At 44.4% G+C, this 57,671-nt stretch carries 47 protein-coding genes and 1 other annotated feature (1 of these 48 running past the window's edge); of the genes, 31 read left to right on the top strand and 16 right to left on the bottom strand.

Annotation, left to right across the window (positions count from 1 at the left end; genetic code table 11):
* Both uvrC and uvrY read right to left on the bottom strand, forming a co-directional pair.
* Positions 1-1,354, bottom strand: the 5' portion of a protein-coding gene (gene uvrC, locus NL643_RS15525) for an excinuclease ABC subunit UvrC (RefSeq protein WP_080773718.1). It extends 479 nt beyond the left edge of the window; 1,354 of the gene's 1,833 nt are visible here — the first part of the coding sequence; the start codon lies at positions 1,352-1,354; its stop codon lies off the left edge, out of view.
* A gap of 1 nt (position 1,355) precedes the next feature.
* The gene (gene uvrY / locus NL643_RS15520) at positions 1,356-2,000 is read right to left on the bottom strand and encodes a UvrY/SirA/GacA family response regulator transcription factor (RefSeq protein WP_005386783.1); all 645 of its coding nucleotides are present in this window, start codon (positions 1,998-2,000) and stop codon (positions 1,356-1,358) included.
* A gap of 426 nt (positions 2,001-2,426) precedes the next feature.
* On the opposite strand from uvrY, the gene NL643_RS15515 reads away from it, so the two are divergent.
* Positions 2,427-4,790: a DNA polymerase II gene (locus NL643_RS15515; protein ID WP_253644766.1), complete on the top strand. Its 2,364-nt coding sequence runs from the start codon at positions 2,427-2,429 to the stop codon at positions 4,788-4,790.
* Here the strand turns inward: NL643_RS15515 and NL643_RS15510 are convergent.
* Positions 4,787-5,554: a nucleotidyltransferase domain-containing protein gene (locus NL643_RS15510; RefSeq protein ID WP_176319992.1), complete on the bottom strand. Its 768-nt coding sequence runs from the start codon at positions 5,552-5,554 to the stop codon at positions 4,787-4,789. The two genes, NL643_RS15515 and NL643_RS15510, sit on opposite strands and share 4 nt — an antisense overlap.
* Positions 5,555-5,748: 194 nt before the next feature.
* Here NL643_RS15510 and yeiP point away from each other — a divergent pair, with 194 nt between their 5' ends.
* Together yeiP and NL643_RS15500 are read left to right on the top strand one after the other, a co-directional pair.
* On the top strand, positions 5,749-6,315 hold the full coding sequence (gene yeiP, locus NL643_RS15505; RefSeq protein ID WP_005376801.1) for an elongation factor P-like protein YeiP: 567 nt from the start codon (positions 5,749-5,751) through the stop codon (positions 6,313-6,315).
* 2 nt (positions 6,316-6,317) lie between these two features.
* A complete protein-coding gene (locus tag NL643_RS15500) occupies positions 6,318-6,638 on the top strand; it encodes an HI1450 family dsDNA-mimic protein (RefSeq protein WP_005376800.1) in 321 nt (106 codons plus the stop codon).
* Positions 6,639-6,826: 188 nt separating this feature from the next.
* Here the strand turns inward: NL643_RS15500 and rluB are convergent, their stop codons facing one another.
* Complete coding sequence (gene rluB / locus NL643_RS15495) at positions 6,827-7,765, bottom strand: 23S rRNA pseudouridine(2605) synthase RluB (protein WP_005376798.1); 939 nt, start codon at positions 7,763-7,765, stop codon at positions 6,827-6,829.
* Positions 7,766-8,312: 547 nt separating this feature from the next.
* On the opposite strand from rluB, the gene NL643_RS15490 reads away from it, so the two are divergent.
* Positions 8,313-9,023 (top strand): calcium-binding protein, encoded by a 711-nt coding sequence (locus tag NL643_RS15490; protein ID WP_005394815.1) that lies wholly within the window; start codon positions 8,313-8,315, stop codon positions 9,021-9,023.
* Positions 9,024-9,125: 102 nt separating this feature from the next.
* On the opposite strand, the gene NL643_RS15485 is transcribed toward NL643_RS15490, so the two are convergent.
* Both NL643_RS15485 and NL643_RS15480 read right to left on the bottom strand, forming a co-directional pair.
* Positions 9,126-9,746, bottom strand: coding sequence for an L-threonylcarbamoyladenylate synthase (locus NL643_RS15485; RefSeq protein WP_005376791.1), 621 nt, complete (start codon positions 9,744-9,746; stop codon positions 9,126-9,128).
* A gap of 185 nt (positions 9,747-9,931) precedes the next feature.
* A complete protein-coding gene (locus tag NL643_RS15480; RefSeq protein WP_150919071.1) occupies positions 9,932-10,789 on the bottom strand; it encodes a PHP domain-containing protein in 858 nt (285 codons plus the stop codon).
* A 95-nt stretch (positions 10,790-10,884) separates the two neighbouring features.
* Here NL643_RS15480 and NL643_RS15475 point away from each other — a divergent pair, with 95 nt between their 5' ends.
* The 8 genes from NL643_RS15475 to NL643_RS15440 all read left to right on the top strand — a co-directional run bounded on the left by NL643_RS15475 (position 10,885) and on the right by NL643_RS15440 (position 18,836).
* A complete protein-coding gene (locus NL643_RS15475) occupies positions 10,885-11,010 on the top strand; it encodes a Trp operon leader peptide (RefSeq protein ID WP_046874477.1) in 126 nt (41 codons plus the stop codon).
* Positions 10,957-11,060: a sequence feature (Trp leader region), on the top strand. It overlaps the preceding gene by 54 nt.
* 126 nt (positions 11,061-11,186) lie before the next feature.
* Complete coding sequence (locus NL643_RS15470) at positions 11,187-12,752, top strand: anthranilate synthase component 1 (RefSeq protein WP_253644765.1); 1,566 nt, start codon at positions 11,187-11,189, stop codon at positions 12,750-12,752.
* Positions 12,753-12,768: 16 nt separating this feature from the next.
* Positions 12,769-13,377 carry an aminodeoxychorismate/anthranilate synthase component II gene (locus NL643_RS15465; protein WP_009698411.1) on the top strand — a complete coding sequence of 203 codons (609 nt, stop codon included), beginning with the start codon at positions 12,769-12,771 and terminating at the stop codon, positions 13,375-13,377.
* Between the two features lie 38 nt (positions 13,378-13,415).
* Positions 13,416-14,426 (top strand): anthranilate phosphoribosyltransferase, encoded by a 1,011-nt coding sequence (gene trpD / locus NL643_RS15460; RefSeq protein ID WP_253644764.1) that lies wholly within the window; start codon positions 13,416-13,418, stop codon positions 14,424-14,426.
* Positions 14,427-14,439: 13 nt separating this feature from the next.
* Positions 14,440-15,879, top strand: a complete 1,440-nt coding sequence (gene trpCF / locus NL643_RS15455) for a bifunctional indole-3-glycerol-phosphate synthase TrpC/phosphoribosylanthranilate isomerase TrpF (protein ID WP_253644763.1) — start codon at positions 14,440-14,442, stop codon at positions 15,877-15,879.
* A 64-nt stretch (positions 15,880-15,943) separates the two neighbouring features.
* On the top strand, positions 15,944-17,134 hold the full coding sequence (trpB, locus tag NL643_RS15450) for a tryptophan synthase subunit beta (RefSeq protein WP_005394827.1): 1,191 nt from the start codon (positions 15,944-15,946) through the stop codon (positions 17,132-17,134).
* The gene (trpA, locus tag NL643_RS15445; RefSeq protein WP_253644762.1) at positions 17,134-17,940 is read left to right on the top strand and encodes a tryptophan synthase subunit alpha; all 807 of its coding nucleotides are present in this window, start codon (positions 17,134-17,136) and stop codon (positions 17,938-17,940) included. The genes trpB and trpA overlap by 1 nt, the downstream gene beginning before the upstream one ends.
* A gap of 200 nt (positions 17,941-18,140) precedes the next feature.
* A complete protein-coding gene (locus tag NL643_RS15440; protein WP_085343504.1) occupies positions 18,141-18,836 on the top strand; it encodes a Crp/Fnr family transcriptional regulator in 696 nt (231 codons plus the stop codon).
* 122 nt (positions 18,837-18,958) lie between these two features.
* On the opposite strand, the gene NL643_RS15435 is transcribed toward NL643_RS15440, so the two are convergent.
* On the bottom strand, positions 18,959-20,500 hold the full coding sequence (locus NL643_RS15435) for a long-chain fatty acid--CoA ligase (protein WP_253644761.1): 1,542 nt from the start codon (positions 20,498-20,500) through the stop codon (positions 18,959-18,961).
* A gap of 545 nt (positions 20,501-21,045) precedes the next feature.
* Between NL643_RS15435 and NL643_RS15430 the strand changes: the two genes are divergently transcribed.
* The 8 genes from NL643_RS15430 to gspS2 all read left to right on the top strand — a co-directional run bounded on the left by NL643_RS15430 (position 21,046) and on the right by gspS2 (position 28,730).
* Entirely contained in the window at positions 21,046-22,305 is a 1,260-nt protein-coding gene (locus tag NL643_RS15430; RefSeq protein ID WP_012841620.1) for a dicarboxylate/amino acid:cation symporter, read from the top strand.
* A 155-nt stretch (positions 22,306-22,460) separates the two neighbouring features.
* Positions 22,461-23,645 carry an acyl-homoserine-lactone synthase gene (locus tag NL643_RS15425; protein WP_253644760.1) on the top strand — a complete coding sequence of 395 codons (1,185 nt, stop codon included), beginning with the start codon at positions 22,461-22,463 and terminating at the stop codon, positions 23,643-23,645.
* Entirely contained in the window at positions 23,638-26,178 is a 2,541-nt protein-coding gene (locus tag NL643_RS15420) for a hybrid sensor histidine kinase/response regulator (RefSeq protein ID WP_253644759.1), read from the top strand. Before NL643_RS15425 ends, NL643_RS15420 begins: the two co-directional genes overlap by 8 nt.
* 111 nt (positions 26,179-26,289) lie before the next feature.
* Positions 26,290-26,532, top strand: a complete 243-nt coding sequence (locus NL643_RS15415) for a hypothetical protein (RefSeq protein WP_005392851.1) — start codon at positions 26,290-26,292, stop codon at positions 26,530-26,532.
* Between the two features lie 203 nt (positions 26,533-26,735).
* The gene (locus tag NL643_RS15410; protein ID WP_005392849.1) at positions 26,736-27,299 is read left to right on the top strand and encodes a septation protein A; all 564 of its coding nucleotides are present in this window, start codon (positions 26,736-26,738) and stop codon (positions 27,297-27,299) included.
* Positions 27,300-27,526: 227 nt separating this feature from the next.
* Positions 27,527-27,922, top strand: a complete 396-nt coding sequence (gene yciA / locus NL643_RS15405) for an acyl-CoA thioester hydrolase YciA (protein WP_005392848.1) — start codon at positions 27,527-27,529, stop codon at positions 27,920-27,922.
* A 115-nt stretch (positions 27,923-28,037) separates the two neighbouring features.
* Positions 28,038-28,334, top strand: coding sequence for a YciI family protein (locus NL643_RS15400; protein WP_253644758.1), 297 nt, complete (start codon positions 28,038-28,040; stop codon positions 28,332-28,334).
* Positions 28,335-28,337: 3 nt separating this feature from the next.
* Entirely contained in the window at positions 28,338-28,730 is a 393-nt protein-coding gene (gspS2, locus tag NL643_RS15395; RefSeq protein ID WP_005392846.1) for a GspS/AspS pilotin family protein, read from the top strand.
* A 132-nt stretch (positions 28,731-28,862) separates the two neighbouring features.
* On the opposite strand, the gene metE is transcribed toward gspS2, so the two are convergent.
* The gene (gene metE / locus NL643_RS15390; RefSeq protein WP_253644757.1) at positions 28,863-31,145 is read right to left on the bottom strand and encodes a 5-methyltetrahydropteroyltriglutamate--homocysteine S-methyltransferase; all 2,283 of its coding nucleotides are present in this window, start codon (positions 31,143-31,145) and stop codon (positions 28,863-28,865) included.
* Between the two features lie 278 nt (positions 31,146-31,423).
* Between metE and metR the strand changes: the two genes are divergently transcribed.
* Complete coding sequence (gene metR, locus NL643_RS15385) at positions 31,424-32,335, top strand: HTH-type transcriptional regulator MetR (RefSeq protein WP_005392844.1); 912 nt, start codon at positions 31,424-31,426, stop codon at positions 32,333-32,335.
* Positions 32,336-32,355: 20 nt separating this feature from the next.
* Here the strand turns inward: metR and NL643_RS15380 are convergent, their stop codons facing one another.
* The 3 genes from NL643_RS15380 to NL643_RS15370 all read right to left on the bottom strand — a co-directional run bounded on the left by NL643_RS15380 (position 32,356) and on the right by NL643_RS15370 (position 35,963).
* Positions 32,356-32,556, bottom strand: a complete 201-nt coding sequence (locus NL643_RS15380; RefSeq protein WP_005392843.1) for a DUF4250 domain-containing protein — start codon at positions 32,554-32,556, stop codon at positions 32,356-32,358.
* A 153-nt stretch (positions 32,557-32,709) separates the two neighbouring features.
* Positions 32,710-33,420: a hypothetical protein gene (locus tag NL643_RS15375; RefSeq protein WP_253644756.1), complete on the bottom strand. Its 711-nt coding sequence runs from the start codon at positions 33,418-33,420 to the stop codon at positions 32,710-32,712.
* Between the two features lie 86 nt (positions 33,421-33,506).
* A complete protein-coding gene (locus NL643_RS15370) occupies positions 33,507-35,963 on the bottom strand; it encodes an EAL domain-containing protein (RefSeq protein ID WP_253644755.1) in 2,457 nt (818 codons plus the stop codon).
* Between the two features lie 422 nt (positions 35,964-36,385).
* On the opposite strand from NL643_RS15370, the gene NL643_RS15365 reads away from it, so the two are divergent.
* The 3 genes from NL643_RS15365 (at position 36,386) to NL643_RS15355 (ending at position 43,415) form a co-directional block, all read left to right on the top strand.
* A complete protein-coding gene (locus NL643_RS15365) occupies positions 36,386-38,674 on the top strand; it encodes a YgiQ family radical SAM protein (protein ID WP_253644754.1) in 2,289 nt (762 codons plus the stop codon).
* Positions 38,675-38,936: 262 nt separating this feature from the next.
* Complete coding sequence (locus NL643_RS15360; protein ID WP_047010003.1) at positions 38,937-42,458, top strand: T6SS effector BTH_I2691 family protein; 3,522 nt, start codon at positions 38,937-38,939, stop codon at positions 42,456-42,458.
* Between the two features lie 3 nt (positions 42,459-42,461).
* A complete protein-coding gene (locus tag NL643_RS15355) occupies positions 42,462-43,415 on the top strand; it encodes a hypothetical protein (RefSeq protein ID WP_253644753.1) in 954 nt (317 codons plus the stop codon).
* A 103-nt stretch (positions 43,416-43,518) separates the two neighbouring features.
* On the opposite strand, the gene NL643_RS15350 is transcribed toward NL643_RS15355, so the two are convergent.
* Complete coding sequence (locus NL643_RS15350; RefSeq protein WP_253644752.1) at positions 43,519-45,615, bottom strand: methyl-accepting chemotaxis protein; 2,097 nt, start codon at positions 45,613-45,615, stop codon at positions 43,519-43,521.
* Positions 45,616-46,175: 560 nt separating this feature from the next.
* On the opposite strand from NL643_RS15350, the gene NL643_RS15345 reads away from it, so the two are divergent.
* The 3 genes from NL643_RS15345 to NL643_RS15335 all read left to right on the top strand — a co-directional run bounded on the left by NL643_RS15345 (position 46,176) and on the right by NL643_RS15335 (position 49,149).
* Positions 46,176-46,853 (top strand): response regulator transcription factor, encoded by a 678-nt coding sequence (locus NL643_RS15345; protein WP_048625732.1) that lies wholly within the window; start codon positions 46,176-46,178, stop codon positions 46,851-46,853.
* A complete protein-coding gene (locus NL643_RS15340) occupies positions 46,850-48,151 on the top strand; it encodes a HAMP domain-containing sensor histidine kinase (protein ID WP_253644751.1) in 1,302 nt (433 codons plus the stop codon). Before NL643_RS15345 ends, NL643_RS15340 begins: the two co-directional genes overlap by 4 nt.
* A gap of 101 nt (positions 48,152-48,252) precedes the next feature.
* Positions 48,253-49,149 (top strand): 1-aminocyclopropane-1-carboxylate deaminase/D-cysteine desulfhydrase, encoded by an 897-nt coding sequence (locus NL643_RS15335; RefSeq protein WP_253644750.1) that lies wholly within the window; start codon positions 48,253-48,255, stop codon positions 49,147-49,149.
* A 39-nt stretch (positions 49,150-49,188) separates the two neighbouring features.
* On the opposite strand, the gene NL643_RS15330 is transcribed toward NL643_RS15335, so the two are convergent.
* Entirely contained in the window at positions 49,189-49,731 is a 543-nt protein-coding gene (locus NL643_RS15330) for an isochorismatase family protein (protein WP_167394169.1), read from the bottom strand.
* A 150-nt stretch (positions 49,732-49,881) separates the two neighbouring features.
* Entirely contained in the window at positions 49,882-50,742 is an 861-nt protein-coding gene (locus NL643_RS15325) for a LysR family transcriptional regulator (protein ID WP_005494676.1), read from the bottom strand.
* Between the two features lie 99 nt (positions 50,743-50,841).
* Between NL643_RS15325 and NL643_RS15320 the strand changes: the two genes are divergently transcribed.
* Together NL643_RS15320 and NL643_RS15315 are read left to right on the top strand one after the other, a co-directional pair.
* A complete protein-coding gene (locus NL643_RS15320; RefSeq protein ID WP_025507869.1) occupies positions 50,842-51,906 on the top strand; it encodes an HlyD family secretion protein in 1,065 nt (354 codons plus the stop codon).
* A 9-nt stretch (positions 51,907-51,915) separates the two neighbouring features.
* The gene (locus NL643_RS15315) at positions 51,916-52,935 is read left to right on the top strand and encodes a DUF2955 domain-containing protein (RefSeq protein ID WP_253644749.1); all 1,020 of its coding nucleotides are present in this window, start codon (positions 51,916-51,918) and stop codon (positions 52,933-52,935) included.
* Positions 52,936-53,023: 88 nt separating this feature from the next.
* On the opposite strand, the gene NL643_RS15310 is transcribed toward NL643_RS15315, so the two are convergent.
* Both NL643_RS15310 and NL643_RS15305 read right to left on the bottom strand, forming a co-directional pair.
* On the bottom strand, positions 53,024-54,052 hold the full coding sequence (locus tag NL643_RS15310; protein WP_253644748.1) for a methionine synthase: 1,029 nt from the start codon (positions 54,050-54,052) through the stop codon (positions 53,024-53,026).
* A 30-nt stretch (positions 54,053-54,082) separates the two neighbouring features.
* The gene (locus NL643_RS15305) at positions 54,083-55,057 is read right to left on the bottom strand and encodes a DUF1852 domain-containing protein (RefSeq protein WP_253644747.1); all 975 of its coding nucleotides are present in this window, start codon (positions 55,055-55,057) and stop codon (positions 54,083-54,085) included.
* 1,102 nt (positions 55,058-56,159) lie between these two features.
* Between NL643_RS15305 and NL643_RS15300 the strand changes: the two genes are divergently transcribed.
* A complete protein-coding gene (locus NL643_RS15300) occupies positions 56,160-57,077 on the top strand; it encodes a leukocidin family pore-forming toxin (protein WP_053809756.1) in 918 nt (305 codons plus the stop codon).
* Positions 57,078-57,145: 68 nt separating this feature from the next.
* Positions 57,146-57,637 (top strand): hypothetical protein, encoded by a 492-nt coding sequence (locus tag NL643_RS15295; protein WP_253644789.1) that lies wholly within the window; start codon positions 57,146-57,148, stop codon positions 57,635-57,637.
* Positions 57,638-57,671 lie beyond the last annotated feature (34 nt).

Genomic DNA, 57,671 nt, shown 5'->3' with positions numbered 1-57,671 from the left:
AACGGCGCTCCAACGCTTGTCCCATTGCAGCGTAATCGTCACCACCGGTAATGCCAGTGATGTTATAGCGACGATACTCCTGCTTAACGGGGCCTTCATTGTTGAACACCACACACGATGCAATCGTACTTTCCCCCATGGTATGGGAGATATCAAAACACTCCATTCGAGCAATAGACTCCAACTTCAATGTTTCGCGAAGCGCATGAAAACGCTGATTAATCGTCATCTTGTGATTGATTTTGGTGGTAATCGCCGTTAGTGCATTCGTGTTCGAAAGCTTGAGATACCTTGCTCGAGAGCCAGTTGGCGAGGTATGGAAATGAACCTTACGACCTGCCACTTCACTTAACGCTTTCTGTATTGGCGCAATATCTTCTGCCAACTCTTGATTCAAAATAATACGAGAAGGAATCGTGCGTGCTTCGTTATGGCTCAAATAGTATTGAGTCAGAAAACTATCGAACACTTCCTGCTGGCTTGTATTTTGTGGGATTTTCGGAAAATGGCTACGGCTACCAAGCACTTTGCCTTGGCGTATCATCAGGATATGAATACACGCAATACCATTCTCCTGAGCAAACCCTAGTACATCCATATCATCCATGCTGTCTTCTGAGACGTACTGCTGCTCTTGAACACGTCTAATCGCTTGGATTTGATCGCGAAATTTAGCGGCATCTTCAAAGCGCAATTGCTGACTGGCAACTTCCATTTTCTCGATCAGTTGTTTGAGTACTTGCTGATCTTTGCCTTGCAAAAACATGCGCACAAAGCCAACCAACTCTGCGTATTCTTCATCAGAAATGATGGTATTAACGCATGGTCCTGCACAACGGCCAATTTGGTACATCAAACATGGGCGCGTTCGGTTGGAATAGACAGTGTCTTCACACTGGCGCACAGGAAATATCTTTTGCAGCAAATGCAATGTTTCTCTTACTGCACCAGAATCTGGGTAGGGGCCAAAATATTCACCTTTGCGCTTCTTGGCGCCACGGTGGATAGAAAGCCGTGGGTGCTTATGACCGCTAATAAAGATATAAGGGTAAGACTTATCATCTCGCAGCAAAACATTGTATTTCGGTAAATACTGCTTGATATAGTTATGCTCTAAGATCAGCGCTTCTGTCTCAGTGTGAGTCACTGTGACGTCAATTTTGGCGATATTACTGACAAGCGCGCGAGTTTTCTCACTGTCTACTTTTTTTCGAAAGTAGCTTGAAAGGCGCTTTTTTAGGTCTTTGGCTTTACCTACATAGATGACAACAGCTTCGGCGTTGTACATTCTGTAAACGCCGGGCTGATGAGTTACTGTCTTGAGAAAGGAAGCCGAATCGAAGGGAGGATTCACACTAAAGGGTCTCGGTGTCCAGCATTCCGTGGCGGATCGCTAAGTGAGTTAACTCAACGTCACCATTAATGTCCAATTTACTAAAGAGTCGGTAGCGATAGCTGTTGACTGTCTTTGGACTTAAATTAAGTTGCTCAGAAATATCCGTTACCTTTTGGCCTTTGGTGATCATAAGCATGATCTGCAATTCACGTTCGGATAAGTCTTTAAAAGGGTTCTCAGAGGCTGGAGAAAATTGACTCAATGCCATCTGCTGCGCAATCTCTGGTGAGATGTAACGCTGCCCACTATTAACTACACGAATCGCATTCACCATTTCATCAGGGCCAGCACCTTTGGTTAAATAACCAGACGCACCTGCCTGCATCACCTTGGTTGGAAACGGGTTTTCTGTATGAACGGTAAGTACGATGATTTTCACATCAGGATTCACGCGAAGAATTTTTTTAGTGGCTTCCAAGCCACCAATTCCTGGCATGTTCATGTCCATTAAAACGACGTCAGCATGATTACTGCGACACCATTTTACTGCATCTTCACCGCTGTCAGCTTCTCCTGCTACGTTCATTCCACGGACGTCTTCAATAATACGTCGTATCCCTGTGCGAACCAGCTCGTGATCATCTACAAGGAAAACATTTATCAAACTTGTATCTCCACACTTTGTATTGGTTCTGCACCCACATAACCATTATTTGTTAAATGTGGATATCAGTATGACTGCCTATATACTAACGTAATCGACAAAAATTGCTTTCTATGAATATGTGCTGAAACGCAAACTTTAGCAAGAACTTATTCATAAACCACTCTATTATTTTAGAGCGTGATGAGCAGAACCGAAATCTAAGAAAAGACAATTAACAACATTAAGTACAATAAATCAAGTAACTAGGTTTCATATTGCCCAGAGAAACACGCTATAACTTAAAATGACACTGTCCCTCTTGCACCAGAGGCTAACTTGTAATCACTAATTCCAGCAAAAATTTGAACCGTTTTCTTTACTGGTTATTTTTACAGTTCTTAATGTTAAACTAGCGTTCTTCAAGTTTTCTAAGGTTTCTCACATTTGAATATCCAACAAGGCTTTCTGCTTACTCGACAGGCACGAGACATCAAAGATCAAACTCAAATCGAGCTGTGGCTTTCGACAGAAGCAGGTCCTACTCAGTTAATTATTAATGGTGAGAAGCCAGTATTTTTCATCGCTCAGAAACACTCAGAGCAAGCAAAAACACTCGCGCGAGAAAAAAACATACCCGTCGACATCCGCCTTTTGGATCTCAAAACGTTTGAACATACGCCTCTTTCTGCCTGCTATACCAATGTAACCAGGGACGCTCTCACACTTAAAGACACGTTCGCTCAAAATGATATCACCACTTACGAAAGTGATATTCGCCTCGCCGATCGCTACCTCATGGAGCGTTTTATTAAAGGCAGTATTGAGTTTACAGGCAATGTGACTCGTACCAATGGCTACCAACGCGTCCAGAACGCAAAATGCCGTACGGGGCAATATGAGCCGAAGTTAAACGTTGTCTCGTTAGATCTAGAATGCTCTGAGAAAGGCATTCTTTACTCCATCGGATTAGACAGCGTCATGGATTCCCGCGTTATCATGATCGGAGAACCAGAACCTTCGGATACACCGATACAATGGGTCCAGGATGAAAAGGCGCTTCTAGAAGCACTCATCGTTTGGTTTAAAAAATTCGACCCCGATGTCATTGTCGGTTGGAATGTCATTGATTTTGACTTTCGTCTGCTACACAAACGAGCAGAATGGCACAACATGAAGCTAATGCTTGGCAGAGCAGACCAAGCCAGCTTTTTTAGGAGCTCATCTCAAAGCCAACAAGGGTTTATCTCCATTCCCGGGCGAGTTGTGATGGATGGTATCGATACGCTAAAAACGGCTACTTACCACTTTCGATCTTGGTCATTAGAGTCTGTATCTCAAGAACTCTTGGGGGAAGGTAAAGAAATCCACAACGTTCATGACCGTATGGATGAGATCAATCGTATGTACCGCTCCGACAAACCATCGCTGGCTAAATATAACTTACAAGACTGCGTGTTGGTGAACAAGATTTTCAATCACACTCACCTGCTCGACTTTGCAATTGAACGCTCTCGCCTCACTGGTGTAGAACTGGATCGTGTCGGTGGCTCGGTAGCGGCATTCACTAACTTATACATGCCGCAAATACACCGCGCAGGCTATGTTGCCCCGAATCTACACCCAGAAAATTGGATTGCGAGCCCCGGCGGTTACGTGATGGACTCCATCCCTAACCTATATGATTCCGTTTTAGTGTTGGACTTTAAGAGTCTATACCCATCGATTATTCGCTCTTTCTTGATTGATCCTATGGGTTTGGTTGAGGGGTTATTACTCGATATTGGTAAAGAAGGTGATCAGGCAGTACCTGGCTTTCGCGGTGGTCAGTTCCATCGTACGAAACACTTTTTGCCAGAAATGATTGAAAAGCTTTGGGCGGCACGTGATGTCGCGAAAAAGAACAATGAGAAAGCTTTTTCTCAGGCAATCAAAATCATCATGAACTCCTTTTATGGCGTACTGGGTTCATCGGGATGTCGTTTCTTTGATACTCGATTGGCTTCTAGTATTACCATGCGCGGACATGAGATCATGAAGCAAACTAAAGTACTGATTGAGGAACAAGGCTATCAAGTGATTTACGGCGATACGGATTCCACATTCGTGTCGTTGAATCGACCATACAGTCAAGTAGAAGCTGACGCTGTTGGAAATCAATTAGTTGATTACATCAACTCTTGGTGGCAGGAACATCTACGTTCTGAGTACAACCTAACATCTATGTTGGAAATCGAATATGAAACCCATTATCGCAGATTCCTTATGCCAACGATTCGTGGCGCAGAAACTGGCTCGAAAAAGCGCTATGCGGGTTTAATCGGTGAAGGAGAGCAAGAGCGGATTGTATTTAAAGGGTTAGAAAGCGCCCGTACTGACTGGACCTCGTTAGCACAGAAATTTCAAAATACACTCTATAGCATGATTTTCCATGGTGAAGACCCAAGCGACTATGTCCGAGAGATGGTTGAGAAAACTAACAACGGTGAATTTGATGAACAGTTAGTGTATCAAAAGCGACTGCGCAGAAAACTGCATGAGTATCAGAAGAACGTCCCGCCACAAGTGCGTGCAGCTCGTTTAGCGGATGAGATAAATGCCAAGCTTGGACGCCCATTACAGTATCAAAACAAAGGACGAATTGAATACATTATAACCGTGAACGGTCCTGAACCTTATGAGTACCTCAATAGCCCTATTGATTATCAACATTACATTGATAAACAACTCAAACCCGTTGCAGATGCGATTCTCCCTTTCATTGGGACGGATTTTGACAGTCTTTCAGCGCCTCAAATGGGGCTGTTTTAACCGATACGAAACTCTGTTTTCTGGTACTGTTTGACTAGCCAGTCACCAAACGCATCAATTAGCCCGATAACAGAACGCTTGGGAATACCCCGGCCAGAAAGTAAAATTTCTAGCCGCTCGATCTCAAGCTGCTTTTCAGGATGATAAGTTAAGAATACCTTTCCACATTTTATAGGGTCATCAAACCAACATTTATCTCGATACATCACCAAAGAGTATGACGCTCTTAGTAACTTTTTAGCAATCACGCGCTGGGCGGCCACCTGCTCTTCTATCGTCTTCGCTTGTACGATTTTTTTGCGATACACCGTAATCCAATCTTCCACATCCATATTCCAGTGCTTAGCAATTTCCCAACTTGGGACGTAATCACCAAAACAGTCTGCTAGATCATCACCATAAACACAGACACAGCAATGCTTAAGCATAAAGCCCCAAGTGAAAATACTATCTAAATTAGCTACTTCGCTCACTAAGGCTGTACGGACCGATACACCATTAACTTGAGGGTAACTCTGCTGCGCACGCCACTTAATTGTGTTGAGCAAAGTCGCGCGATTGTGCTCAAAGGATGATTGAGTAACGACAACCAGGTCTAAGTTCGACCTCCCAGCGACCGCTGTTTTGCGAGCGACGCTACCATACACATAAACGCTGTGTAAGTTTTGCCCCAGTCCACCTTTGAGACAAGCGGTGACTTCTCTAATTAAAGGCGCAAACTCTGGTTGAAATGGTTGTTTAGGATCGATAACAGGCAGAGACATGACTTAAAACGTGATCTCAGATGGTTCAAGAAGTTGAGCTATATGTTCTCTTAGCCGACTCACTGAATCAAGTCCATTCAGGTGTTTAGTCATGGGAGTAACAACAAATTTCTGCAATGAATTTTAATGCTAGGCGGCTAACTTAGCGCTATAATCACCGAGTTTTGCTTAATAAGTATGAATAGGAATATACAATGCCAAAGGCAAGTGAAATCAAAAAAGGCTTCGCAATCGAGTCTAATGGTAAAACTCTTCTAGTTAAAGACATCGAAGTAACGACTCCTGGCGGTCGTGGCGGCGCTAAAATCTACAAAATGCGTTGTACAGATCTAAACACGGGCGCACGTGTAGATGAGCGTTACAAGTCTGATGACGTTGTTGAAACGGTAGAAATGAACAAACGTGCAGTTGTGTACTCATACGCTGACGGCGATGAGCACATCTTCATGGATAACGAAGACTACTCACAATACACATTCAAGCACAATGAAGTTGAAGACGACATGCTGTTCATCAACGAAGATACACAAGGTATCCACATTATCCTTGTTAACGGTGCTGCTGTGGGTATTGAACTACCATCTTCTGTTGAGCTAGTGATTGAAGAAACTGACCCTTCAATCAAAGGTGCTTCTGCATCTGCTCGTACTAAACCAGCACGCTTCGCTTCAGGTCTTGTCATCCAGGTTCCTGAGTACATTGCAACTGGTGACCGTGTTATCATTAACACAGCTGAACGTAAATACATGAGCCGAGCATAAGCATGTCTGATTTGATTTCTTACGACGACGTCATCGACGCAGCGTACGACATTTTCCTTGAGATGGCTCCAGATAATCTAGAGCCTGCTGACGTGATTCTGTTTACTGCGCAATTTGAAGATCGTGGTGCCGCAGAACTTGTTGAAACTGGCGATGACTGGGTTGAACATGTTGGCTTCGAGATCGACAAAGAAGTATATGCAGAGGTTCGTATCGGCCTAGTAAATGAGGAAAATGACGTTCTTGATGACGTATTTGCTCGTATGCTAATCAGCCGAGACCCAGAACATAAGTTCTGCCATATGCTTTGGAAACGCGATTAACGTTTCTTCATCATGAACAAAAAATACCAGCCTAGTGCTGGTATTTTTTTATCTGCTGTTTTTGTTTAGCTGCGATCTTTGTTTAGCCAAGGCACCCTGCTCTATATCGGCTTTAGATCCTTTTGTTATGTAACAGATAAGAAAAAGGCTTGCCGAGCTGGCAAGCCTTTCTGATGTTTTGCTATCGATTAACGATGCTTGTTACGTGCGCCTTGATCACCAGCAGTCTTCTTCGGCTTACGACGAGAAGGGTTGTTACTGCGACCTTTTGGCGTGTTAACACGCTCTTCATGGCGCTTAACTGCGCGACGAATTTTTTGGCTGCGTGCACGCTCACGTTTGCGTGACGTGTTGTCTTTGTTCAGATCAAGCATGGTTTCTTTCTCTGGACGAAGCTCTACAAGCTCACGCAAGTAGTTTACTTCTTTCAGGTCAAGCTCCATCCAACCGCCACGAGGCAGTTTCTTGTCTAAGAAAATGTCGCCGTAACGAACACGTTTCAGACGACTAACGGTACACTCTTGCGATTCCCATAGTCGACGAACTTCGCGGTTACGACCTTCGTTGATAACAACGTAAAACGTGTGGTTCATGCCTTCACCACCCGCGTAAACAACATCTTCGAAGCGAGCTAAACCGTCTTCCAGTTCAACACCTTTTACTAGATTACGAACTTTCTGTTCAGTTACTTCACCGAACACACGTACTAGGTATTCACGTTCAACTTGGCGGCTTGGGTGCATTAAGCGGTTCGCCAGTTCACCATCCGTTGTGAAAAGCAGAAGACCAGAAGTGTTCGCATCCAGACGACCAACTGAAATCCAACGAGAGCCACGAATTTTTGGCAGACGATCAAAAACAGTACGACGACCTTCTGGATCGTGACGAGTACACAGTTCACCCTCGGGTTTGTAGTACGCAAGTACACGACAAATCACTTCTTCTTGAATCTTTGCAGAGACAATATGACCATCGATACGAACTACGCTGCTCTCGTCTTCAAGTCTTTCACCAAGCTTAGCGACTACACCGTTCACGCTAACGCGACCAGATTTAATTAACGATTCAATCTCACGACGAGAACCGTGACCAGCACGTGCTAATACTTTTTGTAACTTTTCGCTCATTTATCTACCTATGTGTCGTCTTCACAGACGTCTAGACCAGGATTGGTCTGTATTTTGCTAATTACCCATTTCAGTGGGATTTTTCGGTCCGACATTATACGTAACTTTCTCAGTTAATGTAAGCTAAATCGGCGCCATTCTCCACACCCAAAATTCACTTTAAAACGTCGAAAATATTTACTCTATTCTGCAACTTTTTTCCTACTTAATACTGATATTGCCCAGCGAGAATCCCACTAATATCGGTCTTCCCGAGCCACTTTAACCGTGCAGTACCTGATAAAATTGTCAGGGTTACAACGATAACCACTTGGGGTGTGTTTACTGTTCGTATTGCTTTAAAAGCAACGAAGAATAAACAGTCCCAGTTTGCTGCTAAGTAATACCAATCATCGTGGATAAATGAGCACTCATAGCAAGACAAGAAGCATCGGTAAGTCACTATTTACTATTAAAAATGACACTAACGTTATCGTGTATTTTAACTAGCTAGATTGGCTCTGCATTTTCGACGATTGGCATAAATCAGACAAAAAGGAATAGAACAATGTCTATGCTAAATCTAGACCTAAATTGGATTTTTGGGACATCTCAAGATGACGATATGACCGGTACAAAAGGGTCTGAAACAACCGATATTTTCTTCGGCTTCTGTGGTGATGATAAGTTCGTAGGATACGGAGGCAATGATGTCGTCTTCGGGGGCTGGGGAGACGATACCTTGCTCGGTGGCCGAGGAAACGACTTTGTTTCTGGCGGCTTTGGCAACGACTTCCTATCAGGCGGATTAGGAAATGACAAGCTCTTTGGTGGTTGTGGCGATGATACAATTTTTGATTACTCAGGCAACAACTACTTGAGTGGGGGTTGGGGTAACGACACGCTCGTCGTTGGCGATGGTGAATCAGTACTGAGCGGCGGCTGTGGAGACGACACTTTCGTGCTTACAAACCGCCTGGCTATTGGTGTACCCGATCAACCTGTATCTTCCAACGATATTGATATTAAAGCCGATATTGTCGATTTTAATATTTTTCATGACAAACTTGTCTTCGATATGGGCAGAGACACCGACAATGATGGCATTCGCGATACGTTCTTAGATTCAGCGGATGATCTTACTTTATCTTACAACGAGTGTGGTTGGGCAGTATTCTCTAGTGATGAATACAATGTTGAAGTGACACTAAACGGCGTGAGCTCTGCATACATCAACTATGCTGAACAAAATGGTATCGACATTTTCGATTTCGCTTAATCTCAAACAGTTAAGTTCAATGAGATATTCGATATGACAACTAAAATAGGAGGCGCGATGCCTCCTATTTTGTTTGACGGTGGTGTACGACTATTAGTCGAATTATTCGAATGGTGCCGGGTCACCTGATCCCAAACGCACCACAACAGGTTCACCTTCGCTAAAATCAATGACGGTCGTAGGCTGTTCACCTAAGTAACCGCCATTAAGAATCACATCAACCGCATGTTCTAGTTTATCGCGAATATCTTCCGGATCAGACTCTGTTACGTCACTGCCAGGTAGAATCAACGACGTAGACATCATCGGTTCACCTAATGCTTCCAACAAGTCCAAGGCAATTTGATTGTCTGGAACACGGATACCGATGGTCTTACGTTTCGCGTTCATCAAACGACGCGGCACTTCTTTCGTGCCTTTGAAGATGAAGGTGTAAGGACCTGGTGTGTTGTTTTTCAGTAGTCGAAATGCAGAGTTATCCACTCGCGCATATAGAGAAAGTTCCGACAAATCACGACACAGTAATGTAAAGTTATGCTTATCATCCAGACGACGGATCTGACAGATTCGTTCCAGTGCCTGTTTGTTCTCCAACTGACAGCCAAGTGCGTACCCTGAATCGGTAGGGTACACCACAACGCCGCCGTTACGAATGATTGCTACTGCTTGATTAATCAAGCGAGCCTGTGGGTTTTCTGGGTGAACGTAAAAAAACTGGCTCATTGTAATTCCTCATTATCGAGCCTCTCGGCTCTATATTCTTATGTGGAGCTTGAATGCCGCCTTGTTGTGCTTTATCAAGTGACTTCAAGATTCAAAGTGTTGTTCAGTTCCAACGACAAGGAAAGCCACATTAATACCCAATATACACTTTCCAGTTATTTGATGCTGAAACCCACGCTTTGAGGTTACTTTGATATATCCAACGAAGGATCAATACCCCAATCTTTCCAAACTGGTTCGACGCCTGCGGGCAACCAAAGGTTCCTTCCTAGCTCCATCCAAGGGGATGGGTAGTGAAAATCACTGCCTTGAGACGCTAATAGTTTGTATTGTATAGCATAATCAGCCAAGTTGCGCCTTTCTTGTTGCGCTTGCTGCGGCTGTGCAACTTCCATCGCATCACCGTTTGCTTCTACAAACGCTGCTAGAAGACGCTTAATCCACTTCGCTGTCAACTTATATCTTCCAGGATGCGCCAATACCGCCATCCCACCAGCCGCATGGATAGCATCAACCGCATCTTTCATCGAGCACCAATTCGGTGGTACATAACCTGGGTTATTACGCGTTAGGTATTTTTTAAACACCATTTGCATGGTTTTTGCGTAACCATTATCCACCAACCATTTCGCGAAGTGCGCTCTCGTGACAGGCGCATCACCGGCGATCTGCCTTACCTCTTCGAGCACACCTTCCCGAGTTGCTTTTTGTAGTCGCTCTGCAATCAACTCTGACCTTGTTATGCGGTGCTGCTTCTGCTGCTCGATGAGGGCGGATAATTGTTCATTTTCCGGATCGATATTCAAGCCGACAATATGAATGTCTTTGTTTTGCCAGACAGTCGATATCTCAATGCCGTTGATGATTTTGATCGGCAAGTTATTGTCTTGAACGTGTTGCTTGGCTAACGCCAAGCCGTCAACCGTATCGTGATCAGTGATCGCCAAAACCTCGATATCAAAACTCAGCGCCCTTTCCACTAAATCTTTAGGCTCTAACCGACCGTCCGATGCAGTGGTGTGACTATGTAAATCAATTCTCATATTTTTATCGTTTTAATGCTGTTTTGGGGTTGACTTTTTACTCTCGCACTAGTTAACTAGTACACAAATACAAAGTACGTAATTTAAGGTTCACCATGTTACAAGAATTTAACCAAAACCAAAAAGCGAAAGTTGCGGTTTGTCTTAATAAGGCAAACTCATCAGATCTTGCTTGGTGGCGCACTTGGAATAGTTCTTGGTGGGCGAACGTATACTTCTAGTTTATAGAACCAAACGTTGTAAAGCCCGCTACTTAAGCGGGCTTTTTTGTTTTGTTGCTCATTTCACATTCAACTGCCTAAACATTAATCGAATATGGCTAACTCTAGATTGGGAGAACGTTTGCTTTATGCGACTATGTACGGCAGGAAGATTTAGACAGCTACAAGGAGGTCTTGTGAATAAGGCCATAGAAATCAAGAAACTTGGATGCCTAGAAGTATTAAAGACTTCGGTTCCTTACACTCAAGACCCAACACGTTTGTTCCATACCATTTGTGAGAACAAAAGAGATAGCTTGCTTCTCGAATCCGCTGAAATTGATTCGAAACAGAATCTAAAATCACTTTTAATCGTCGATTCAGCGGTGCGCATCGTTTGTTACGGCCACACTGTAAACATGCAGGCGTTAACCAACAACGGTAAAAACCTACTGTCTCACCTAAACCAGAACATCCGTGGTGACGTTGAGAGTAAGTTCGATGGCGAAACGCTGACTTTGGAGTTTAGCCAGCCATGCGACACGTTAGATGAAGACTCTCGACTACGTGAAGCTTCTTCTTTTGACGCGCTACGTTTAGTGCAACACAGCTTCGATATTTCACAGCAAGACAAACACGCTATTTTCCTTGGCGGTCTGTTTGCCTACGACTTAGTCGCAAACTTCGAGCCGCTTGGTAATGCAGAAGCAACCAATCAATGTCCAGATTACGTTTTCTACGTCGCGGAAACATTGCTTGTTGTCGACCATCAAACGGAATCTTGCCAGCTTCAAGCTACATTGTTTGTGGATGATTCAGAAAAACTAGCGCTAGAGACTCGCATCGCAGAAATCAGCGCTCAATGTGCGGCGCCAAAGTTACTTCCAAGTGCAGAGAAAATCGCCGACGTAACGGTAGAACCTAGCGTATCTGACGATGACTTCTGCCAAATCGTTCGCGACTTAAAAGAGTTCGTAGTTAAGGGCGATGTGTTCCAAGTTGTACCATCTCGCCGATTCACTCTACCTTGCCCTGCTCCACTCGCGGCTTACAAAGAACTGAAACAAAGTAATCCAAGCCCTTACATGTTCTACATGCAAGATGAGCTGTTCACTCTGTTTGGCGCATCACCAGAAAGTGCGCTTAAGTACGAAACCGACACTAACCAAATTGAAATCTACCCAATCGCAGGCACTCGTCGCCGTGGCAAGCACCCTAACGGCGAGATTGATTTCGACCTAGATAGCCGCATCGAACTTGAACTGCGCACCGACATGAAAGAAAACGCAGAACACATGATGTTGGTTGACTTGGCACGTAACGACGTCGCTCGTATTGCTCAAGCTGGCACTCGACACGTAGCAGACCTTCTAAAAGTCGACCGCTACAGCCACGTAATGCACTTGGTATCTCGTGTGGTTGGTCAACTGCGTGAAGACCTAGACGCGTTGCACGCATACCAAGCATGTATGAACATGGGAACGCTCACTGGCGCACCAAAGATTCGTGCAATGCAGTTGATTCGCGACGTAGAAGGCGCACGACGCGGTAGTTACGGCGGTGCTGTGGGCTACCTAACTGGTGAAGGTACACTCGACACATGTATCGTAATTCGCTCAGCTTACGTTGAGAACGGCATTGCTCAAGTTCAAGCTGGTGCTGGCGTGGTGTTCGACTCTGATCCACAAGCGGAAGCAGACGAAACGCGCGGCAAAGCACAAGCGGTAATCTCTGCTATCCAAGCAGCGCATAAGTCACAATAAGGAATAGGGTTCAGAGATGGCTAATATCATTTTTATCGACAACTTTGACTCGTTCACCTACAACCTTGTGGATCAATTCCGCTCGCTAGGTCACTCAGTCAAGATTTACCGAAACAACATTCCAGCAAAAACCATTGAACAAGCAGTGAATGAGCTTGAGAACCCTGTGGTACTGCTATCGCCAGGTCCTGGTGCGCCGTCTGAAGCAGGCTCAATGCCAGAGCTAATTCAATTGCTGAAAGGCAAAGTTCCTATGATTGGTATTTGTCTTGGTCACCAAGCAATTGTTGAAGCTTACGGCGGTACCGTTGCTGGTGCAGGCGAAATCATTCACGGTAAGGTCTCTATGATGGAGCACCAAAACCATGCGATTTACCAAAACCTACCATCACCACTTGCAATTGCACGTTACCACTCGTTAGTTGCAACCAAGGTTCCTGAGAGCCTAACCATCACAGCAGAAGTGGATGATTTGGTCATGTCTGTTGTACATGAAGAAGATAAAGTTTGCGGGTTCCAGTTCCACCCGGAATCTATTATGACGACCTACGGAGCGACACTGTTGGCCAATGCCATTGAATGGGCACTCGAAGCACAAACTTCAGTGAATTCCCTCACTGCTTAAAAAAGCGCTTGGCACATAAGAAATTTAGGAGAGGAAATATGGAAGCAATCATCAACCCTATTATTACCAAGTTGTACGAGCAAGAGTCACTGACTCAGGAAGAGAGCCAACAACTGTTCGACATCATCATCCGTGGTGAACTCGATCCGATTTTGATGGCATCAGCACTGACTGCACTAAAAATCAAAGGCGAAACGCCGGATGAAATTGCGGGTGCGGCAAAAGCACTGCTGGCAAACGCAAACCCATTTCCTCGCCCAGATTACGATTTCGCAGATATCGTAGGTACTGGTGGAGACGGTCACAACACCATCAATATTTCAACCACCGCGGCATTTGTTGCTGCAGCATGTGGTCTAAAAGTGGCAAAGCACGGCAACCGCAGCGTTTCAAGCAAATCGGGTTCTTCTGACCTTCTTGATTCATTTGGTATCAACCTAGCCATGAGCGCAGAAGATACGCGCAAAGCGGTCGACGATATCGGTGTTGCTTTCCTATTTGCACCTCAATACCACGGTGGTGTACGTCACGCGATGCCAGTGCGTCAAACCATGAAAACACGCACTATCTTTAACATTCTAGGCCCACTGATTAACCCTGCTCGTCCAAACATCGAATTGATGGGTGTTTACAGTGAAGAACTGGTTCGTCCTATCGCGGAAACCATGCTAAAAATGGGTATGAAGCGCGCCGCAGTGGTACACGGAAGTGGTTTGGACGAAGTCGCGATTCATGGCGAAACAACGGTTGCAGAAATCAAAGACGGCAAGATCACTGAGTACACGCTAACACCAGCAGACTTCGGTCTAGAAGCGCACCCGTTAGAAGCAATCAAAGGTGGCGTTCCTGAAGAAAACAAGGCGATCATTACCAATATCCTGACGGGTAAAGGTACAGACGCACAATTGGGCGCAGTGGCGGTGAACGTTGCCTTGCTAATGCGTCTATTCGGCCACGAAGATTTAAAAGCCAACACGCAACAAGCGATTGAGGCAATGAATTCAGGCAAGGCGTACCAATTGGTACAACAACTTGCCGCACACGCTTAAGGAATTGAAGAAGATGACTGACTTCAACACTCAGCAAGCTGACAACCTGTCTGAACACGTTTCTAAGAAAGAAGCAGAAATGGCAGAAGTACTGGCAAAAATTGTCCGCGACAAATATCAGTGGGTAGCAGACCGTAAGGTGTCTCAACCGCTAAGCACATTTCAGTCTGATCTGCTGCCATCGGACCGCAGCTTCTACGATGCACTGAGTGGCGAAAAGACAGCATTCATCACCGAATGTAAGAAGGCGTCTCCTTCCAAAGGTTTGATTCGTGATCACTTCGACTTGGATTACATTGCATCGGTTTACAACAACCATGCTGATGCAATTTCAGTATTAACAGACGAGAAATACTTCCAAGGTAACTTTGACTTTCTTCCTCAAGTGCGTGGTCAAGTCAAACAGCCAGTTCTGTGCAAAGACTTCATGGTAGATACCTACCAAGTTTACCTAGCGCGTCATTACAGTGCTGATGCTGTCTTGCTAATGCTGTCTGTCCTCAATGATGAAGAGTACAAAGCCCTAGAAGAAGCAGCACACAGCCTGAACATGGGCATTCTGACCGAAGTCAGCAACGAAGAAGAGCTTCATCGAGCCGTTAAGCTAGGCGCACGCGTTATCGGCATCAATAACCGTAACCTTCGCGACCTAAGTACTGATTTGAATCGTACGAAAGAACTGGCACCGACAATTCGCGAACTGGCTCCTAAGGCAACAGTAATCTCAGAATCTGGCATTTATACGCATCAACAAGTTCGTGATTTAGCGGAATACGCAGACGGCTTCTTGATTGGTAGTTCACTGATGGCGGAAGACAACTTAGAACTTGCTGTACGTAAAGTGACGTTAGGCGAAAACAAAGTGTGTGGCTTAACGCATCCAGATGACGCAGCAAAAGCATATCAAGCTGGTGCAGTATTTGGTGGCCTGATTTTTGTCGAGAAGTCGAAGCGTGCGGTCGACCTTGAAGGTGCTCGCTTAACCATGAGCGGTGCTCCACTGAATTACGTTGGCGTTTTCCAAAATCACGATATCGATTTTGTTGCTTCTGTCGTGACCTCTTTGGGTTTAAAAGCGGTGCAACTGCACGGTCAAGAAGACCAAGCTTACGTAAACCAACTCAAAGCCGAACTGCCAGCAGCGGTAGAAATTTGGAAAGCTTATGGCGTGACTGATGCGAAGCCAGAACTACTTGCAGACCACATTGACCGCCATCTATTAGATGCTCAAGTTGGCACCCAAACTGGCGGAACCGGACAAGTGTTCGACTGGTCACTGATCGGTGACCCAAGTCAAATTATGCTAGCAGGCGGACTGTCGCCAGAAAATGCTCAACAAGCAGCGACACTAGGTTGCTTGGGATTAGATTTAAACTCTGGTGTAGAAAGTGCACCAGGCAAAAAAGATTCACAGAAGTTGCTCGCGGCATTCACCGCCATTCGCAACTACTAAAGCTGTATTTCAGCTAAAAAATTTAAAGCTATTCGTAGCGAAAAATACGAGAAGGAATATAACGATGGCAAAACTGAATGCCTACTTTGGCGAATACGGCGGTCAGTACGTTCCGCAAATTCTAGTTCCTGCATTGGAGCAACTAGAGCAAGCGTTTATCGACGCGCAAGAAGATCCAGAATTCCGCAGTGAGTTCATGACGCTTCTTCAAGAGTATGCGGGCCGCCCAACGGCTTTAACTCTAACTCGTAACCTAACTAAAGGTACGAAAACCAAACTGTACCTAAAACGTGAAGACCTGCTTCACGGTGGCGCACACAAGACCAACCAAGTGTTAGGTCAAGCTCTGCTTGCGAAACGCATGGGTAAAAACGAAATCATCGCAGAAACCGGCGCAGGTCAACACGGCGTAGCAACCGCACTAGCGTGTGCACTACTTGGCCTTAAGTGTCGCGTTTACATGGGAGCAAAAGACGTTGAGCGTCAGAGCCCAAACGTATTCCGTATGAAGCTAATGGGCGCGGAAGTCATTCCGGTTCACTCAGGTTCAGCGACACTTAAAGACGCATGTAACGAAGCGCTGCGCGACTGGTCTGCAACTTATGAAGATGCGCACTACCTACTAGGTACAGCAGCTGGTCCTCACCCATTCCCAACCATCGTGCGTGATTTCCAACGAATGATCGGTGAAGAAACTAAGAATCAGATTTTGGCACGTGAAGGTCGTCTTCCTGATGCAGTTATCGCGTGTGTGGGCGGTGGTTCAAACGCTATCGGTATGTTTGCTGACTTCATCGAAGAAGAAAGCGTTCGCCTAATTGGTGTTGAGCCAGCAGGTAAAGGTATCGATACCGACCAACACGGTGCACCACTTAAACATGGCAAAACGGGCATCTTCTTTGGTATGAAAGCGCCATTGATGCAAGATCCTAACGGCCAAGTTGAGGAGTCTTACTCTGTATCTGCGGGTCTTGATTTCCCTTCAGTTGGTCCACAGCACGCACACCTAAACGCAATTGGCCGTGCAGAATACGACAACGTAACGGACGACGAAGCGCTCGAGGCATTCCAAGAACTGGCTCGCAGCGAAGGGATCATCCCAGCTCTAGAGTCTTCTCACGCTCTAGCTCATGCATTGCGCATGGCTCGTGAGAATCCTGAGAAAGAACAACTATTGGTCGTAAACCTATCTGGTCGTGGTGACAAAGACATCTTCACCGTACACGCCATCCTAGAAGAAAAAGGAGTGATTTAATGAGCCGTTATGAGAAGATGTTTGCGCGCCTAAACGAAAAAAACCAAGGCGCATTTGTACCGTTCGTAACGGTTTGCGATCCAGACGCAGAACAATCTTACAAGATCATAGAAACCCTCATTGAGTCTGGCGCAGACGCCCTTGAACTTGGTATTCCATTTTCAGATCCGCTTGCAGATGGCCCAACCATCCAAGGCGCTAACATTCGTGCGCTAGATTCAGGCGCTACACCAGATATCTGCTTTGAACAAATTGGTAAGATTCGTGCTAAATACCCAGAGCTGCCTATTGGCCTTCTGATGTACGCGAACCTAGTTTACTCACGCGGTGTCGAAAACTTCTACGAGCGCTGTGCAAAAGCAGGCATCGATTCTGTTTTGATTGCAGACGTACCAACCAATGAAAGTGCAGAGTTTGTTGCAGCAGCAGAGAAGTTTGGTATTCACCCAATCTTCATCGCACCGCCAACGGCAAGTGACGAAACACTGAAGCAAGTATCAGAACTGGGTGGTGGCTACACTTACTTGCTTTCTCGTGCTGGCGTGACAGGCGCAGAGACAAAAGCAAATATGCCAGTTGGTCACATGTTAGATAGATTAAACCAGTTCGATGCACCACCAGCGCTGCTTGGCTTCGGTATTTCTGAACCAGCACAGGTGAAACAAGCAATAGAGTCTGGCGCTGCAGGGGCCATCTCCGGCTCAGCTGTGGTGAAAATCATTGAAGCGAATGTCGAGCAGCCACAAATTATGCTCGATAAACTTGGTGATTTTGTGTCAGCGATGAAAGCTGCCACTCAGAAATAATTTCCATTTGATGTAACGCTATAGCGCCCGCTTAACATTCTGTTTAGCGGGCGTTTTCTTGTATGGCGTTTATACCATATCATTTTTATTCAACGCCCGCACTTTCCAAACCAATCTAAAGCAGAGCAATCAAAGAGTGATAAACTTTGCCACTTAACCAGCACAAATAATAACTAGAGCAGGATGCAGTAAGGTTGCACATGGAAGAAGTCAAAGCATTATTAGCCAAATGTCCTGTATTATCAGGGCTGTCCGAGAAAGGACTTAGTGAAGCAGCACAAATAGCTAAAGTTCGCTGTTTCGACGAAAAAGCACTGATTTGCAATAAAGGGGAACCTCAATCTTCTCTTATGGTCATTGCACAGGGTGCCGTACGAATTAATTCGATGAGTTCAAAAGGCAAAGAAGTCACATTAATGATTTTCGAGGCAGGAGGCTGGTTTGGAGACAATGTTTTTTCTCCCGGCATGCCCCGTATTTTTGGCGCAACCGCGCATTCGGGCGTGACCTTACTGGAACTACCTGGTGATAAGTTTCGCCAATTACTCGCCAAATATCCTCAAAGTTACCCTACGATTCTCGACTTACTTAGCCGCCGCTTATGGTCTGCCATTTCAGTTATCGAAGATGATGCGATTAGAGGAATCGAAGAGCGGATTGCAAGAAGATTGCTGTTGCTTGCTGAATACCAACACAACCAAGCTATCAATACTCAGCCGTGTGTCGTGAGAGTGACTAGAGAGCATATCGCCAACATGATGGGGCTAACTCGTCAAAGTGTTCATAAAGTACTAAAAAACTTAGAGAGTATTGGGATGCTAGAACTGAAATATGGTTCAGTGACCATTACTAATCCAAAACGCTTAGAAGCGCACATAAAACAACTCGAACAATAGAGTAAACAGATAGTTCATGTGTACACGCTAGCGAGAGATTGCCATCTTCTATTCTTGAGTAACGTGCACAACACCACTCTCTCTAAGCAAGTGGCGCTGTGACGAGAAGTTCATTGAATCGACTAAGCCACATTCAATTCAGATTTCAATTCACGCTTTAAAATCTTTCCTGTTGCACTCATCGGGAGATGCTCACGAATTTCAACATAACGAGGATATTTAAAAGAGGCTAACTGCTCTTTGCCCCACGTTTGTAATGTTTCTGCGTCAATGTACTCTCCCGGTTTAAGCACAACGTAAGCCTTTATCTCTTCGCCATACTCTTCATTTGGAATCCCTATCACCGCTACCATTGAGATTGCAGGATGAGTCATAAACACTTCTTCAATTTCTCTAGGGTAAACGTTAAATCCACCTCGAATGATCAGATCTTTCATTCTATCGACGATAAATAGATTACCTGAACTGTCAAAACGGCCAACATCACCAGTATGGAACCAACCATTTTGTAGCGCGGATTCAGTGACTTCCGGGCGGTCAAGGTATCCTTTCATAACATTATGCCCACGCACAACAATCTCACCTTCTTCACCGATCGGTAGTGCATTGCCTTCAATGTCGACAACTTTTACTTCAACGCCTTGAATCGGTTGACCTACCGATCCTGGTATACGTTCCTGATCTAAATGATTAAAACATGCAATAGGACTTGTTTCTGATAACCCGTATCCTTCAAGAATTGGGACATTAAATTGTTCCTCAAAGGATCTAAAGATTTCGGTTGGCAACGGGGCTCCACCGCTGATAGCAACACGTAGTGAGGATGTATCAAATTGGTGCTGGACATGAAGCAAGCCAATATACATCGTTGGCACTCCAGCAAACAACGTCACTTTGTGTTTTGCCATCAGCTCAAGAACATGTTTAGGCTCAAACCTAGGCACTAACACCAAGGTTGCCCCGCCCAAAACACTAGCATTTAAGTGGACGGTTTGACCAAAGGTATGAAATAAAGGCAAAGTTACTAAGTGAATATCATCGGCCTGGCTGCCCATAATGTTTTGTGCCACCAGAGCATTCATTATGATGTTCTGCTGCGTCAGTTCAGCTCCTTTTGGTAAGCCCGTCGTCCCTGATGTATACAAAATAACACAAGTATCATCCGCATTACGCGGTACATAATCTGACAATGGTTCTGCATCCGCTATAAACGCATTGAGAGTTGGCACACCATTCCATTCGTTTTCAACTTGAGATTGAGTCATCACGACCATATTTTCACATATCTCGGCCTGCTCAAACGCTTTAACCCCCTCTTTTGCCATTGGCAGTTCTGCTGTCCCTTCAAAACAGAAGTAAAACTTCGCTTTTGAATCTTCTAAGTGATACTTAATTTCTCGCGCTTTCAAAAGCACATTTAATGGGACAGCAACCGCGCCAGCTTTTTGTATCGCATAATAAACAAACGCGAAAAAAGGGATGTTTGGGCATGAGAGCGCAATACGATCGCCCGGAACGACCCCTTTGTTGATTAAAGATGCCGCGATCTTTCCGGTAATCGCATCAAACTGCGCATAAGTTATCTCGACATCACCACATATCAACGCCGTCTTATCTGGTTTACTCGCAGCATTTCTTTGTAATGCAGCAGCAAGATTCATCATAATCGCTTCACCTCTTACTTGTTGATTTTCGTTTTATCGGCTCGGGAGCATTAACAGAGAGAGCACTCCCCTACACTAAAATGTTGGCACTTTATATATGTCTCTCCCATTTCTGATTAACATTATGTTTACAATGCAATCAAAACTAAGAATGTAAAACAGTTAACATTTCACAAAGCTAATTGGTAAAAATGTGAGCTTGAAAGAAATTAATTGTTATAAATATCAATCCAAGTCACGCAAGACGCAGACCACGCTCGCAAACACAAAATTCATCTCAGTTAACAAAAAATAAACAAGAAAAAGAAATAAACAAAAACAATTACACAGCCAATAGGCATAACAAAAATCAATAGCAAACGTTTGCTATTGAACAAAACTTTATCGCTCGTCAATAAAATATCGATTAATCCATCAATAATACCTTGCTGCATATTGCCAATTGTAAACGATAAGTGTAAAAAGCAAGGCGAGATAATTATCCATAAAACCATTTATGGTTAGTGGGTAATTTTAGGATTTTACATTTTATTAGCACAGAGGTTATGGAAGTGTTAAAAGAAAAGAGTTTGCTAAACAACATTGGCGTACAAGTCGTAATCGCCATGATCGTGGGCACAGCCGTTGGTGCCATGATGGGTCATGATGCGACAGTGTTCGCTCCTTTAGGTGCTATCTTTATCAACTTAATCAAAATGTTGGTTATTCCTTTGGTCGCTGTAGCCTTGATTTCTGGTGCAGCTGGTCTTGGGAACAGCCAGTCAGCAGGTAAAGTTGGCATCGTCACTCTAGGTTATTTTGGTTTAACATCCGCCCTAGCCGTTGCGCTTGCACTATTTATGGGTGAAGTATTCCAACCAGGCATGGGGATCGACGTCTCTGGCGTTGAAGGCATGTTCTCAGCAGAATACGCTTCAAAAGGTGAACTACCTACTTTCTGGGCAACCATCACTGGTATGATCCCAACCAACGTTTTCCAATCACTAAATGAAGCAAACATCCTACAGATCCTCGTTTTCTGTATGTTCTTTGGTATTGCAATTTCTAAGCAAGCAAAAGAGCGTCGTGAGCCAATCATTAATGGTGTTAACTGCATCGTTGACGCAATGGTTTGGATGATCAACAAAGTGATGATCATTGCCCCTATCGGCGTGTTCGGTCTGATGGCAGAAGCAGTCGGTACATTCGGTTTTGGCGCACTAATGGTGGTATTCAAACTGTTCGTTGTTTACGTTGCCGCAATCCTGATCTTCGGTTTCGTTGTTTACCCAGCAATGGTGCATATTTTCACCAAGACATCAGCGAAGAAGTTCCTGTCTTCAATGAAAAAACCACAAGCTGTTGCGCTTTCAACGGCCTCTTCTATGGCAACACTGCCTGTCACAATGGACACCTGTGAAAAAGAACTGGGCGTAAAAAATTCAACCGCGTCATTTGTTCTGCCTCTAGGCGCAACGATCAACATGTCAGGTAATGCGATTTACTATGGCTTGGTTGCTATCTTCTTTGCTCAACTGTTCAATATCGATTTAGGTATGGGCGCTTACATTGCAATTATCGTAACGTCTACATTGGGTGCGGTTGGTCAAGCGGGTGTTCCTGGTCCTTCTTTCCTAGTGGTTGCCGTGCTTCTTGCCGCTGGCATTCCAATCGAAGGTTTACCACTGCTATTCGCTCTTGACCGTATTTTCGATATGATTCGTACAGCACTAAACATCACAGGTGATGCAGCATGTGCAGTTATCGTTGATGCGCTAATTGAAGAGGAAGCGGCAGAAGCTGAGCTTAAAAAGCAAGAAGCTTAGTCCTTTCTCGAATGAACTAAAAACCGCTCACTATGAGCGGTTTTTTTGTCTTTTCTTGCATTACGTAACTATATAAATAGAAACCAATAGCATAAATTTATCAAAATGATATAAACCATTACAAAATATAAAAAACGTCAGAACTAGGTTATATCATGAGTCTTAAGCTGTCTTTGGAGCCCCTCGCCAGTACAGATTTGCCGATCGAGTCAAAACAACAGGCGCTGGTTGACACGGTTCTTCTTACTCTTACACCGCAAGAAAGGTCTTCTCTTTTTCAACAAGTTGCTTTGTATAGAATAAAGCTTCTCAAGTCCCTCTTTCCTAAATACGCATCTAAGAGTCTGTCCGTACTGTTTGAATTAATGGATTATCGAAATTTAGTACAGCAGTATCCAACGCCTTTCTCCGAAGAGGCGCTCTTACTTGAACAAGTTGCCGCAGATTGTTACCCGCATTGGATGGTTTTCTGGTGTGAATGTGAGATTGCTGCGATCAAGCAAAAGCACCCTTTAAATGAAGCGACAAGACCAACTCAGCTCTCGTTTGACGACCGCGACTATTCAAGCATATTGATCGAAGATATTGCCGAATGCGACCTAAAGGTAACACTGCCAAATCACGCTGCATTAATGCCGATTTCCGCAGCAATCACACTGAGCAATCTTGAGCTCTTCGTCCAAACTGAACAATGGTTTGAGATATTGCCTCTATTATCACTCTCGCAGAAAGGTCAACACTTTGTGCTATTGTTCAAGCAGTCATCTACACCAATCATGGTCTCCTCCGCTTTGGTGCAAAACTGGCACCAAAGAAATACCTGGCTCAGTTATTCATCACCATTTAGTAGTGAGCAATGGCAGTTTTGCCTTCCTGATTATGGCTACATGACTCTTAATCAATTAGGCCTTTTTGGAGGTAACGATCTAACTCGCCAACGGGCTCTTATTGAATTTGATGCGCAGTTCCAATCTCACTTAGAAAACACTGAAGCGGTTTGCGAAGTGCTGCGTCTGACAGTGGGTGGCAACATCCAACAAAAACTGTACTTTTTGTATTTGGCACAAAAAGCATTGATGAGTGAGCTATATAAAGCAGGCTATAAGCTCAGCTTTACCATTATTGAACAAATATTTATGTTAAATTTCTATCAATCTATTGATTTAGAGGCCTACTTTCACTCAGGATACCGCGACATTAACAGTGACGGTACCAAGACATACCGCGGTTTCTGGAATTTAGGTATGATGGTTGAAGCATTTCAAAACATACAGTTTCGCGACTACAAACACCGCGTACGAACAAAAAGAATTGATGAAAAGGTGAATGTACATGCTTGATATTCATCTTCACGGCCTTTTTTATCCAAAAGCAATGACGCTATACGCCACTGTACTGGTGGTGTTCGCTTGGTTGTTATATTACTGCTATCGCCTAAAACAGAAGAGTGAAACGATTTTAGGCTCGCATCATGCGCCGTACATTGCTTATTCTAGTTGCATCATCGTTTGGATCAGCAGCAACGCATACTTCCATACCGACTTATTGCCGGAGTTGGGCTCCGCTGGCGGTATTTTTATGGCTAAGTTGGCGAACTTGGCGTCATTCTTTGCCTTTGCATTCGCGTTCTATTTTTCTTGCCAGCTAGCGGCTGATATCAAAAAAACTGCGGTCAAAGCCTGGCAAAAAATCGTCTTTGTGGCACTAGCAACGTACTCGCTTTACATCAACTTAGTACCAAACCTTACTGTCGAAAATGTCACCATTACGGGCCCAAGCCAGTTCGTGATCGAGTTTGGTCCCCACACCTCATATTTCTTTATTAGTTTGCTGACATTTGTGGTATTAACCCTGCTGAACTTGATTACCATGCGAGCGAACAGCAGCAAACTTACGCTGGCAAAAAGTAACTATATGATAGCCGGCATTTTGGTCTTCATGTTATCAACTGCAGTGATACACCTTGGAATGACTTACTTCCTTGGTGACTTTTCCTTAACCTGGTTACCACCAGCACTTTCAATTAGTGAAATGTTGTTTGTAGGCTATGCCCTGCTTACCTCTCGCTTTTATAGCGCTAAATACCTCACATACTTAACCGTTAGCGCGCTGTTTGTCTGTGCCATTTTCGTCCTCCCGCTGGGCGCAATATTTATTCCTATCTCGGAAGATAACCAATGGCTTGTAGCGGTGCCTTTATGCGCACTCATCGGTATCACTTGGCACTTGCTTTACAAACGCGTCAGTCGTTTCGCGTCCTATTTTATTTATGGGAAACGACATACACCCGTTCAACAAATTCTTGGATTAGAAGAAGAATTTAAACGCTCAATAGATGATGCAATGCGCCAGTTAGCAGCGTTACTAAATATACCAAATAATAAATTGCAGCTCGTCACCAGCAGTTACACCGAAACGTTTTATGAAGATTATCTGCTGTCAAGCAAGTCTGTTCTCGTGCTTGATGAACTGTCTGAAGAAATTGATTATGCCTCCTCGTCTAAAGGCTCAATGCGCAAGCTCTACGAACGTATGCGATCCAGCAATACGGCGCTCGTAATGCCTCTTTTTGGTCGTGGAAAGTCCGTTACGCACTTACTGATTTCTTCACACAAAATGGATAATAAGCTGTTTTCTAATGAAGAAATTTCAGCATTGCAAACCTTATTAGTTCGCATCCAGAGCACCATCGAGGCCGATAGAAAAGTACGCCAAAGCCGTGCGCTCGCTAACTCTATTGCGCATGAAATGCGTAACCCTCTCGCTCAAGTTCAATTACGATTTGAAGCTTTAAAACAGCATATCGAATCAAACTCTTCACTTGAGACGTTAAAGAGTGAGATTGATAAAGGAGAAGCAGCGATTCAGCGTGGTCGCCAACTCATCGACATTATTTTGCGAGAAGTCAGCGACAGCTCACCAGAGCACGAACCCTTAACTATTACGTCTATACATAAAGCTGTCGATCAAGCGGTCAGCCGTTATGGCTTCGAAAACGATCAAATAATTGAAAGGATCAATCTGCCCCAAGAGCACGATTTTGTCGCGAAATTAAACGAAACTCTGTTTAACTTTGTCATTTTCAATTTGATTCGCAATGCTATCTACTATTTTGATTCTTATCCCGATAGTCAAATTGAGATTCGTAGCCAAACGGGGGCCTACGAAAACATTCTGGTCTTCAGAGATAGTGGCCCTGGCATAGATAGCAGTATCTTACACAAGATATTTGACGACTTCTTCTCGTTTCAAAAAAGTGGCGGCAGCGGCCTTGGCTTGGGCTACTGTCAACGCGTTATGCGCTCTTTTGGTGGACGAATTGAGTGCCAGTCTGAATTGGGCGAATTTACAGAGTTCTACTTGTATTTCCCGGTCGTTCCAAACGCACCCAAGCCAGAGACGTTGAGAACACCGGACTTCAATGGCTGGAAAGTAAATGCACCACATTCTGAACCTCGCACAGACCAACACGTACAAGTAAGTAACGATGCACCAACAGTGCTCATTGTTGATGACAAAGAGGTGCAGCGTACTTTGGTTCAAATGTACTTAAAAAGGCTGGGAGTCAACAGCTTACAAGCAAATAATGGCGCTTCTGCGGTGGAGCTATTTCAGTCGCACAAGATTGATTTGGTGCTTATGGATGTACAGATGCCAGTGATGAATGGATTTGACGCAAGCCAACGAATTAAGCAAATTGCGTCTTCCGTTCCGATCATCGCACTATCTGGAGAGTCTGGAGCCAAAGAGCTGGAGCTCATTGCGAAACTCATGGATGACAGACTTGAAAAGCCAACCACGTTAAATGCGCTCCAAACCGTCATCAAGCGCTGGTTGCAACATGAGAGTTTTGCTACTTCCAACACTTTCTAATTTGCGAAGATAAAACTGGCACTAGATGTGCATTACTGAAGTAAATCGAATTATCCAGAGGGTCAAGCAAGCTGCAAATGGTTAGCGGATGAGCTTGATAAGGAGATCGCCATGTTACTTCATCGACACACATACTACGGCTTGATTCATCATGGAATCAAAGCACTACTACTCGATCGCTTAGGCCACTATACAGAAGAAGAATACCATCAGTATCTGAGCCTAATGACCGGCAAATCCACTTGCTTTACGATGTCTCTCGAAGAGCTTGAAGCAACCGTTGATAATCTGTTACGTGAAGGCTATTTAGAAGATGTCAAAACGCTTATTTCTCAATATCAACGTGTTGCTTAAATCTTAAATTCTATCAACTCAATTGCCGCTCTATCGCGGCAATTTTTATGCCTTCGATTTACTACTTCATCTTTGCGAAATGTTGCTTGTTGTATCATTCAGTCAGGGGATTACTTCTCTTACCTCTAACCTTGACGGTATTCACATCTTGTCAGATTCCGTTAGACTGTCTTCAATTCACTAATTAGGTAGATTTTGCCACCATGAAGCAAATCCTAGATTTTATCCCACTCATCGTCTTCTTCGCTTTGTACAAGATGTACGACATCTACGCAGCAACAGGAGCGCTGATCGTTGCAACGGCAATTCAGCTTGTCGTCACCTATGCTCTGTATAAAAAAGTCGAGAAAATGCAGCTAATTACGTTCGTTATCGTGACGATATTTGGCAGCATGACCCTTTTCTTCCACGACGACAATTTCATAAAATGGAAAGTCACCATCATTTATGTGATTCTAGCTATCGGTTTAGCAGCGAGTCACGCAATGGGGAAATCGGCCATTAAAGGCATGTTGGGCAAAGAAATTTCACTACCTGATGCTATTTGGGCGAAGATCAACTGGGCTTGGGTCGGCTTCTTCTCATTCTTTGCTGGTCTGAACATTTATATCGCTTACGAGCTACCACTGGATGTTTGGGTCAACTTCAAAGTATTCGGAATGTTGATTGCGACATTTGCCTACATGATTGCGACTGGCTTCTACATTTACAAACACATGCCAAAAGAACAAAAAAATAACTCATCCGATGTGTCGACTGATGATTAAAAACTCAGTTTTGCTATAATCCGCGCACTTTGCAGCGACCTTCGGGTCGCTGTTTTGCTCCATGTATCACTAAACCGATCAAACGACATACCGGATTCAGACCATTCTTGCTGCTGTAAACCAACTTTCTCTGGTCCGGTGTCTGCGTTTTTTTTAAGGACCTTTGGTTCTAGGTATTTACTATGTTGGCGCTTAGTTTGAGCGCCTTTAAGATTTAGGATGTCACAATGAGTCAAGAAATTAGCTCTCCGAGAGGTCAACTGCTGCTTCGTACCCTTGCAATGCCTGCCGATACTAATGCCAATGGCGATATTTTTGGTGGTTGGATTATGTCTCAGCTCGACCTAGCAGGTGCGATTCTGGCCAAAGAGATCTCTTCTGGTCGCGTTGTTACCGTTTCAGTGTCCAGCATTACCTTCAAGAAGCCTGTAGGTGTTGGCGATGTCGTTTGCTGCTATGGCGAATGCACTAAGATTGGTCGCACCTCAATGAGTGTCGATCTGGAAGTATGGGTCAAGCCGGTAAAAGCACACGGTGTCGGCGAGCGCTTCATGGTTTGTGATGCGACTTTCAACTACGTAGCCATTGACAGTGAAGGCAAACCACGCCCGGTTCAGAATTAGTCAACCTACAGCGCTAACTGTTAGAAAGGATCTCACATTTTCTGTTGTTCACTTGTGAGAGACACAAAAAAGGCGTTAAATTAACACTTTACCCTACCAATTAAGGAACTATGCTATGTGGTATGTCATCTTTTCTCAGGACGTCGAGAACTCGCTGGAAAAACGCATGAGCGTTCGCCCGCAACACTTGGAGCGCTTACAAAATCTTCAAGACGAAGGTCGCCTTCTTACTGCTGGCCCTATGCCTGCGATAGACTCTGACAACCCAGGAGAAGCTGGATTTACGGGCTCGACTGTCATCGCTGAGTTCGCCTCTCTAGAAGACGCTAAAGCGTGGGCAGAAGCCGATCCTTACGTAGCGGCTGGTGTTTACGATAATGTAATCGTGAAACCGTTCAAAAAAGTGTTTTAATTTATGAAAAAATTACTGTGTCTTTTCTTGGCATTTGGTGCGTTAGCTGGCTGTTCATCTACTGATGATAATCAACGCCAGCTTGAGCTATTGGCATCAAACCGAGCGGGAGTCTTGTCCGCAGGTCTCCCTTTGGAATACGGTCCACTGCAGATAATGCGTGTCTCATCCAATAAAAATGTTGTTGAAATGATGATGATTTATAACGATGACGCACTCGGTGCAAAGCCGTTAAATCAAGTACTGAACACCAGTATCTACACCTATTGCAGTAACCCGGAAATTCGTAAGCAAATTGATATGGGCTTAATGTACCGTATTAAAGTGCGTAACTCTCGCGGTCAGTTGATGGCAGATGAGTTGGTTTCCGCGCAAACTTGTACTCAAATGAAATAGTCACAGTGAGTGCGTTGTTTTCGATACGAGCAATTCATCCGCTATTGCGGGATAGTATAACGACGAAAATGAACGGCTAAGAATAGAAAAACGGAGACCACGGTCTCCGTTTTTATTTGCTAAAAAGGTGCCTTACGCAAGCTCAGCACGAAGTTTCTTCGCCGCTGACACGAGGTTCGCCAATGCCGCTTCCGTCTCTGCCCAGTTACGTGTTTTCAGACCACAGTCTGGGTTCACCCACAAACGTTGTACCGGAATCTTTTCTGCCGCTTTCTTGATTAAGCCTTCAATCCACTCTTCCGTCGGAATGTTTGGTGAGTGAATGTCATAAACACCTGGACCGATTTCATTCGGGTAATTGAACTCTTCAAACGCTTTAAGCAGTTCCATATTTGAGCGTGACGTTTCAATGGTAATCACATCCGCATCGAGCGCCGCGACTGAATCGATGATTTCATTGAACTCGCTGTAACACATGTGAGTGTGAATCTGAGTCTCTGGTTTTGCACCCGCTGCCGAGATCTTAAATGCATCCACCGCCCATTCTAAATACGCTTTGTGATCGCGCTTTTTCAACGGCAGACCTTCACGAATCGCAGGCTCATCGATTTGAATGATATTGATGCCTGCATCTTGCAGATCAGAAACCTCATCACGCAGTGCCAGTGCCAGTTGCTGGGCGATTTCTTGACGAGTAATGTCTTCACGCGGGAATGTCCAACATAAAATCGTTACCGGGCCCGTCAGCATACCTTTCATCTGCTTGCTGGTTAGCGATTGTGCGTACGTCGACCATTCCACCGTAACCGGCTTTTCACGCTCAATGTCGGCAACCACAATGGCTGGTTTCACACAGCGAGAGCCATAACTCTGTACCCAACCAAATTTCGTCGTTTGGAAGCCCGCCAAGTTCTCCGCGAAGTATTCCACCATGTCGTTACGTTCTGCTTCACCATGCACAAGCACATCTAGGTCAAGGGCTTCTTGACGTTTTACGGCATCCGCAATATGTCCTTTTAGTGCTTGGATATAGTCGGACTCAGATAACTGGCCAGTGCGATAAGCACTGCGCTGAACACGAATTTCACCCGTTTGAGGGAAAGAACCGATTGTCGTGGTTGGCAACAGAGGCAAGCCCAATACTTCAGCTTGATGCGCAGCACGCTCCGCGTAAGGTGCGCTGCGCTCGGCAAGTGACGCAGTAATACTGTTTAAACGTGCTTGAACTTGTGGCTTATTCACATGCGTTGCCGTTTTACGTGCTTTGATTGGCTGGCTGTAGGTATCACAAGCGAGAATCGCATCTTGATCACCATCGAGTGCTCGGCCAAGCAAGGCGACTTCTGTTACTTTTTGTTTTGCAAACGCAAACCAGCTTTTCACTTCTTCACTTAGCTCTGTTTCCAGTTCCAGATCAACCGGGCTATGTAGCAAAGAGCATGAGCTCGCAACCCAAAGGTTGTCGCCCAGTTTTTCTTTTACTGGCTGTAGACGTTCAAGTTGCGCACTCAAATCCGAGCGCCACACGTTACGACCGTTGACCACGCCAGCAGACAGCACCCACCCCTCCGGTAGTTTGGCAACCACGTCATCAAGCTGTTGAGGCGCGGCAGATAAATCGATATGTAAACCATCCACTGGTAGCTTTACAATTTTGTCTAGCGTATCGCTTATAGAGTCAAAGTACGTCGTTAGCAGCACTTTTACATCGCTTCGAATCACTTGGTACGCTAGCTTGAACGCATCAGCCCACTGACTTTCAAGCTCTAGTGACAAAATTGGCTCATCAATCTGAACCCACTCAACACCTTGACTCGCGAGCTTTGCCAAAATAGCTTGGTAAGCCGTAAGCAATCGTGGCAGTAGCGTCAGGCGATCGAACCCTTCTTCTACCTCTTTACCTAAGTAAAGATAACTGACTGGGCCAAGCAAAACTGGCTTCACTTTATGCCCAGCTTGGGTTGCTTCGTTGACTTCTTCAAACAGTTGAGGCCAGCTCACTTCAAATGTATCGTCCTTGCTAAATTCAGGTACGATGTAGTGGTAGTTTGTGTTGAACCATTTAGTCATATCCGACGCTGCAGCGCCCGCACAGCCGCAACCCGCTTGAGATTGACCGCGACCCACTTTGAATAGCGTATCCAAATCAGGGAAACCGTCTGCGTGACGTTTTGGCACGTGACCCAGTAACAACGTGGTCGTCAGTACATGATCGTACCAAGCAAAATCGCCAGCGGTGGTAAAACTCAAGCCAGCATCTGTTTGCGTTTGCCAGTTTTTAGCGCGCAGATCTTCCCCAACCTTTTTAAGCTCTGCTTGATCAATTTCTCCGCGCCAGTATTTTTCCTGAGCGAATTTTAATTCTCGTTTTTCACCGATGCGTGGATAACCTAGTACGTGCGTTGTTGTAGCCATGTCCCTATTCCTTTTTCAATCTTGTTCAATTTGTTTGGGTCAGAGTATCTTTCGTCATAAAAGATGTCTGGATGGCTAAACTATCGCTCTCATCTGCGGTTTGAACAACGTCCATTTATTCAACTTGTTTATTAAAAAAATTCATCATGAGGCGACATGATTCGCAAATAAATACAACAAATAGACGTCTAGACGTTTACATATCCATTTTTTGTCGTTAAGTTATTTATACGATTGCTATTCTGTTCATAGCGAGCAACAAAGGATGAAAGGAATTCATGATAGAGCTAAAACATTTGCGGACACTCACTTCGCTTCGAGACACCGGCTCTCTAACCGCGACCGCGACCGCGTTGCATCTCACTCAATCAGCCTTGTCTCACCAGATCAAAGATTTAGAGGCACGGATTGGGGGACAATTATTCCTTAGAAAAACTCGTCCAGTGAAGTTCACTTCAGAGGGAGAAATCCTATTGCGTCTTGCAGAAGATATTCTTCCCAAACTCGCAAGAGCAGAAAATGATTTGGCAAGCTTGAAAGAAGACGTCAATGGTCGGTTGCATATGGCGATTGAATGTCACTCATGTTTCCAATGGCTCATGCCTGCTCTTAGGGAATATCAACTTGCCTGGCCTAGCGTAACACTGGATTTTTCATCAGGTTTTGGCTTTGAACCACTTCCTGCACTGTTAGCTGGCGAGTTGGATCTCGTTATCACGTCAGATATTCAACCTCGTTCTGAAGTGCATTATGAACCTTTATTCGACTTTGAAATGCGCTTAATTACCGCGACCAACCACCCATTGGCGGAAAAAGAAGTTATTGATCCGCAAGATCTCGCAGATCAAACCATGCTCTCCTATCCGGTTCAAAAACAAAGGCTAGACGTCGTAAAACACTTCTTGCAGCCAGCGGGGGTAGAACCAGCTAAATGGAAGCAAGCCGACAATACTCTGATGTTAGTGCAAATGGTCTCCGCAGGATTAGGGGTTGCAGCACTGCCAAATTGGGCGATTTCTGAATTTTCTCGCCAAGGCCTTATTACCAGTAAACCTTTTGGCCAAGGCTTATGGCGTCGCTTATTTGCTGCAACGCGTCACTCAGAGAAAGATAAACGTTACTTACAAGCCTTTTTCGCAACCGCAAGGCTACAATGTAAAAGCCACCTTGACGGAATCAAGATGGCTTAGGGATATGGATTAAGAAAGGTTTAGCGTTGATATGCTTTAAATTGGTTGGTCAATGGATCGTACTGATAGCCAAGCATATCAAGCTTGCCCACAACGGACTCTACATCCATTTCATACACCGATACTAACTCGTCAAAACTGTCGCACTCTAAACGTAGCTTTTCATTGACGATACCTAGCAAAATAATGCTGTCCAAATTACCTACATTGCTTAAATCCATCGCGACTCTCCTCTTCGACAAGGTATATAAACAAGCGTAGACGTAATCACGTGAATTTAAAGTGAGCGCGATCCAAAACGTGAGTGCCTTATACTCAAGCAACCTAGAAAGGACTTGAGTACAAGCAGTATTGCTCTGTTTCTCGACTCGCGATTAAGCCGCCAGAGAGAATAAACCTTGTAGGCTCGTCATTGACGCAAGCGCGAGCAACAGGGCGACGCTCAGTTGAACCTTTTCCGGTTTTTTATGTGTGAAGATATGCCAGCACCAAACAATGATTGAAGAAATGAGCATGGCTAAAGACAATAAAATTGGTTGTGTTGCGGCGATCAATGTCGCTTCATTTAACTGGTAAGAAGCAAATAGAGTTGCGATTACCAGCAGCATTCCAGACACAATGCCCGTAACGGGCAAAATGCGGTGAAATGCCTGCAATCTGCTACGAGCGATAGTCAGAAGCAATTGAGAAAATGACGCCCCAAGGAAAAATATCATTATTGCCATCGCAATAGACGCAGGCCAGCTTGGCTGTTCAAATGCTTGAATACTTACATACGCAAAAGCCAAACCATTCGCTAAATGCATCGCCCAAAGAGGGCCTTTTTCACGCGTTTTCTTGGTTTGAACCTGAGAGTAGAAATAGAAAATAGCGAACACGATCATAAATGCTTCAATGCGAAGAGAAGCAACCGCAAGCCACAATAACGCCACTGCTGGCAACATTTTATGAAGACGGCCTCTCTGACCCGGACAAATATCGCCCTTGATGAGAAGTAAAGTCAGTAGCGCTTGCGCGCCAAATAGCATCGGAGGAAAAGTAACCAGCAATTGTTGAATCATGTTAAATGCACGCTCAAAAGTCATTTTGGGGTGGCGATAATAGCAAATCACCTATCGTCAAACCACCGAAAGTCTATCCCCAAATGTACTAGAACAGCGAGACTTTTTATTCAACAAGAAGCGAGATACTTCAACGCATCTTCTTGAGTTAACACGCCTCTGTATTCTTCTTTTTCATCACATAAAACCCACGGGAAGCGAATGCCTGTTTTGATTAGCTCTCGAATAGCAGCGACGGACAAATGCGCATTGACGAGCACAAACTCCGTGCTCATTATCTGGTTAACCGGGCGTTTCCAAATCCAATTTTCTCGCTCAGTCTCTAATTCTGTCCCCATGGAAGGCGTTAGGTGTAAGTTAACTTGCTCTTTGGTAACTAAGCCAACACAGCGCTTTTCGTTAATGACAACCAACGGCGAACTTGGACTTAAATTCATATATTCCACCGCCAACGATAATGGTTCCCCGGGCTCAAGGTGCCTGACCTCTTCATGGCTCAGTGATTGCAATACATCATCTTGTTTTGGTTTAACAGTAACATCCGAAAACAAATGTTCGTAACTTTCCGCTTTCTCCATCAAATCGACAGGCCGAGCACGAGAGAACAAAAAGCCTTGCATGTAATCCACACCTATTTCAGCCAATGTTTGAAGCTCCTGTTCTGACTCCACGCCCTCGGCAACCACTTTTACATTCATTTGCTGAGCAAGATCAGTGACCATTTTGACAATATTATAACTGGTATTGCCATGCTGAATGTTCTTAACGAATTTTCGGTCGATTTTCAGTAAATCAAACTGCCCTTTCTCTAGGTAAGAAAAAGAAGAATACCCTGTACCGAAGTCATCAATCGCAATTTTAATGCCCTCTTTGCGCACTTGCTCTAGCGCTTGGGTATGCTCTTCGTCTTGCTCAAAATACGCTGTTTCCGTCAGCTCAATCGTGACTCGTTTAGGATCGACACCACTGGCTTTAATTAGGTCATGCGAACGCTGAAGAACCTGGAGCGAATCCAATTTAGTATTCAGTGAGCGATTGATGGTTAACCCTATTTCCTCGCCATATATGTCTTGCAAGCGCGGAAAGTGTTTGAGCGCGGCTTGACAAACCTCATCATCCAGAGCCGCAATCAACTCTAAATCTTCAATAACAGTAATCATCTCTTGAGTGCTATAGGCATCACTTTCATGATAAAAGCGCGCTAAGGCCTCGAACTTAACGACTTTACCAGTTCGGCTGTCAATTATTGGTTGAAAATGAACATCCACCAGCCCACTGTCTATTTGCGCTTCCAAAAACGCCTCTAAATGCTGGCGTTTTACTAACTCAGAATGAAGCTCACTATTATAAAAATTAAAATAGCCACCTTCTCCAGAAAGTGAGGACAACATCGCCTGGGCTGCATGCGCTAACGCTTGCTTTGGCCTGTTAGTATCATAGCCGAGGATTGACACACCCGTTTGTCCCTCGACGATAGTGGTATGCATTTTTGTTCCCATTTCATTCCTAAGCTCAGTGAAGAACCCTTTCATTGCAATTTGAATCAAACGTAAAGGACTTAGCCATTGACAGTGAGGAGTTTGTAAACAGACAACAAACACATCCCTAGAAAGTTGACCCGCTATACTGGTGTAGCGGCTTCGCATAATAAAATCGGCGAAGCCTAATTGCTGTTCAAGTAAGCATTTTTCAGAAAAATTTGGTCTGAGAGTCATGACGATATTGAGTTCTTTACTCCCACTTTCGTTCGCCAAATTAGCTAATTGCAGTTCGAACTCTTCTCTAGAAGGCAAAAACGCTGACCAATCATGTTGTTGTTCACAGCGATTTTTCATCCACAACAAGGAAGCCGAAATGTCAGTAGAGAAGCCGAGATAAAGAATCCGTCCAGAATGAAACGTTAGCCGATAGATACAAAGATGATGTGCCTGATTACTACCATTTGCAGTTCTACTCAATAAATTACCGCTCCAGTATCCTTCATCATCAATATGTTGCCAGAGTTGGTCGTAAAACGCCTGACTATGGTGAGATGTGCTAAAGATATAGGTTTTAAGTCCAACCAAATCACGGTTTTGATAACCCATTTGCAATTCAAAGGCACGGTTACAACCTAAGATTCGGGTGTCTTCGTCCGCGACTAAAACCCCTACGTTCGGTAAATCAAATATCGTTTCGAGAATTTTCGCTAACTCTTCGCAGCCAGTGATCGTCAATTGCGGGATGATAGAGCCTTGAACAATACGCTCATTGAGCTTTTCAAAGCTAATTGTGACATGTATTAAGCGAGCTTCATTAAGCATCATGCAACAAGAAAAACGACCTTGCCCACCTAGGATCTCCACTTCTAAAATTCGTTGCCTTAGTGTTTCCTGTTGCCCCATCAGCATATGCTCAAACAAATCATCTAAACAGGTGACAGGCGTATTTAACCCAAAAGCATTTGCCATTCCTTGCTGGTCGCATTCGAACTCGCGAGTATCAATCTTGTAAGACCATTCAATCACTGGAGTCGGATTGGATGTCGGTTGCACTTTTTCATGTGCTATTGTTGTTGAGTCACTCATTCCCTAGCCCCCTTTTTAATTAGCCTCATGCTCAGGGTTCGTAGTCAACGTGCCTTATTCCATTTGGGACCTGCTGATCCTCTTGTAAAATAGATTCTGGCAACGTAAGCCAATCGACTTAGAACCTTTTCAGAGCTTGTTCGGCTTTTTGCATTTTCCTATGCATTAATTTGATTATAGGCGTTGTTTTTAATAAGCACATCATTGCTTATTGGTTGTATTAACATTGCGACATTTTTCACGACTCGACCTATAACCATGAGGCTTTCAAGGTGATATTAGACATAAAATCGCCGATATGGCCTTGATATTTTTGCAAACCAAATAAAACTCGATGAACTAAGCTTGAATAGATGAGTTTGGTATAGATACCTGATCCTCAAATCGCTATAATTCGCGCTCCCTGGAACAGAGAGCAAAATATGACCAATAACATCACTCCTATTCATGAGTACAAAAAATACTGGGCAGAGTGTTTTGGTACGGCACCTTTCTTGCCGACCAGTCGCAAAGAAATGGACGCCCTAGGATGGGATAGCTGTGACATTATCATCGTAACCGGTGATGCTTACGTGGATCACCCAAGCTTTGGTATGGCTATCATTGGCCGTCTGCTAGAAGCACAAGGTTTCCGTGTCGGTATCATTGCTCAACCAGAATGGCAAAACAAAGATGCATTCATGCAGCTTGGTAAGCCAAATCTGTTCTTCGGGATCACTGCGGGTAACATGGACTCCATGATCAACCGTTACACCGCGGATAAAAAACTTCGTCACGATGACGCGTACACACCAAATAACGAAGGTGGCAAACGCCCAGACCGCGCGACTTTGGTTTACTCTCAACGTTGTCGTGAAGCTTACAAAGAAGTACCTATTGTTTTAGGTGGCATCGAAGCCAGCCTACGCCGTGTTGCACACTACGATTACTGGTCAGATAAAGTTCGCCGTTCGGTACTATTTGATGCAAAAGCAGACATCCTACTTTTCGGTAACGCAGAACGCGCACTTGTAGAAGTAGCGCATCGCATCGCAAATGGCGAAGACATCAGCACCATGACCAATATTCGTGGTACTGCCGTGAACTTGCCAGCCGCGCCAGAAGGCTACACAGTTATCGATTCTTCTCGCATTGAAAAACCTCGTAAAGAAGCGTTCGTACCAAAGAACCCATACGAAGTAGAAACTCAGTGTGAAACTAAAAAAGATGAGCCAGTTGCACAACCAATCACGATTCGCCCATCACGCCACGATGCTGCGACAACTGCGGTTCGCCTGCCTTCGTTTGAAAAACTAAGAAACGATCGCATTCTTTATGCTCATGCAAGTCGTGTATTGCATTTAGAAACGAACCCGTACTCAGGTCGAGCGTTACTTCAAAGCCATGGGGACCGTGAGCTTTGGGTGAACCAAGCCCCAATCCCATTGACGACCGAAGAGATGGACTTTGTGTTTGGCCTGCCTTACGCGCGTGTTCCTCATCCTATGTACGGCAAAGCAAAAATTCCAGCGTATGACATGATCAAAACGTCTGTGAACATCATGCGTGGTTGTTTTGGTGGCTGTTCTTTCTGTTCAATTACCGAGCATGAAGGTCGAATCATTCAAAACCGCTCGAAAGAGTCAATCATTAACGAAATTGAAGAAATTCGCGACAAAGTTCCGGGCTTTACCGGCACAATTTCCGATCTTGGTGGCCCGACTGCAAACATGTACCGCCTAGGTTGTAAAGATCCAAAAGCAGAAGCGAACTGTCGTCGTCCTTCTTGTGTCTTCCCGGGCATCTGTAACAAGCTAAATACAGACCACAAACACACCATCGATTTATACCGCGAAGCGCGTAAAGTTGAAGGCGTGAAGAAAGTGATGGTTGCATCTGGCGTACGTTACGACCTTGCGATTGAATCACCAGAATACGTAAAAGAGCTTGTGACTCACCACGTAGGTGGTTACTTGAAGATTGCACCGGAACATACAGAGAAAGGTCCCCTTGATCTGATGATGAAACCAGGCATGGGTACGTACGATCGCTTTAAAGAGATGTTCGAGAAATACAGTGCAGAAGCAGGCAAGAAGCAGTACTTAATCCCTTATTTTATCTCTGCGCACCCAGGCACAGAAGACGAAGACATGCTGAACCTTGCTCTGTGGCTGAAGAAAAACAACTTCGAGTGTGACCAAGTACAAAACTTCTACCCTTCGCCAATGTGTAACGCAACGTCGATGTACTACTCAGAGACAAACCCTCTGAAACGAGTGAAGTATAAGAAACGTGAAGATGTACCTGTAGCAAAAGGTGAACGTCAACGTCGCCTACATAAAGCGCTGTTGCGTTACCACGATCCAGCAAACTGGCCAATGATCCGTGAAGCCCTAATCAGCATGGGTAAAAAACATTTGATTGGTGACAAACAAGGCTGTCTCGTTCCTGCGGAAGACATTGAAGCACAAACACCTGCACAACGTCGTAAATCTGGTCGTCACGGGGCAAACCGCTTTGCAACCAAACATACCAAAAACCAACCGGGCTTCGGTGGTCATTTGAACAAACGCTCTGAAGGCGGTTCAAAAGGTAGTCAACGCCCTGCAAGCAACGGCCAACGTCCTAGCGGCAACGGTGCAAACCGCCCAGCAGGTAGCAAGCCACAAGGTCAAGGTCGCCCACAAGGACAAGGCAAACCAGCTGGTCAACGTAAACCAAAGCGTCGTTAATTCTTTAGCACTTAAATACTAGAAAGGGCTCCAGAGGTAACTCTGGAGCCCTTTTGTTTTGTCGGTTCATTGAGGTATCACTCACAACTCAAACTTTGATTCAATCAATACAAAAAATGGTAAACACCAACCAACTTATTGGAAAAACAAACAATTATTTGATTGAAGAAAAACAATACAAAACTAACCCATTGATTTTTAATTACTTTATTTTGGTGCGATATTTGCGTAATAGAGTAAAACTCTTAAACATGGGCTAACGATGAGTAATCCACTTCCTCCAAAAACTTCGATGTTCTGGCACGACAACAGCTATACCTATGAGGAGGCCGTTCAGGCATTTGAAAGCGATGGTACGCTGAAATCGCTGAATATCGTTCCAACCACGGAATCCGATGATCTTGCTGGCTCACCCCCAGAGCGCAGTATGTTTTGGGAGGGAGAAACAAAAAAAATCGATCCGCCACCGCCGTCAGAACCAGAACCTCTCAATTTAAAAAACGAGAAAGAACCAACAGAGGCTTTACCGGCACACTTCATCCCTGTTCGCTACGCCATCGATCAGCTAGAAACGGAAGAAACACAATCTTTTGGTTTGCCTGAAGAATGGAAAGGCCAAGGCCCAGCCAAACTCAATACCGTTGGCTATACCCTTCGTCAGCTTCGCGATGGTTGGTTGTATGTCTATGATGCAATCAACAAAAGCCTAGACGAATATGAAATCAAAGGAACGCAATTCACACTCTACAAGCTAGGAGAGTCGGAAAGCCCAGAGTCCGAACAGCGTGGCACACCAGAAGGTGCAAAACCTTTCCTTACTTACGAAGACGGGAGTGTGCTGTCGATTTGTTACTCAGAACACCGTTGGACATGGAACATGTTCATGCGCGTCCTTAACAATCCGAGTAATCATATCGATCGAATGCAGACTGTTGTCCTGTCTGCAAACGATAATCAGCCCAACATTGCACCAATCGATAAGTTAACTCAAGTGGCTGATATTGAATCTTCCGCCGTTGATGATGGGCGTTTTGCGGATTCCGGCATCACTACCAAAGCTGATGAAGATGGTTCTATCTTTAAACCTGTCGCAGCCGAGAGTGATTTAACCTCTTCAATTCCAGAAGAAGAATCGGGCTACTTCGTCGCGATAAAAGATTACGCCGCAGACATTCAAGATATGTCGCTGCATTTTGTTGGCGCTGCAAGTCCCTACCGCCTTTTCATTGACCAGTTTTCAAACCAGTGGAACTTAATGCAGACCGCCATGCAGCTGTGCATGTTCGGGGCAAGCGACAATATAGACATGCCAGCTAGCGTTAAACGTAACAGTGAAGAGCTGTCGTTTTATACCGACATGGCAGAATATTATGACTCATCCAGTCAACTCGATTTGGCAGAGCAGAATAAAAGCTCAGTTCAATCAGGCTATCCTGCTAAATTTTCCGCTGGAGCGATTGAATCACACCAACATACCCAAAGTGACATTGCCAAAGCAATACAGGACAAATATCGAATTTCCGCGAGTCGATTTGGTAAATACGAACAATGGATAGCGACTGAACGCTGGCGCAAGCAGCTCAACTGGAAGCAAATGCTGAGCGAAATGCAAGAGCTGTCAGAGCAAAAAGAAACCATGCTTGCCGAAGTTGTCTCGGTAAAAAGCGACTTTATTGCTGTAATGGAATCTTTGACACCTCATCATCTCGAAAGAACCTTCGACCTATACAGCGAAGACACGCAGTACAGCTTGTATCAACTCCATAAGCAAGCCGTTGAGTCATTTACTCTGGTGATGCAAGAAGAAGACCGCCAATGGGCTGAAAGCCAATGGGAGAAACCAACCAGTTTACTCGCACTCTACACTTCCGGGTTTAGTCGTAGTCTCTTTAAACAAGTGGAGAAATTAATTCCTGAACAAGTTTCAAATCAGGTAGGTGAAGTAGACGTCGCCAAAAATGCTCCAGACACTGAAAGCTCAGACAAACAGTTCATGGACTACGTTTCGGCAGCAAGTAACCGTGTGGGTATGTATGCAAAAGTAATGGACTTTATTTCTAACCCAAATACTGCAGAAACCGAGTTTCTAAGAGATATAGCAAAAGGATTCGATGAGCTAGATAGCATATTCAAAGCGACTAACAGCGCTTTATTGAAGGGGGTAATAGAGGTTGGCGTTAGCCTAACAGCCCAAGCGTCTATCTTAATGATATCTCTATTGTCAAGACCGCTCACCCGAACAAGTTTTTACCTAAGAGCTGCCGTTGTAGAACGTTTGTCGATAGATACTCCAATCAATGTCAATAAAGGCTACGCTCAAAATTTTGGTACCTGGAAATCCAATCATGATAAAAAACTCGTCGCATCTAACCAAAACAAGGAAGTCTTAGCAGCCTTCAACAAGGGTGATAAAACTATATCAAACACGCAGTATAAGAAGGCTCTCCAGCAACAGCGGCACCTTCAAAAAAGTTTAGCCGTTGCGACGTTGGAATACCCACAGTATATAGAACTTCCAGATGACGTACTTGAGGCAACAATTCAAATGCGTAAAGACATATGGGATAACAGATTAAACAACCTTAAGAAACGGTTTGAAGATGTGGGTGGTTTAGGCTTCTTAGCTCTGATTTTTAACTGCCTCGCACTTGCTGATGCAATGAACAGTATTCAAGAAACAGGGCTCATGTCTCAAGATGATTTCTTAGATATTCAACAAAAGCTTTTTTACACTGCCGGAGCTTGGACGGGCATTCGTACTGGGAAACTATGGGATAAGGTTAAGGGCAGTGACGAGCTCAGAGAGCATTCGCTAAAAACTCTTAAAAATTTAGTAGACAGAAATACAAAAGGCTTTGAAAACCTGATTCTAGATGACTTAAAAGTTTTTAATAAATGGCTCGCGATTACAGGTGCTTTAGGAGCGCTGGCTTCAGGTATTGAGGCTTACCGTTCTTGGCAGAGTGTAGATGACGTTTATGGTCTCGAAAGCAAATTGTATTTAGCAAATACCGTAACGCTTGGTTTAACTGGTGCGATTGGTGCGTTTCAGTTCGTAGGAGCCTCTACTGGTACTTTTTCGACTAACTTACTTTTTGGAGGCCCAATAACGGCAGCTTTAGTTATTCTTACAGTTACATACCTAGCCATCAATTATAAACTCAACAAACTGAAACAAGATGATTTCCAAAAATGGTTAGATAAACTGCCTTGGGGTTATCACCCGAGTCGTACTCAGTGGAGCCAATCTGCAAGCTTGCCCGAAAGAGAGAAGCACAATTCAGCATTGGTGCAACAAGCACTGTTTGACTTACAATCTATTATTCAACAGCCAACGGTATACCATCAGCCTATTGAAAAAATACAGGCTTATCCAGGCTATACGCATCATGAGCTAGTTGGCTTGGAAGTGCATATTCAGCTGCCACATCGTGCTGCAACGAATGGTGTTACAGTGAGTACCAACACCAAGGCAACAGAAGATGATTTGACGTCCGGCTCTTGGTATCAAAACGCAGATTTAGTCACGCTACAAACACAGAGCCAAGCTAGCAAAGAGTTACTGGTGTATAAGGTAACATTGCCGATTAAAGAGACCGATCAATACCTTGCCATGCAAGTAGCGTATGATGTGGAAGATGATGCCCCATCAAAGCGTGAGTATTGGTTCCAAAATAGCGTAAAACAGAGTGCAACTCATAGCGTAATTTCAGACAATACCAAACAAAACATCATTAAAAAGTCACTCACCTCAGTTGTTGGCACATTAGGTTTTAAGGAGTAACCCTTGGCATATTCACCATTTTACGTCACCCCAGAAGAATTAGCAGTTTATCAAGAGGCGCAAGAGCAGGAAATACTCGCAGGTGATAATGTAACAACTTGGCATAAGTATGATGTAGAGGAACCATTTCGCTATTACTTTAAACTTTTTGCGTTTCCATTTGTGATCGCCCCATTCCTATTAACTTTGTTTATACACACGAGTGACACGGTTGGCGTAACTATTTTTTCTTTTATTTTGTCGGTGATGGTGTCTGGAGCTTTTTACCTTACGATTGGCCTCGATTATCGATATGACTACATTTTTTCAGATAAAGGCTTTGTGATGAAAAAGCGTCGCAATATGCCTAAATGGGTAAATACCGCTACGCAAGCTGTTGGCTGGATAGGTGCAGTGGTGTGTGTGATTATGGTAGCACTGGTTGGTCCGATGGCATTAGCTGGAGCAGGTGCCTTCATTTTGCTTTCATTTGGTATGTTAAAACGCCAGCCTGATGAACGAACAGAAGTTAAAGTGGGCGAACGAGAAGATTGGCTTTTTGCGGACTACAACAAGAAAAGGAAAGTGATCCAGTTCTATTTTAAGCATGACATATGCAGATATCGAGATACTGCTCATAAGACTATCTTTCGCTCACAAGATCGATTCGATTGTTATGTTTTCTTTAAAACTGAAGCGGATTTAGAATCCATGGTCGCGCAACTGTCAAAGGTCTACAAACTGAATTGTACCGAGGTCGATGACCATAAAAAGTTGTTTGAAGCAAAGCCAGAATCAAGGCTCTTTAGTATTCCTGTTTGTAGTAAAGAATATCAAACCGATGAGGTATTTGATTTAAGGGCGTCAAATGCCCCGCTTCCTGAGCGTGAATACCTTTACAACGGCAAGTGGCAAACGGAATCTGAAATCGAACGCTTAAAAGCGGCTGATGAACAGCAAGCAACTCCCGCTTCATAGTTTGCAGCAAGCATTAAAAAAAGGCTCCAGAGGTAACTCTGGAGCCTTTTGTTTTGTGAGAAATAAACGTTTTAAGTTGGGTTAAACTCTTTCACTTACTTGATTAAGACAACTTGAACTTGCTCAACTCACCGTGAAGATCTCTCGATTTTACTGTCAGTTCATTGCTGATCGCTACCGAAGATGACATAGTATCCATCACTTCCATCGCCGTATCATTAATCACAACCACATTACGGTTGATCTCTTCTGACACCGAGCTTTGCTCTTCTGCCGCTGAAGCGATCTGATTATTCATATCATTAATCACTTCAATAGCTTGGTTGATTTCGGCCAACGCCAACTGCGCTGCTTGTGTTTCTTCTTTAGTATCCACCGCTTGCTTCTGGCTTTGCTCCATTAACAGGACGATTGATTGCGTTTCTTGCTCCAAACGAGCCAACATTGCACGAATTTCTTCTGTCGAGCCTTGTGTGCGCGTTGCAAGGTTGCGGACTTCATCGGCTACCACAGCAAAACCACGACCTGCTTCACCAGCACGCGCAGCTTCAATCGCAGCGTTCAGAGCCAACAAGTTGGTTTGATCGGCAATGCCACCAATCTCACTCAGAATCCCCTGAATCGCCGTGCTTGAAGCCACCAAATTCTGCGTCTGGTGCTGTGCATCATTCACTTGCGAAGCGAGGTTATCCACCGCGCTTGCAGCATTGTCCATACGCGACATGCCATTCGCACTATTGCTTTGAACTTGGCTTGCCGCCGCTGCTGCTTGTACCGCAGAATTTGCCACTTCTTGTGCGGTTGCGCTCATCTCATTAATCGCCGTTGCTAGCGAGTTGACTTCGTTCACTTGAACGTTCAGCTGATCTCTCGAAGCTGCCGCGCGAGCTTGACCTTCACTTGCACTTTTATCGACTTGATCCGCCGTCGCCATTACGGTTAAAAGCATTTCCTGAATGCGAGCGAGGAAGGTATTAAACCAGTGCGCCAGTTGGGCGGTTTCGTCCTTACCTTTCACCTCAATGCGGTAAGTTAGGTCACCCTCGCCTTGTGCTGCGTCTTTAAAACGCTCCACTAAGTTAGTTAACACTTTGCCCAACGAGGTCGCGATCATCGTCATCGCAACAATACCAATCAGAGCCGCAATAATCCCTGCCCACACTCCCTTTTCAAGAGCTTCTGCACTTTGTTCTTCACTCCATCGCTCGTAGTCATCCACGTTCTTTTTAAGGAAGCTACTGGGAACCGACACCATAACGATCCAAGGTGCATCGCTGGTTTCAATTGCAGTAATCGCATACTCATCCCCGCCAAACATCACAAGGCCTGCGCCTTTTTGTTTCGCAATGGATTGAATACGAGCCCATTGAGACGCCAACTCATGAGAGACTTTCTTGCCCACTTGATCCGCTTGGCTGCTGTTCGCCAGCGTGATGCCTTTCCACGAAGAAATCAGAATACGTCCTTGTCCATCAAACAAGTCGCTCGCGTAATCTTCACTTTGGCTTTGTAACTCGTTCAATGACAAATCAAAACCGAGAGAGCCGATGATCTCGCCACGTAACTTGATTGGTTGGCTGATGGTCGTGATCAGTTCTTGTTTGCCGCGAACCGGATACATGTACGGTTCCATCACGAACGTTTTGCCCGTTTCGAAAGGCATCAAGTGCCAATCGTCTTTACGCTCACCGTTGTTGTTTAATTCAGTATTGCTAAAGCTATCCATCGCCACAACATCAAAACTGTTGTGCGAATTTGGCGAAAAGAATGGCGCTAAGTAGCCTTCGCTATTAAAGCCAAGGCTTTTGTCTTGAATCGTTGGCTCAACCCACGATGGCTTTTCCCACACCATGTAACCAGCAAACACAGCTTTGTTCTGAGCTTCTAGCGACGCAATAAACTGTTTAACAATAATGTCTGGCGTTGCGGCCGTCTCTGCGCTTAATTCGATAATTGAACGCGCTTGCTTTAAGTTCGCCAACACTGGCTCTAACTGGTTGGAAATATTCAGCCCTTGCTGAATCGCCGTATTGCTCAGGTCGGTCGTGGTGGCTTCGGTCAGTTGAGATTTTACTTTTGTAGTGATTTGTTCATTCACTTGCGTGAACGCATTGGTTGTCATACCCATTGCAATCAATAGAGTGAAGGCCATTGCCCCACCCGCACTGACAGCAATTCGAGTGCGTATACTGTTAAACATGATAGCCTCACAAATTGATTTTTATTTGGCATTAAGCATTGGAAGGATCATGGATTTTAAACAAGTAAAGTTAATAGGAGACTTTCGTTTATGAACAGTTAAAGAACAGAAAATGCAATTTTATTAATAAAAATTAAATAATGCAGCGTTTCGCCTGTGCATGAACCCATTGATTTGATTGAATTATCTCAAAAAAGAGAATCTAAGCGTTTGTATTTAAACGCAATAACCATATCTAAAAAATGGTTTTATAAAAAGTAAGAACCTTCCCTATCAAGTGCACTTGTGAAGATTGGCAATTATTAATAATGTGCTCAGTGTCACATAAATAATTCAGTATCTTCATGTTTTATATGTAGTTAACAGAACCAACCAATCTATACCATTTATATTTCAATCAGTATTGATAGATATAAATAAACAGGTACAACTGTATTTAAGTTAGACATTGAAAACCGACACAAAGGTGAGAAAATCATTGTCGACAACTTTTTCACACCTATAGTGAATAATGTTCGTTAAGATCAACATTCGAATTTATCGAGATTGGATAAGAATAAATGAAACGTGTACTTTTGGTAGAAGATAATCGTGAAATAGCGGGAATGTTGTTCGATTATTTTGAGTGTGCTGGCATGCAGCTGGATTATGCCGACAACGGTGAGCTAGGCTTAAAACTGGCGATGGATAATGCGTTTGACATCATTTTGCTCGACCTCATGCTGCCGCGCATGGATGGCCTAACACTGTGCAACAAGCTGCGTGATGCGGGTAATAACACTCCGGTGTTGATGCTGACCGCACTTGATAGCCGAGATGACATGCTCAAAGGCTTCCAACACGGCGCCGACGACTACCTCACCAAACCGTTTGATCTCGATATTCTTGAAGCACGCATGACTGCATTGATTAAACGCTACCGAGGTACGGTTGCATCAACCAAACTCCAGTATGGCGAAGTGTCTATCGATCAAAAAACGCATCAAGCCTACCGTCAAGATAAGCTGTTGGCGTTGAATCCAACCACGTATACGATTCTAGAAATGCTGGTCAAAAATGCCCCCGAAGTTGTGACGCGTGAAGAAATCGCATTCCGATTATGGCAAGAAGATGAGCCAAATAACGATGTGTTGCGTAGCCATATTTATCAATTGCGTGGGCAGCTCGACAAACCATTCAAAGAGCACGTTTTGAAAACTATTCCAAAAGTCGGCTTCCGATTGGAGCCCGGGGCATGATTCGCCGCTTATTTAACAATACACAAAGCTTAACCGGACGCCTTGAACTCTTCTTCCTTCTAGTGTCGGTTGTGATTGGCTTGCTATGCTTCGCATTGGTTAGCGGAGCGCTATTATGGTCAGAAGATCGCGTCGGTGAACGACGTATTATGATCGATAAAAAAGAGGCGATTGAGCACTTTCGAAACCATCCTGATAGCGGAATCATCAAACTAGATTTACTGACAACGGCATACAACGACATCAATCTCGTCCCTGAGCTCTATCAACCCTTCATTCAAGATAAAAAGTACTTTCTCGCTGAAGTTGCTGACGAACCAGACACTCGCATGATTTACATGAGCACCTACACGCAAGATGGAGAGGAACATCCTATTATTCTGATCTCTCTGATTGATGAGATAGAAATTACATCTAACGAGTTCATGTTTGTTCTCGTTATGGTGCTGGCGGTTGTCATCGGGTTACTTTTGATTTTTGGCAGCCTATTATCGAGACTTTCTCTGCGTCTCATTGAACCTGTCAGTGCCCTAAAAACACAACTGGACCGCCATCAAGGTGACACTACACAAAAATTTGTTGTCCCTGAAGGCTCTGCAAATGAATTCCAAACGCTCGCAAATCAGCTTAATGAATATCGACATCAAATCAATCAAGTGATTAAACGTGAACAAGCTTTTGCACGATATGCCAGCCATGAACTGAGAACACCGCTCACAGTGATGAAAGGCTCAAGCAGCTTGCTAGCCAGAAGTCCAAGTACATCGTTTCAAGAACGTCAGATTGGCCGTATTCAAGATGCCACTTTGCAGATGTCGACCATGGTTGATGCTTTGTTGGGTTTGGTGCGATATGAACGCAACACCGACGACAGCCCCGTTCGAACCATATCAGAGCAAGAGCTTCACAACATCGTTGCTCTTAGCCAAGCGCAAGCCGATGAAAAATCGCTGGAATTTAGTGTACAAATATTGGGGCATCCGCAAACCAAAGCGACCACTGCAGTTCTTAACATTACGTTGAGTAACTTAATTCGCAACGGCATTGCAGCCACGTCAGCGGGAACGATTCATATCACCATGACCGATACCACACTGTCGGTGAGAGATGAAGGCGAAGGCTTCTCTTCCGTGCCAGATGCCGAAGGCCATGGTTTGGGACTCATGATTGTGGACGACTTATGCCGACGCTATGGCTGGCAATTCACTATTGATACACATCCAAATGACGGCTGCGTGGCTACTATCGATCTTTCAACCGAGGTAACTGATGGCGAGTCGCAAGACGAAGAAATGTAGAACACAAGATCTCGATACTTTTGATCTTCATTCAATAACGGGTACACTGTGCCACCTTTTTAAATGGCAAAGGTGACACGGTTTATTCCGTCAGCATCGACATGAAACTCTCAGAAAGTCCTATCACCCAACATAGCTTTAATGGGCACAAATTTTTCCTTAAACGTGACGACATGCTCCACTCCCACTTTTCTGGGAACAAAGCACGTAAGTTTATGACGTTAATGGAAGAGCAAAATCCCGACATCACCACGTTAATAAGCTTTGGCTCTGCTCAATCCAATGCCATGTACTCGCTAGCGGCTCTCGCCCAGATTAAAGGTTGGGCATTTGAGTTTTATGTTCATCACATTCCATCTTGGCTAAAAAGCTCCCCCATCGGAAACTACCGCGGCGCTCTCGATTTGGGTATGAAAATCACCGCCATGCAAGACATCGGTAGCGAACTCCACCCTAGTGAATACGTCCACCAGGTACGAAGATTAGATGAGTCGACATTGCTTATTCCAGAGGGTGGACGTTCCCACCTCGCTGAAGCTGGCATCAAACAGTTAGCACGAGAAATTCTTGATTGGACGCGATTGAGAGGTAAAGAACAGTTTACCGTCGCCCTGCCATCAGGCACTGGCACGACCGCTTTATATCTTCATAAACATTTAAGCCCACACGGCATAGAAGTGCTAACTTGCCCTTGCGTAGGCAATGCAGATTACTTAACTGAGCAGTTCAACCAGCTTGGTGAAAACAGCCACCCAACCATTTTAACCGTGCGCAACAAACACCATTTTGGTCGCTTGTACGAAGAAGATTACATCACATGGAAAGCGCTCTTTGAGCAAACCGACCTCGAATTTGACCTGTTATACGACCCGTATATGTGGCAATGCCTCACCCCTTGGTTGGAAGAGAACACAGATAAAACGGTGATTTACATTCACCAAGGCGGGTTACTTGGCAACGAGTCGATGTTGCCAAGATATCAACGAGAATTTGAATAGCGTGTTCAGATAAAGTTGTTGTTGATTCCAGTGATTACACTATTTGATGAGCGCCAGAATTTCTTTGAATTCAGGTGCTCGGCAATCTTCGACCATTTCATACAAACACATTTCTAGCCCAGTGAGCACCACACCGTTAGCGGTTAACTTCGCAAGAGCGAGCGCTTTATTGGCAGCGGTTCGGGAAGATACACAATCCGTGACTAATTCAACGCGATAACCGGACTGGCGCAGAGAAACCGCGGTTTGATAGACGCAAATGTGGGATTCAATACCGCAAACCAACCAGGTATCAACTTTCGCGTTCTCCACCGCGACCTTAAACGTCGCCTCTTTGCAACCATCAAACGTGTACTTGGTAATAGGTAAATGCGTGCTTTCAAGCACTTCACGAATCGGCTCCGCGGTTGAGCCCAACCTTTCTGGATTCTGTTCTAGCCACAGAATAGGCAAATCTAGCGCTTTGGCACCCTTTACCAGTTTCGTGATATTTTCAATCAGTGCGTTGCTTTCATGCATTAATGTAGCGAGTTTGCCCTGAACATCCACCACAATCAGGCCCGTGTTTCCTTTCGATAACATTTCCATCTCCTATCTTGTGCGACCACAAACCATACTCAACAAGTTGAGCAACAGTTAATGTATCAGAACCCTTTCATGTTAGATCAATAAAACCTAGAAAGATGACCTTCGCTCACACATTTGCCCTTATTTAAGTGTGGTTTGAACTGACTATTTAAATTTCTCTCGAATTAGTTCAATCAAGGCTTTGACTTTATTGGGCAGAAATAAGGCCGAGGGATAAATCAGAGTAAGATGCTGCTTCGGATGCGCGAATTGAGGCAGCACCTCGACCAACAAACCATCTCGCAATGCAGGCTTAGAATGAATTTGAGGAATAAACGCGATGCCGTTTCCTGCTATCGCCATCGAGCGCAGCAAGTTGAGGTCATCCGAACGCAACGCCACATGCAGATCTGAATCGAGCAAATCGGCATTGTAACGATTAGTTAAAAGGCGATGCTGCTTAAGATCTTCCACCGTTTTTACTGGCGGATGCGATTCTAGATAGGCTTTTGACGCAACAAAGTGACTACGATAAGGCAAAAGACTGAACTGCACATAGCTGTCATCGGTGACTTTGACCACGCTCGGAAGAAGCTGCAAATCAAACGATTGACGCTTGAGATCGACACTCTCTTGATGGTTTTCAATCTCGACCGAAATATCCGGATACCGCGTTGTGTACTCGGTGATGATCGCGTTAAACGCGGCAGAGCTCATCAATGCGGAAGGAATGGCTAAACGCACCTTGCCCGTCAGCTCTTGTTGATATTCGTGCATGGCATTTAAACCTTGCTGAATATGGTCAATAGGCTGCCCCACCAACTCAAACAAGCGTTTCCCGTGCTCCGTCAACTCAATGCTGCGTGTTGTGCGGATCAAAAGCTGTACCCCGAGCGATTTCTCTAATTCTTGCAGGCGACGACTCACTTTTGAGCGTTGTAGTTGATTCGCCTCTGCCGCTGCACTTATACCGCCGTGAACCACCGTCTGAGTGAATAGGTAAATATCATCAAAACTAACGTTCATTGTCCTATTTTTAGGTCATTTATGTTCGTATTATCATTCTACTGAATTGTGAGTGACTTCTCTATAATCCTCTATCCAATATGTTTAACGGAACTTGTAATGACGGCTGACCAAAAATTCAAACACTGGATGCGAACTTTGATTGTCCTGTTCATCGTACTATTTTTGTACATTATCATTGCTGACCGCCACGCCCCCTTAACGACCGAAGGACGAGTGCAAGGATACGTTGTCCAAGTCGCGCCCGAGGTATCTGGTAAAGTGACCGATGTTCTCATCGAGAATAACCAGTCCGTTCAAAAAGGCGATGTGTTGTTTACGATTGATGATCGTAAATACAAGATAGCGCTTGAACAGGCGGAGCTGTCTCTGCAATCCGCTTATGAAAAGGAAGCAACGCTGTATTCTCAACGCGAAGCCGCTCTTGCCAATATTGCCCGCACACAAGCGACATTTGATAATGCACACCGCGAGTACAACCGCTTACTGACGCTATCGAAGCAGAAAGTCATCTCTCAATCGACACTCGATAATGCCTTTGCCCAAAATCAGGTATCACGTGCAGCGCTTAAAGCGGAACGACAAAACTTAAAAGTCATAGAGGCGCAATTAGGCGATCAAAAAGGTCAAAGCACCGCCGTTCGAATTGCCAAAAACGGGATCGAAAAGGCGCAACTTGATTTGGCAAATACCGCGGTACTCGCTCCCAGTGATGGTGTCGTGACCAACCTGCAGCTAGAAGTTGGCACGATGGCAAACACCAACATGCCATTGCTGACGTTTGTACCAACCGGATCACTCTGGGTAGCCGCTGATTTTCGTGAAAAATCCGTTGCGAACGTAGACAAGACTTTCCACGCCTTGGTCACATTTGATGCCAACCCAGGTTCGGTGTACGACTTTGATTTAGCTAGCCGCGATTACGGTGTAGCAGCCGCACAACAAACGCCTAATGGCGCACTAACCAAAGTGGAAGTGAACAACCGCTGGGTACGTGATGCGCAGCGTACACGAGTGAACCTAACCAGCAGCGAAGAGTTACCACCAGCACTGTTTGTCGGCTCTCGCGCTACCATTGTTTTGTACCCAGACAACAGCATTTTCTGGCAGTTGATGGCGCAAGCACAGATTCACCTCGCAAGCTGGTTCCACTTCATTTACTAGGCGGCGACAATGAAAACCTTACGAATTTGGTTCGGCTGCTCTTTAGGGCTCGCGCTAAGCATGATCTTCGGTTGGTCTTACGGATTTTTTGCCATCATGATGCCGCTGTTTATTTTGGGCAGAATGGACAACTTTAATCTTTCGGCTCTATTGATCGTGTTTTTCTCTGCGGTGTGGACAACCATACAAGCCACATTTTTGCTGGAATACTTGCAGTTTCATCCAACATTAATGACCGTTGCCGTCGGAATCATGATGCTGTTCAAGTGCATTGCAATGATGAACCAGAAAACCTATTTGTTTGGTTACATGGGGCTGTTGGTGGGTTCAATTGTGTTGAATTTTGCCAGCTATAACTTCATGGATATTGAAGAGTTCAACGTCAACATGTGGGTGATGGCGTTCAGCAATATTTTTGTTTGCGCATTCGCGTATTGGTTGTTCCCGGAGCCAAAATCCCCCGCCGAGCACATTGAGATGTCGACCCCAGTAAAAAGCGATATTGACTACATCAGCCAAGTTGCCATGGGCTGGGTAGTGGCGATGGCTGCGTTTATCGTATTCCAAGTAGCGGACTTATATGACTCGCTATCCGCACAAGCTTCCATTTTGATCATCCTAACCCCAATGACTTTAGCGGGCTCGCTCGCCATGGCAAAAATTCGCATCATCGGCACCGCACTAGGCTGCATCGCAGGGATGGCTGTTCAGATGATATTGGGCAGTTGGTATGGGCATGGGCTACTCTTTTGGCTCGCCTTTACCATTGCAATGGGGCCATTCTGCTTGTGGCTCACCAAGGGGCAAATTAAAGCGGCTATCGCGTTTTCTGCCATGTCTGCCCTATCGGTTCCGCTGACGACCTCATTGGTGCCAGAACAAAAAGACGCGTTCTTTTCGATCTTGTACCGTTTCAGCTCGATTTTCGTCGCGGTTCTGCTCGCCGCGATGGTGATGTGGGTGGTGCATCACTGGATTCGTGTGATGTTGCTAAAGCATCCTGAAGTTCGACAGCTAGAAATGAATTAGCGCGAAGTTACAACGTCTTTTTTAAGAAAAAACCAAGAACCGAGCTCTTGGTTTTTTGTTTATCTAAAGGGAAAATATTTTGAATAACTTAAGCAGAAAGCTCTCTACGAACAATCTCCGCTCCCGCACTTAACGCATTGAGCTTAGCGGTTGATACTTCACGAGACAAAGGCGCCATACCACAGTTGGTACATGGGTAAAGCTTGTCGGCATCAACGTATTTCAATGCCTCTCGCAGTGTGTTCGCCACTTCTTCTGGCGTTTCAATTTCGTTGGTTGCAACGTCAATCGCACCAACCATCACTTTCTTACCGCGAATCAACTCAAGCAACTCAATAGGCACTCGTGAATTATGACATTCGAGCGAGATAATATCGATATTCGATTGCTGTAATTTAGGGAATACTTCTTCGTATTGTCGCCATTCAGTGCCTAGCGTTTGCTTCCAATCCGTGTTCGCTTTAATGCCGTAGCCATAGCAGATATGCACCGCCGTTTCACATTTCAGCCCTTCAATCGCACGCTCTAAACATGCAATGCCCCACTGGTTCACATCATCGAAGAACACATTGAACGCAGGCTCATCAAACTGAATGATGTCGACACCTGCCGCTTCAAGCTCTTTCACTTCTTGATTGAGGATCTTTGCAAATTCCCAAGCCAGCTTTTCACGGCTACCGTAATGATCATCATAAAGCGTGTCGATCATCGTCATAGGGCCTGGCAGCGCCCACTTGATAGGTTGCTTAGTTTGCTGACGCAAGAACTTGGCATCTTCGACAAACACGGGCTTTGTGCGGCTTACTGGGCCAACCACAGTCGGAACACTTGCTTCATAACGGTTGCGAATGGTCACCGTTTTGCGGTTTTCAAAATCTACGCCGCTTAAATGCTCAATAAAGGTCGTCACAAAATGTTGGCGAGTTTGCTCGCCATCACTGACGATATCAACGCCTGCCAGTTCTTGTTCTTGCAAAGCGACACGTAACGCATCGCGCTTGCCATCAATCAGTTCTTCACCTTGCAGTTTCCACGGTGACCAAAGTTTTTCTGGTTCCGCTAGCCAAGAAGGTTTCGGTAAGCTGCCAGCCGTTGAAGTCGGTAATAGTGTTTTCATCGTCATTCCTTTCTAGATTCTCGTTGTCGATTACGCGTAGTTTGCAGACCATTGTTCAAGCACAGATTGATAAGGTTTGATGAAATGCTCCTCGGCAAATTTCCCTTGTTCAATCGCCAGTTGGCTGCGCTCTTCTCGGTCGTAAACGATTTGAGTTAGCGAGTGGTCTAGGTTTTTTAGGTTTGGCTGGTAGCAATTACCGGCAACCGCGTTGGCATTGTAAATCTCAGGTCGGTAAATCTTCTGGAATGTCTCCATCGTGCTAATCGTACTGATAAGCTCTAGGTTTGAATAATCGTTCAACAAGTCACCGAAGAAGTAGAATGCCAATGGTGCAACACTGTTTGGCGGCATAAAGTAGCGCACCTGTAAGCCCATCTTTTTAAAATACTGCTCAGTCAACGAAGATTCGTTCGGCTGATATTCAAAGCCCAAAACAGGATGTTGATTTTCGGTGCGTCGGTATACCTTGTTGTCCGATACACTCAGACAAATCACCGGCAGCTTTTTGAAATGCTGCTTATAAGACTCAGAATTAACGAAAGCTTTGAACAGTTTGCCATGCAAATCACCGAAATTAGCTGGGATGCTGAAACGGGGCTGGTTTTTGTTGTGGTCCAACAGCAAAACGCTAAAGTCGTAATCACGAACGTATGAAGAGAAGTTGTTACCCACAATGCCTTCGAAGCGCTCGTTAGTGTTGTGGTCAACAATGTTAGTTTTGAGCACTTCAATCGTTGGGAAGGCTTCTCCACTGCCTTGGATACCCATATCAACAGAGATGATTTCAAGCTCTACTGAGTAGCGGTCACCTTGCGCGTTATCCCAATATGCCAACGCATTAAAACGATTGTCGATCATTCGGAGTGCATTGCGCAGATTCTCTCGGCGGTAGTTTCCGCGAGCCAGATTAGCAAAGTTGGTAGTAATTCGCGTGTTGTCTGATGGTTGGTAATTCTCATCAAAGCGAATGCTTTTGATAGCAAATGTGAAATCGTTATTCATCGTGAGTTGGTATCCTATTTCCTTAGATAAAGCAGACTTTTCCTAACTCTGTGCATGGGGACATTTTTGTTTTTTGGTTTTCCCAATCGTTAGGTTGCACAGCACTTACGACGAACAGTTCGTACTAAAAATGACGGTCGCAGTGCCTAACACCAGAGCAGTCCTTTTTTTATACTTGCTTCACGAGTTGAGTAATATTGGTATTGTTTCACATTGAACATGAAAGAAATTCATAGTGGGAGTTCCAACCCAGAGGGAACTATCGTAGATACTGTTATTCATTGACACCAATACACGTAACTTGGCGAGCATATTGCCAATATGTGTAATTAAGAAACTGATAAGGGATTAACAGTACATAAACCAGTTTTAAGCCTAGAAAACGCATTGTATAAACAAGATGCTACCTGGAATATAGGACAGCGTAGCTTAAATAGCACTTTTTTCACACTCCATAATTTATTCAAGCATTCGTTTAATTAAAAGTACCTTACATTTTATATCCTCGGAAACATGATTATTTAATTATTTCTTTTCCTATATTTACCATCTCAAACGTAAAGTTTAATTTTTCTGTTTTAAAAGCACATATAACCTCATACACGAATATGACAACTTCATTGACGAACTTTGTCACCCAACTATTACATTAAGCTCGAAACAACCAATAATAAAACAAACATAAACCTCTGTTTTAATTTAAATTAAATTCAGGAAGCCGTAATGACCACATAACGACACTTTACTTAGTTTGGCATAACAAAAACCTCAGCAATAACATGGTTAACATTTATAAACTTCACTTCTATCAATAATGAACTTAAACATAACATTAGAAAATAAAAATTAAGTAATAACTTAAAAAGGTAAGACTTAATAACCACATTCTTATTTATTATAGTTGAGTAATGAATTTAAAAACTATGAGACATTAATCCCACGAATCTATACTTTTCCTTTTTTTATTAAAAAACAAGATGCAATATTTCACCGCTCAATTATTGAGCACCAATTAATAACCTGTCCATAATTATAAAACACCCATAGAGTTATTGTTAAAAACCAATAATAACCTTTATGGGCTGACTAATAGGAAACAACAATGGAAAAACAGCATCTTTCCGCGAGTATTATCGCGCTCGCATTACTTGGTTCTCTAGCTCCAGCACATGCTGAAGATACATTAAAAGCTTACACTTCGACCTTGCTACAGCTCGATGATAGCGATGCACGCTCGAAGAAGATCCGCTTAATTTACTCCTTAGAAAATGTCTGGAACCAATCTTTGCTGCCGAATGGAGCTAAGGAAGCCAAGTTGCTTCTAAACGGAGGTTCTGGTTTCGACATGACTAATGTACCGAATAAAGAGCAGATCTATGGTTTTGCCACCGGTGGAGACTACCGTTACACAATCCCAACAGCCTTTAAACTGGCACTGAGTTATTTAAATGGTGCCCCTTTACGTCATATGAGCCATGCTCCAGAAAACACTATTGCAACAGCATCTGTCAGTGAGTCTCTGGACTTTAATCTTGGCTTCAGTGCTTCTGATTCTCCAAATATTAGCGGTGGTATCTCCTGGAGCAACCGCGTAACTTACGATCAACCAGAATTTCAGACGGTGGCTGATTTTGATCAGACCAATGAGAGCATTAATTGGCTTATCGAAAACCAGACTATCCGACACAATACTCCACCTAAAGACTGGTTATTGTACCGTTGGACCAGCTGTGACATGGGCAACCTAATTGACTATAGCGAATTACCTGTCGTGATGCGCTCTGACTTTAAACCGCAAGTCGGTGTTGTATATCGAAAAAACGATATTCAAGATGGCCTAGATACATCAGAAGTCAAGCTGGTTGCAGGTTGGCGAAAAACCAATTACTACTTTGGTCGTGACTGGTGTAGCTGGTATACCACCCCAGAAAATACCTGGAAGAAAAATCGTGATAGTAGTCAATGGACAGAGACTAGCCGAGCCGTAACTATCTCTTGGAATGACGCGCTCTACCACTAACTTATTAGCCTGCGGCCACGGAGTGAATAAGTGGCCGCCGTATTTACTAATGAAATAAACGGTAAGACATGACAAGTAATAAAAAACTCTTGACTGGATCGGCGCTAGCACTTGGTGCAGTACTCGCCATATTTCTAATTAATTCAAATAACAAGAATTCCCAGAGCGATTCTGTTGCAAGCTTTGACGAGCAAATCAAGACAGAAGACGCTGCGACAATGAATGTAACGCCTCCTGAGAGCGATGCTGCTCAAGAGGTGGTTACCGTTCCAACACCACAAAATAACAATGACGCCTCTTCCGACGTCATTTCAGCTACACCTTGGATATCTGCCCCATTAAATGAATTGAGCAATGAACTGTACGATTTTATTGAAGCTGAACAGGTCAGTTATATCAGTACAACCGACTATCCATTCGACGAGCAAAAGCAAAAACAATTACGAACATTAGCTAAACAAGGGGTTCCTATCCAGGGAAAGATTACGAAACCCCTTGCCCTGCAAGGACTTGCGAAAGGTAGCTGTTGCTACGGTTCGCTTTTTTCTGCTTTCTTTTGATCCCAGCTTTGAAGCTGGTTTCTTCCGTCAGCAG

This window comes from Vibrio sp. Y42_MX_L11 (assembly GCF_024181785.1).
Lineage (GTDB): Bacteria > Pseudomonadota > Gammaproteobacteria > Enterobacterales > Vibrionaceae > Vibrio > Vibrio diabolicus.
The sequence above is the reverse complement of the archived record's forward strand: the minus strand, read 5'-3'. Positions and strand labels throughout refer to the sequence as shown.

Excerpts from the sequence above, each read along its gene's own strand:
- NL643_RS15510 (WP_176319992.1), bottom strand. The coding sequence starts at position 5,554 with ATGTCTCTGCCTGTTATCGATCCTAAACAACCATTTCAACCAGAGTTT.
- yeiP (WP_005376801.1), top strand. The coding sequence starts at position 5,749 with ATGCCAAAGGCAAGTGAAATCAAAAAAGGCTTCGCAATCGAGTCTAAT.
- NL643_RS15500 (WP_005376800.1), top strand. The coding sequence starts at position 6,318 with ATGTCTGATTTGATTTCTTACGACGACGTCATCGACGCAGCGTACGAC.
- rluB (WP_005376798.1), bottom strand. The coding sequence starts at position 7,765 with ATGAGCGAAAAGTTACAAAAAGTATTAGCACGTGCTGGTCACGGTTCT.
- NL643_RS15490 (WP_005394815.1), top strand. The coding sequence starts at position 8,313 with ATGTCTATGCTAAATCTAGACCTAAATTGGATTTTTGGGACATCTCAA.
- NL643_RS15485 (WP_005376791.1), bottom strand. The coding sequence starts at position 9,746 with ATGAGCCAGTTTTTTTACGTTCACCCAGAAAACCCACAGGCTCGCTTG.
- NL643_RS15480 (WP_150919071.1), bottom strand. The coding sequence starts at position 10,789 with ATGAGAATTGATTTACATAGTCACACCACTGCATCGGACGGTCGGTTA.
- NL643_RS15475 (WP_046874477.1), top strand. The coding sequence starts at position 10,885 with ATGTTACAAGAATTTAACCAAAACCAAAAAGCGAAAGTTGCGGTTTGT.
- NL643_RS15465 (WP_009698411.1), top strand. The coding sequence starts at position 12,769 with ATGGCTAATATCATTTTTATCGACAACTTTGACTCGTTCACCTACAAC.
- trpD (WP_253644764.1), top strand. The coding sequence starts at position 13,416 with ATGGAAGCAATCATCAACCCTATTATTACCAAGTTGTACGAGCAAGAG.
- trpCF (WP_253644763.1), top strand. The coding sequence starts at position 14,440 with ATGACTGACTTCAACACTCAGCAAGCTGACAACCTGTCTGAACACGTT.
- trpB (WP_005394827.1), top strand. The coding sequence starts at position 15,944 with ATGGCAAAACTGAATGCCTACTTTGGCGAATACGGCGGTCAGTACGTT.
- trpA (WP_253644762.1), top strand. The coding sequence starts at position 17,134 with ATGAGCCGTTATGAGAAGATGTTTGCGCGCCTAAACGAAAAAAACCAA.
- NL643_RS15440 (WP_085343504.1), top strand. The coding sequence starts at position 18,141 with ATGGAAGAAGTCAAAGCATTATTAGCCAAATGTCCTGTATTATCAGGG.
- NL643_RS15435 (WP_253644761.1), bottom strand. The coding sequence starts at position 20,500 with ATGATGAATCTTGCTGCTGCATTACAAAGAAATGCTGCGAGTAAACCA.
- NL643_RS15430 (WP_012841620.1), top strand. The coding sequence starts at position 21,046 with ATGGAAGTGTTAAAAGAAAAGAGTTTGCTAAACAACATTGGCGTACAA.
- NL643_RS15425 (WP_253644760.1), top strand. The coding sequence starts at position 22,461 with ATGAGTCTTAAGCTGTCTTTGGAGCCCCTCGCCAGTACAGATTTGCCG.
- NL643_RS15420 (WP_253644759.1), top strand. The coding sequence starts at position 23,638 with ATGCTTGATATTCATCTTCACGGCCTTTTTTATCCAAAAGCAATGACG.
- NL643_RS15415 (WP_005392851.1), top strand. The coding sequence starts at position 26,290 with ATGTTACTTCATCGACACACATACTACGGCTTGATTCATCATGGAATC.
- NL643_RS15410 (WP_005392849.1), top strand. The coding sequence starts at position 26,736 with ATGAAGCAAATCCTAGATTTTATCCCACTCATCGTCTTCTTCGCTTTG.
- yciA (WP_005392848.1), top strand. The coding sequence starts at position 27,527 with ATGAGTCAAGAAATTAGCTCTCCGAGAGGTCAACTGCTGCTTCGTACC.
- NL643_RS15400 (WP_253644758.1), top strand. The coding sequence starts at position 28,038 with ATGTGGTATGTCATCTTTTCTCAGGACGTCGAGAACTCGCTGGAAAAA.
- gspS2 (WP_005392846.1), top strand. The coding sequence starts at position 28,338 with ATGAAAAAATTACTGTGTCTTTTCTTGGCATTTGGTGCGTTAGCTGGC.
- metE (WP_253644757.1), bottom strand. The coding sequence starts at position 31,145 with ATGGCTACAACAACGCACGTACTAGGTTATCCACGCATCGGTGAAAAA.
- metR (WP_005392844.1), top strand. The coding sequence starts at position 31,424 with ATGATAGAGCTAAAACATTTGCGGACACTCACTTCGCTTCGAGACACC.
- NL643_RS15380 (WP_005392843.1), bottom strand. The coding sequence starts at position 32,556 with ATGGATTTAAGCAATGTAGGTAATTTGGACAGCATTATTTTGCTAGGT.
- NL643_RS15375 (WP_253644756.1), bottom strand. The coding sequence starts at position 33,420 with ATGACTTTTGAGCGTGCATTTAACATGATTCAACAATTGCTGGTTACT.
- NL643_RS15370 (WP_253644755.1), bottom strand. The coding sequence starts at position 35,963 with ATGAGTGACTCAACAACAATAGCACATGAAAAAGTGCAACCGACATCC.
- NL643_RS15365 (WP_253644754.1), top strand. The coding sequence starts at position 36,386 with ATGACCAATAACATCACTCCTATTCATGAGTACAAAAAATACTGGGCA.
- NL643_RS15360 (WP_047010003.1), top strand. The coding sequence starts at position 38,937 with ATGAGTAATCCACTTCCTCCAAAAACTTCGATGTTCTGGCACGACAAC.
- NL643_RS15350 (WP_253644752.1), bottom strand. The coding sequence starts at position 45,615 with ATGTTTAACAGTATACGCACTCGAATTGCTGTCAGTGCGGGTGGGGCA.
- NL643_RS15345 (WP_048625732.1), top strand. The coding sequence starts at position 46,176 with ATGAAACGTGTACTTTTGGTAGAAGATAATCGTGAAATAGCGGGAATG.
- NL643_RS15340 (WP_253644751.1), top strand. The coding sequence starts at position 46,850 with ATGATTCGCCGCTTATTTAACAATACACAAAGCTTAACCGGACGCCTT.
- NL643_RS15335 (WP_253644750.1), top strand. The coding sequence starts at position 48,253 with ATGAAACTCTCAGAAAGTCCTATCACCCAACATAGCTTTAATGGGCAC.
- NL643_RS15330 (WP_167394169.1), bottom strand. The coding sequence starts at position 49,731 with ATGTTATCGAAAGGAAACACGGGCCTGATTGTGGTGGATGTTCAGGGC.
- NL643_RS15325 (WP_005494676.1), bottom strand. The coding sequence starts at position 50,742 with ATGAACGTTAGTTTTGATGATATTTACCTATTCACTCAGACGGTGGTT.
- NL643_RS15320 (WP_025507869.1), top strand. The coding sequence starts at position 50,842 with ATGACGGCTGACCAAAAATTCAAACACTGGATGCGAACTTTGATTGTC.
- NL643_RS15315 (WP_253644749.1), top strand. The coding sequence starts at position 51,916 with ATGAAAACCTTACGAATTTGGTTCGGCTGCTCTTTAGGGCTCGCGCTA.
- NL643_RS15310 (WP_253644748.1), bottom strand. The coding sequence starts at position 54,052 with ATGAAAACACTATTACCGACTTCAACGGCTGGCAGCTTACCGAAACCT.
- NL643_RS15305 (WP_253644747.1), bottom strand. The coding sequence starts at position 55,057 with ATGAATAACGATTTCACATTTGCTATCAAAAGCATTCGCTTTGATGAG.
- NL643_RS15300 (WP_053809756.1), top strand. The coding sequence starts at position 56,160 with ATGGAAAAACAGCATCTTTCCGCGAGTATTATCGCGCTCGCATTACTT.
- NL643_RS15295 (WP_253644789.1), top strand. The coding sequence starts at position 57,146 with ATGACAAGTAATAAAAAACTCTTGACTGGATCGGCGCTAGCACTTGGT.